Genomic DNA, 56,155 nt, shown 5'->3' with positions numbered 1-56,155 from the left:
ATGCGGACCATCTCCTCGCGGTCCACGACCTTGATGCGGGCGCGCGGCTCGCCGTCGGCATCCACCGCGGCCGCACCGAGGGCCTTCTCGTGCGCGTCCAGCGCGATCCAGCCCTCCCACGTGGTGTACTGCACCCCACGGGAGTCCAGCAGGCGCACGATCGCGTCGTTGTCGCGCTCCGGCGCGGTGGGCAGCTGCCCGGACTCGAGGTCCTCCAGCAGGGAGCCCACGGTCTCGATCGCATCGGACTTGGTCGCACCGATCAGGCCGACGGGGCCGCGCTTGATCCAGCCGTTGGCGTACAGGCCCGGCAGCACGGTGCCATCCGCCTCGGTGACACGGCCTGCGGCGTTGCTGATCACGCCGCGGGAGGAGTCGTAGGGGATCCCGGCAAGCTCGCTGCCGAAGTACCCCACTGCGCGGTACACGGCCTGCATCTCGTAGTCGACGAACTCGCCGGTGCCCTCCAGGCGCCCCTCCTCGTCGAGCCGGGTGCGCTCGAAGCGCATGCCGGTGACGTTCCCGTCCTCGCCGAGCACCTCGACGGGCCGATGCCAGAAGTGCATGTGCAGGCGCCGGGTGACGGGCCCGCCGTGGTGGTCGGTGGGCTCCTCGCCCGCGGCCTCGCGGCGCTGCTGCTCCTCGAGCCAGTTCACGAAGCTCTGCACCACCTGGTCGGTGCGCTTGTCGGCCTTGATGGCCTCCCACTCGGCCTCGCTGATCTGCTCGAGGTCGCGGGGGTCCATGACCACCTGCACACCCTTGGGGTGGGCCAGCTCGCGGGTCTCCAGCGGCGAGAACTTGGCCTGGGCGGGTCCGCGGCGGCCGAACACGTGCACATCGGTGGTGCGGGCGGCGGCCAGCCCCTCGTGCACGTTGGCGGGGATCTCGGTGCGCAGCAGCTCGTCGGCGCTCTTGGACAGCACGCGGGCCACGTCGAGGGCCACGTTGCCGTTGCCGATCACCGCGACCTGCTCGGCCTCCAGCGGCCAGGTGCGCGGATAGTCCGGGTTCCCGTCGTACCAGGCCACGAAGTCGGCGGCACCGTAGGAGCCGTCCAGTTCGATGCCGGGGATGTCCAGATCGGCGTCCTTCAGGGCGCCGGTGGCGAACACGACCGCGTCGTAGTGCTCGCGCAGGTCCTCGATGGTCAGATCGGTGCCGAACTCCACGTCCCCCAGGAAGCGGATGTCGCCGCGGCCCAGGATGCGGTGCAGCGCGGTGATGATCCCCTTGATGCGCGGGTGGTCCGGGGCCACGCCGTAGCGGATCAGCCCGAACGGGGCGGGGAGCCTGTCGAAGATGTCGGCCTGGACCTCCAGGCGCCCGGACTTCACGGGCTCGGAGCGCAGCAGGGTCTCTGCGGCGTACACGCCGGCGGGGCCGGATCCGATGACGGCCAGGCGGAGGGACTGCGGGGAGGAGGACATCTCACCTCGGTCTCGTGGCGCACGGATGCGCCGGACGGGAGCGCGCCGCAGCGCGCAGATTTCCGCACCACTTTATACGCGGAATTCGTGGGGGAGAGGGTGGTGTGAGGGGGCTGACGCACCCCCGACAGCACCGCGCACCCCCCGATGCTCCGAGGGGTGCGCGATGGTGGTCGAGCGGCGGGGGCGGGCGGGAGCCCGGCCCACCAGGGCAGGCTGCCCTTAGGGACAGCTGTCTCCGGGTCAGCTGTCCTTGCGGGCCTCTTCCTTCGCGGCGGAGGTCTCCGGCTTGTTGTAGGCCAGCCAGAAGTAGACGCCCACGAACACGGCACCACCGACGATGTTGCCGAGGATCACCGGGATCAGGTTGTCCCACACCACGGACAGCGGCGTCAGCGCGGCGAAGTCATCGACGGTCACTCCGGCCTCCTGGACGGCGGCACCGTTCCAGAACTCGTCCCCGGCACCGTACTTGACCATCAGGCCCATCGGCAGCATGAACATGTTGGCCACCGAGTGCTCGAGGCCGGTGGCCACGAACAGCGAGATCGGGCCGATCACAGCGAGGATCTTGTCGGTGACCGTCTTGCCGGCGGTCGCGATCCACACCGCGAGGCACACGGCGAAGTTGGCCAGCAGGCCCAGGAAGAAGGCGCGCGGCCAGTCGTAGGAGACCTTGGCCAGCGAGGTGTTCAGCGTGATCAGGCCCCATGCCCCGCCATTGGAGGCGTGCACGCCGGCCAGCAGGATCAGCAGCGCCATCAGCGCGGAGCCGATGAAGTTGCCGGTGATGGAGATACCCCAGTGAGCGAGCATCTTGCCGGCGGTGATCCGCTTGGACAGCCACGGCATGACGGTCATGGTGGTGCCGGTGAACAGGTCCGATCCGCTCATCACGACCAGTCCCAGGCCCACGGAGAACACGACACCGCCGAGGACCTTGGCGATGCCGGTGGGCCATTCGGTCATCCCCTGCTGGGAGGTGACCATGTAGATGAAGCCCCAGGCGATGAACGCGCCGCCGGTCAGGGACAGCAGGAACATGCGGCCGTAGGGCGTGGTCGCCTTGGCGTACATGCCGTCCTCGAGCGCCTTGGCGAGAGCCTTCGGTGCAGGGATCGCCGTGCTGGGCGGGGGAGCGGGAGCGGGAGCCGGCGCACCGGAGGCGCCGGGCCCGGGGGCGGGTGAACTCATGGGGGATTCCTTCTCTCGTACTCAGGAGGAATCCAGGTTACGCCCTGTTACCTGCGGAAGGAGACCGTTCAGCCCGAGACGGCGAGCGTGTCCTCGGGTGCGCTGTGCGGGCCCTGCGTGAGCGAGGGAACCCTGTCAGCCCTGTGTGCTCACCGGTACCACACCCACCGCGACCGACAGCGTGCTGGTGGCTCCGGGCGGACCCACCACGATCCCCTTGAGCGGGGGCACATCGGTGTAGTCGCGTCCCCAGGCGGTGGTCACGAAGCGCTGATCGACGAAGGTGCGGTTGGTGGGATCGATGTCCACCCAGCCCGTCCCGGGCACCAGCACGCTCAGCCAGGCGTGGGAGGCGGCCGAGCCCACCATCTCGCCGTCCGGCTGGGTGCCGAGCGCCCCGTCGGTACTGCGCGCGGTGCGCAGGTAGCCCGAGACGTACCGGGCGGCCAGCCCGGCGGACCGTGCCACCGCCACGCCCACGTGGGCGAAGTCCTGGCACACGCCGTGCCGGGCGCTGAGCACCTCCTCCAGGGTCGAGGTCACCGTGGTGGCCCCGGAGTCATAGGTGAAGTCGGTGTGGATCAGCGCGGTGAGGTGGGCCAGGCACTCGCCGGTGGGGCGCTCGGGGACGAACACCTCGGAGGCGATCTCCTCGACCGCCCCACCGGTGCGGATCCGGGGCGACGGCTGGGTGAAGTCGATGCTGGCCGCCGGCATCAGCGGGCCCCAGTTCTCCGGGCGGCAGCTCTCGAACGGGCGGGACATGGTCTCGCTGGGGTAGCGCCGCTCGGCCACGGAGACCCGTGCCCGGGAGTGCACCTCCAGGTGATCGTGGTGCTCATCCACCAGCAGGTAGGTCGAGGAGTTGCCGTAGAAGTCGGTGTGCGTGCTGAGCCGGGCGGGAGCAGGGTCCACGGAGACCTCGTGGGAGAGCACTCGCTGGTAGGGGGTGGCCCGGGGTTCCACGTGCGCTCGGCCGTAGTTGCGGCTGACGGGCTTGGCGTAGGTGTACGAGGTCAGGTGGTGCACGGAGTAGTCGACGGCCTCCACCGCGCTGTGGTCGTCCAGGCGCAGCGGGACCGGGGGCAGCTGCTCAGACATCGTCGAACCCCCAGGGGGCGGTGGACTCGGTGGGCCGGAAGTAGACGTCCTCGAGCGCACCGGCCAGTTCGCGCAGCGAGGAGATCGCGGAGCTGGCTTCGTCCAGCAGCACGGTGGGAGCGTCGTCGGCGGGATCGCCGACCGGACGCAGCAGGTCGCGGGGCGTCCAGCCGCCGACGCGGGTGCGCAGTGCGCTCAGAGGCGCCCGCAGCTCGGGCGAGGGCGTGGGCTCGGGCAGGCGGTCCAGGCCGGCACCCAGGCGCTCCAGCTGGAAGGCGAGCGAGCGCGGCAGGGTGGCGTCGGCCAGCAGCAGCTCGAGCAGCAGCTCCGGCTGGACCGCGGCATGGTAGTAGCGCCGGTAGGAGGCTCCGGACTCGGTGATCACCGCGACCGCCTGGGTGATGCGCGCCTCGGACGCTCCCGGCCTGCGGTGGCCCAGGCTGGCGCGCAGCAGTGCCAGCAGCCCCAGGGTGCGCTCGATGCGGCGGCCGGTCTCGGTGAGGTCCCACCCGATGTTGCGCGGCATCGAGTCGGTGACGGCCCCGGAGAGGGTGAGGCAGCCGTCGATGATGTCGGTGAGGGCAGGCTCCAGCGGCTGGGACTCCATGCGGGACAGGGAGCGGATCCGCGCCCGCATGCGCGCGATCACCGGCCAGATGTCATCGGAGACCAGGTCCCGCAGGGTGCGGGTGGTGTGGGCGAGAGCCGAGAACGACTGCGCGAGGGAGCCGGGCCGGTCCACCGCGGTCAGCAGGGAGGCGATCTCGGTGTGCACCTCCTCGGCGTCCTGCAGGTCGATCCGGTGGAAGCCGGGGAAGGTGGTGGTGACGTCCGTGACGGCTCTCAGCAGCACCGACAGCGCGGTGCGCGCACTGCTTCCGCGCTCGGAGCCGAGATCGTTGGTGGTGTCCAGCACGGTGCGCAGCAGGCGCGCGGTCAGGTCCACCCGCTCCAGGTAGCGGCCGAACCAGAACAGGTCCGAGCCGATCGAGCGGGTCATCGCGGGGTACGCAGGCAGCACCGAGCGGCTGACGGTGGTGGGGGATGCCGGTGCGGCTGCGCCGGCGCTGTCGGACTCCGGCACCAGCACCCATACGTCCTTCACCGCGGGCGGGGCATCGTCCACGGTGGTGGCCACGCCGCCGGGCAGCACCTCGTACCCGTCGTGCCCGGCCAGGACCATCAGCTGCAGGGTGACGGGTCGTTCGACGGGCTCCACCGCGCCGCTCGGGTCCAAGGACAGCACGGGGGACCAGGCGGTGCCGTTCTCCTCGGAGGCGGAGCGGAGCACCAGGTCCTCATGGAGCATCTGTCGGCACAGGTCGGGCAGGGCGCTGCGCAGTGCGGGGTTCTCCAGCAGCCCGGCCCCCAGCGGATTGAGCACCTCGACGTCGCCGTTGCGTGCAGCCTCCACCAGTCCCGTCACACCGCGCAGGGCAGTGGGGCCCAGGTCCAAGGGGTCCACCTGCCCGGAGGGGGCCAGACGGATCAGGGTGTCCACGGCCTCGGCCGGATCGGCCTGCACGCCGGGTACGCGCAGGGTGAGCGACCCGGCACCGGTGCGCAGGTCGGTGGCGGAGACCACGGGGGCGCCCAGGAGGTTCGCGAACCAGTGGTGGTCGAAGGCCCGCAAGGGATCCTCCTCCTCCCCCATCAGCACCACGGCCCGGCCCGCGCCGCCGTCAGTGCGCCCGCGATGGTCCAGTGCAGCGCGGATCCGATCGAAGAAGGGGTGCAGGCGGCGCAGCTCGGTGGAGCGGTACAGGCCTGGGGCGCAGCGGGACAGCACCCGGCGCATCTCCAGGGCGGCGCCGGCCCCGTGCGGGACGTCGATCTCGTCGCGGATCACCTTCCACTCGCCGTCGGCCGCGCGGCCCACGGTGCAGGTGAGGGCGAACAGGCTGTGGGATCCGCGGGCGGGGATGCCCACGGCGGTGCGCAGGTAGGCCGGGTCGTCGAGCAGCTGCGCGGTGGGTGCCACATCGGAGCCGAACACGGTGCGGGGGCCGTAGAGGTCCGCGTACAGCGCGTCCATCAGGCGTGCACGCTGCACCAGACCGCCCGCCAGGTGCTCCCAGTCGGAAGCGGTGACCACCATCGGCAGGGGGTCGATCATCCCGGGGGCCGCACCGGAGACGTCGGCCGCGAACATGGCGCCGGCATCGGAGGATGCCTTGCGCAGAGCGGTGGGACCCAGGGCATCGAGTTCGACCTCGAGCGAGCGGGGGGTGGAGGAGCTCACCGGTTCATCGTAGGCGGCAGTGATGGCGACCGGCGGCTCGTGGTGGACCCGCCGGTCGGCTCGGGGCTCAGGAAGCAGCGACGACCGGGATGCCCTCGGAGGGCTGGACCACCACGAAGCCGGGGCCGTGGAAGGCCAGCTGGAACGACTCGCCCGAGCCGCGCCCGATCAGGGAGCCCATCTTGAAGTCGTTCTTGATCTGGGGCTGCAGGTTCGCCGACCAGCACACGGCTGCCTGCGGGTCCACGTACGTGGGCTGGCGCGAGCAGTCCAGCAGCATCGGTGGGCCGTCGGAGGTCACCGCCACCATGCCCTGCCCCTGCAGGAACAGGTTGAACAGACCACCGGCCATCATGCCGCCGCCGCCGAGGGCACGGATGTCCCACTGGATAGTGCTGTCGAAGGCCAGGAGGTTCTTGGTGTTCAGGGTGAGGGCATCGCCCTCGAGCTGGATCAGGAAGATCTCGTGGGCCTGGCGGGCGTAGAACACCTCGCCGTGGCCGCGGGTGCGCATCATGTTGGCGCCCTCCCCGCTGACCATCTTCTTCAGCAGCTTCATGCCGCCGCCGGAGCCCTGGTACGAGAAGTCCATCTGCCCCTGGTAGGCGACCATGGCTCCGGCCGCGGAGATGATCTCGGGTGCCTGCGGGTGCAGGGCGCACCGCAGCATCTTCGAGGACTGCAGCGTCCAGCGGTCGTTGGTCTGCTTCTCCTGGTTCGAGGCGTCGAACAGGTTCGAGCGCATGGTTCCCCCTTCGTGCCGGCCGGGCCGTGCCCGGGTGCGTGTCGACGCCGCGCGGCGCCGCGGCGCCGAGGCTGTGCGGCACCGCGCGCGCATCGTCTCACGTGCGGGAGGCGGGGTCGAGGGGCGGCCGTGGCCGAACCCGGGCCCGCCTCAGGCGGGGGCGTCGGTGAGCTGGTAGTCGCCGGCCTCGTCGACCGCGGCCGCGAGGGCGTCCTTGGACACCTCGCGGTCAGCCGTCAGCGTGAGGGTGGAGGTGCCCCCGGTGACCAGGTCGACCTTCACGTCGGAGACGCCCTCGATCGCGGAGACCTCCTCCGTCACCGCGTTCACGCAGTGGCCGCAGGTCAGGCCGGTCAGTCCGTAGGTGGAGGTGCTCATGTCGTGCTCCTTCGTCTCGTATCGGTGGGGTGGGGGCGCAGGTTCCTCGGTGAGGCCGGGGCGCGCCCTTTGGCTGGGCCGGGACGCGCCCCTTGGGCGGACCAGAGCGCACCGCTAGGCCGGGGCGGGAATTAACCCCTCGATGCGATCCTATACCCCTCAGGGGTATCGCTCGGGTGTGGCTGGCCCCCTGTGCAGGAGCCGTGCAGGTGAGGTGAGGGAACGCCGGAACGAGCGCAACGGGACCCCGGCCGCAGCACCCGCCTCGTAGCATGGCCACCATGGTCGATCCCCGCCCTCGTCGCCCGGCGCGCCGCGATCCGCGGCTCGTCGCGCTCGCTGAGGACTCCGGCTACGAGATCCAGGGACGCATCGGCGCCGGGGGCATGGGGATCGTCTACCGGGGCCGGGACGCCGACGGCAACGACGTCGCGGTCAAGCTCCTGCGCCACGAGATCTCCGATGATCCGCGTGCCCGGGAGCGGCTGGCCCGAGAGGTGGCAGCCCAGCAGCGGGTGCGCAACGACAACATCGTGCGGATCCTCGATGCCGAGCTCGACTCCGGCGAGGCCTTCGTGGTCACCGAGTTCATCCCGGGGCCCACCCTCGAGGACGCCGTGCGCAGCCGGGGCGGGCTGCACCCCGAGGCCGTGCGCGAACTGGGCCTGGTGATGGGGGAGACCCTGCGGGACATCCATGCCGCCGGTGTGGTGCACCGTGACCTCAAGCCGAGCAATGTGCTGCTGCGCGGCGCCACCGACGAGGACCTGGACGGCTTCGACCCCGACGGGGACCGGCTGGACCCGGTGATCATCGACTTCGGCATCGCCATCGCCGCCGAGGAGTCGCGCTTGACCTCCACCGGCCTCGTGATGGGCACCGCCGCCTACCTCGATCCCGAGGTGGTGCGCACCAACCACACCGGGGAGGCAGGTGACTGGTGGGCGTGGGCCGCCCTGCTGGCCTTCGCGGCCACAGGTCGCGAACCGTACGGGGGTGGCCGCGCGGACCTGGTGTTCCTGCGCGCCGAGCGCGGCGAGATCGACGTCGAGGGCGCACCCGCGGAACTGGCACGGTGGCTGCGCAGTGCATTGCAGGCGGATCCGGAGCAGCGGCCCCGCCCCGAGGAGCTGCTCGAGCAGCTCGCCGATCTCGACCTCACCCATTACGACGACCCCGGTCCAACGGAGGTCTTCGAGGCCGGCGGTCGCACAGCAGCGCTGCCTGTCGCTGGAGCCGGCGCGGTGCCGCCTGGCACCGAGGCAGGCGGCAGCGCCGGGCGCGGGGCCGACGCGCCGGGGGGTGCGACCGCTGCCGTCGTGGGTGGCGCGCCGGTGGGTGAGACCGCTGCCTACGTGGGGGGCGCGCCCGCCCTCGAGGGCGGGGCGCCCACAGTCGCGCATGAGGCCGATCGCCACGCACCCCCGGAGGGAGTGACCGAGGCGCTCCCTGCGGCTGAGGGACCGCCATCGCTCCACCGCACGCAGGTGATCCCCGCCGGGACGGACGACACCCAGGTCCTCGAACCGATCGACTCGCCCACCGCCGCGCTGCCGGTGGTGGACCATCCCTCTGCTTCGGGGCCTCGAACGGAGCCGATCCCGGACCGCGGGCCGGCCACCGAGGTGCTGCCGGTGATGGGCGCCCCGACCCGGCAGATGCCCGTGGTGCCGCAGCATGCGCAGCCTCCAGGGAACGGCGGGGGGTACCCGGTGCAGCGCAGCCCCCAGGTCGTGCCTGCACCGCAGATGCGCAGTCATGCCCCGGTAGTGCAAGCCCCTGCCCAGGTGCCCCCGGCGCCCGGGTGGGCCGCGCCTGGTGCCATGCCCGGGCAGATGACCCCGTACGGTCCCTGGTCGGTCCCCGTCCCGCCGCCGCGCCGGCCCCTGCTGGTGTGGACGGGGCACCTGCTGCTGATCGGCCTGGCCGCCGTGGCCCCATACATCTCGCTGGTGCTGCTGCTGGTGCTGGGAACCCTGGCCCGCACTTGGGAGCGGTCCCATCAGGCCCTCGCGCAGCGACGCCTCCGCGGCGCCGCGGGATCGGGCGCGCAGTGGGCCGTGGGGGCTGCTGTCCCCCTGCGGATGCTGCTGTCCCTGGTCGAGATCGCGCTCCAGGCGCTGCTCCCGCTGCTGCTGGGCCTGCTGGTGGGCATCGCCGTGGACGCAGCCTGGACCGTGCTGCGCGCCGCCCCACCGCCCGACGGCATTGCCTTCGCGACCGCGATGGCAGTGACCCTGCTCATCACCTGGGTGGGGATCGGCAGTCGCACCACCCGGGCGGGTGCGCATCGCATGGTGGACGCCGCCGCCCCGGACCGGGTGTGGTCGGCAGTGCTGGCCGTGCTCCTGCTGCTGCTGGTGGTCGCGGTGGTCACGACGATCCTTGCGCGCGGCGGGGCGGTGGACTACTTCCCCTTCGGCGCGGGCCCCAGACTCGAGGACATCGCCGTCTGGCGCCGCTGAGCTACCTTCCGGGCATACCCGGAGCGTGGTCCCGGCCCCTCGGACGTTGACCTGCGGGGGTTACACTCGCCCCCGTCCCGTCCATCCGCAGCGCCCCACCCGGGGGTGAGGAGAGAAAATGGCCTCGTCGTCGAAGTCAGCGCAGAGCCGCCGTGAGGCGCAGCGGGAAGCCATCCGCAAGCAGCGCCAGGCCGAGCTGCGCCGGCAGCGCACCGTGCGCTCCGTGGTCATCGCCGTGATCACCATCGCCGCTCTCGTGCTCCTGGCCGGGGCCGGATACCTCATCTACCGCTCGCTGCAGCCCGAGGGCCCGGTAGCGACGCCGCAGGGAATCCCCGAGGGCCAGGGGTACCTGACCCTGGGCGCCCCCAGCGATTCCGGCAAGCCGGTGCTGGAGGTCCACCTGGACTTCATGTGCCCCCACTGCGGCACCTTCGAGGAGGTCAACGGCGCGGACCTGCAGACCATCGTCGAGCAGGAGGAGGCGACCGTGCACCTGGTGCCCCGTCGCATCATGGACCGCTCCTCCAGCTCCGGTGACTTCTCCACCCGCTCGGCCAACGCACTGGCGTGCGTGTACGAGGACGACCCCGACAACGCCCTCGCCTTCCAGCAGGCCATGTTCGACAATCAGCCCACGCAGGGCACCGCGGGCCTGAGCAACGAGGAGATGTGGGAGTTCGCGCAGCAGGCCGGTGCCTCCGACAGCGTTCAGAGCTGCATCGACGGCCGCACCTACCAGGGCTGGGTGCGCCAGACGGCGAACGGCTACGCCCAGGAGAAGACCTCCGTCACTCCCTACGTGGAGATCGACGGCACCGAGTTCCAGGACTGGTCCACCCCCGGTGCCCTGCTCGAGGCCGTGCGGGCCGCGGGCGGCGGCGCGCCCGCCCCGTCCGACGGCGGTGGCGCCTCCGACAGTGGCGGTGCCTCCGATGGCGGCCAGGGCTGACCTGGCCCGGTAGCATGTCGGGGCCGGTCGTGATCGACCGGCCCCATCCCGCTGGAGTGGCGCAACGGTAGCGCACCTGTCTTGTAAACAGGCGGTTGCGAGTTCGAATCTCGTCTCCAGCTCTGAGAACGGCTCTGGCCTACGGCAGGGCCATCACCGTGGCCGCAGCACGAGCACTGCAGGACCCAGGGGCCGCGTGAGGTGCTGCCGGCGGGTGCGTGCGAGCACCGGCGTTCCCAGCACGGTGGCCTACAGTTCGGCTGACCCAGTCAGCGAAGTCAGGAGCCGCTGTGATGCCCGAGAGCACCGACGACCAGACTGCCGATGCCGGCGGGGCGGAGCGAGTGGTGTTGCTGGACGAGGACGGCACCGCGGTGGGTACGGAGCTGAAATCCGAGGTGCACACCGACCGGACCCCGCTTCACCTGGCCTTCTCCGTGCACCTGATGGCGGATGACGGCCGGGTGTTGCTGACGCGCCGCGCCCTGTCGAAGAAGACCTGGCCGGGGGTGTGGACGAACTCGCTGTGCGGGCACCCGGCACCCGGGGAGTCCACCGCCGATGCGATCCGCCGGCGTGCCGCCCAGGAGCTGTGCATCGATCCGACGTGGCTGGGGGAGCCCGAGCCGCTCCTGCCGGAGTTCCGCTACCGCGCGGTCGATGCCAGCGGGGTGGTGGAGAATGAGATCTGCCCCGTGTTCGTGGTGCGACTTCAGGTGGAGCCGGAGCAGTTGCCGGCGCCCAACCCCGAGGAGGTCGCCGAGCAACGCTGGCTGCCTGGGGAGGACCTGGTCGCTGCGGTGCAGGCTGCGCCCTTCGTGGTCAGCCCGTGGCTCGCCCTGCACATCGCCGACGATCGCGCGCGGGAGGCGCTCAGGGCAGGTGCGGCCGGCTGATCAGCCCCACCGCACCTGGGCTATGATCAGCATGGTCACCAGGAAACCGGTGAGGTAGTTCAGCCACAGGAAGCGCCGCCAGCCGGCGTTGGCCCTCTCCGCGCGCTCATCGGGCAGGGCGCGGAACGGCCAGATGTTGGCGATGTACGGCAGCATCAGCACCGCTCCCAGGGAGAACAGCTCCCACGGAAGCACCAGCAGCACCGCGGCCAGGGCGTAGAGCCCCATGGACACCAGCACCGTCGCCCGCGCACCCAGCACCGTGGCGATCGACCCCAGGCCGGCGGCCCGGTCGGCGGTCACGTCCTGCACCGCCCCGAAGGCCTGGCTGGCCATCGACCAGGAGAAGAACGCCGCCAGCACCAGCACTGCCGAGGCACTCAGGCGGCCGTCCGGCAGCAGGGCACCCACCACGGCCGGGCCCACGAAATGGGTGGCCGAGGTGGCCGAGTCCAGGAACGGCACCTCCTTGAAGCGCAGGCCCTTGGCGCTGTACGCCACGACCGCGACCATGGTGACCGTGAGCGCCACCGCGGAGGCGATCGTCCCGACCGCGTACAGGTAGACGAGGAAAGGCACGCAGGCGACGATGCAGGCCACCAGGATCATCCGATGGTGGCTGCGGTCCACCACCGCGCCCTCCACGCCGCCCTTGCGGGGGTTCAGCAGATCGGACTCGTAGTCGAACACATCGTTGATCCCGTACATCGCCAGGTTGTAGGGGATCAGGAAGAACAGCGTGCCGATCACCAGCGGCAGGTCGATGCGTCCGGTGGTCAGCAGCATGGCCGCTGCGAACGGGTAGGCGGTGTTCACCCAGGACAGGGGGCGTGAGGTGTGCAGCAGGGACGAGAGCAGGCTGCTGCTGCGGGCCGGAGCGTTCATCGCAGGCCTCCTTCTGCTGGGTCACGATCTTCTCGCTCATGCCCGGCCGGTTCTGCTCGGAAAGGGTCGGTTCGATCACGGTCCCGGCGCAGGAACGCCCACAGCGCGGGCAGCAGCAGGGCCACCACCAGCACGTAGGAGAAGTCCTCGATGGGTGCCAGGCCGATGCGCCAGCCGATCAGGTGCTCCTGGGCGTAGGTGAACAGCCCCACCGCGATCATGATCGTGTCGAACACCGCGGTGAGCACCGCCACCACGGTGAAGGCGATCAGTGAGGTCAGCAGGACACGTCGTCTGCGCCGCCGCTGCACGTGCGAGAGGGCCAGGGCCGACGCGACGGCCGCCACCGCCATCACCACCAGGTTCACGTACAGGTAGGTCATGCCGCTCCGGTCCGTCCTGCGCTGCCGGCGCCGGGGGCAGCCGCTCCGTCCCTGCCGCCCGCACGGGCGCAGAGCAGACGATCGGCACCCGTGGCCACCACCATCGTCAGGTGGCACAGGAACCACAGGAAGAACGGCTCCTCGATCGTCAGGTGCGGCACGATCTCGTAGCCGCTGAGGTACGGGCCCTCGCCGCGCGCGAACACCCCGAGCGCGATGCACATCAGGTCCCACACCAGCAGCAGCCCCACCCCGGTCGCCTGCACTCTCAGCGCTCGCCGCCGGTCACGGAACAGGTACAGCCGGAAGCGGTGGTCCAGCAGCAGCATGCAGCCGCTGGAGGCGATGATCGCCGCGAGGTAGGCCCAGGAGGTCACGAACTCCATCATGGCGCGCTCCGCGGCAGGGCCGACGGCGGCAGCGGGCCGTCGCTGCGGTCGCCCCGCAGGCGCTTGAGCACGTTCTCCGCGCTGATCAGGCACATCGGCAGACCGACCCCGGGGACCGTGGTGCCGCCGGCGTACAGCAGGTTCGGCAGGTGGCGGGAGCGGTTGGCGCCGCGCAGGAAGGCGGACTGCCGCAGCGTGTGCGCAGGGCCCAGTGCGTTGCCGCGCCAGGAGTGCAGGTCAGCCGCGAAGTCGCCGGGCCCCACGCTGTGCCGCACCACGATCCGATCGGCCAGGTCCGGCACCCCGGCCCAGTCGCTGATCTGCGCGATCGCCTGGTCCACGGCCCTCTCCACGTCGGCATCGCCTTTGCCGTCGGCCCCGCCGCGGCCCAGACCGCGGCCGGTGGGAGCATCGGGGGAGACGGGGATCAGCACGAACAGGTTCTCGCTGCCGGCCGGGGCGCTGGTGGGGTCGGTCGCGGAGCTGCGGCACACGTAGATGCTGGCCGGATCCGGGACCGTGGGCTGCGCGGCCCCGATCTGGGCGAAGTTGCGATCCCAGTCCTTCGTGAACAGCAGCGTGTGGTGGGTCAGCTGGGGGAGCTCGCCCTCCACACCCAGCAGCGCCAGCACGGCACCGGGTCCGCTGGTGCGGCCATCCCAGTACCGCTGCGGATAGGTGGCCAGCTCCTGCGGGAGCAGACGGGTCTCGGTGTGGTGCAGATCCGCGGCGGAGACCACCACGTCCGCATCGATCTGCTCGATGCCGGCGGCGGTGCGCACCGTGACTCCGGTGGCGCGGGCGCGACTGAGGCCCGGCAGCCCGCGCGGTGCGGTGGTGCGGATGGCGGTGACCTCCGCGCCGGTGCGGATCTGGGCCCCTTCGGCACGGGCGAGGTCGGCGATCACCTCGATGATGCGGTGGAACCCCCCTTGGGGGTACTTCACACCGTCCTCCAGGTCCATCGCGCTCATCAGGTGGTACAGGCTGGGCGCGGTGCGCGGCGTGGCCGCCAGGAACACCGCCGGGTAGCCCAGGATCTGCCGCAGCCGGGTGTCCTGGACCGTACGGCTCACCAGGGAGTGCAGGGACTCCAGCAGCAGCCGGCCCAGCTTCGGCAGATGCGGCAGGGAGCGCAGGGCGGTGCCCAGCGGCACCCCCGAGAAGGTGGTGTACAGGAAGGACCGGGTGGCCAGCTCATAGGTGTGCCGCGCGGAGTCCAGGTACCGCTCTAGGCGCCTGCCCGCCCCGGGCTCGACCTGCTCGAACAGTGCCACCGCCGCGGCCCGGTCCGAGCGCACGTCCAGCGGATCGGCGTGCCCCTCGCCGTACACCCGGTACGCCGGATCGAGGTCCACCAGCTCCAGGTGGTCCTCGATGCGCTCACCCAGCAGCTCGAAGAAGTGCTCGAAGCACTCCGGCATCAGGTACCAGGACGGCCCGGTGTCGAACACGAAGCCCTCTCGCGTAAGGCGGCCGGCCCGACCGCCCAGCTGATCCCGGGCCTCGAGCACCGTCACCCGGTGGCCGTCCCGCGCCAGCAGGGCCGCGGTGGCGAGCCCCGCGATCCCCGCACCGATCACGATCACCCGTGCCATCAGCGATTCCTCCCGTCGGGCCTGCGCGCTCGCAGGCCACGGCCCCGCTCCTGCAGAGCGGCCCGCGCGATGATCGCGGCCTTCTGGGCGTCGGGGATGCGCACCCGCCCCGTCCGCAGCTCCTCGGCGTCGGTCGCGGCCAGGCGGTCGGTGAGAGCGGCGAACAGGTCGTGGACCGCGCGCACCGCGGTGCGACTGGAATCCGGCAGCAGCACGATCGCCTCCCGGGCTGCGGCGAGGTCCGCCTGGATGTCGATCAGCAGCTCATCCTTCTGCTGGTCGGTGAGGGTGGCCGGGTCCACTCCGGGGAAGTAGCTGCGTCCGCGACCCACCGCGTCTGCCCGCAGATCCCGCAGGAAGTTCACCTTCTGGAAGGCCGCGCCGAGGCGTCGGGCGCCCTCGAGCAGCGCCGAGGAAGGGGCGACGGGCACGGGGGAGCGGTCGGTGGTGAACACGTGCAGGCACATGAGCCCCACCACCTCCGCGCTGCCGTACACGTACTGCGCGAAGGAGGAGGGATCGTGCTCGCTGACGGTGAGGTCCGCGCGCATGGAGGCGAAGAACGGGCGGGTCAGTTCAGAGCCGATGCCGCAGGCGCGGGCGGTGCGAGCGAAGGCGTGCACCACCAGATCGCTGCTGAACCCGCTGGCCAGTGCCTGTTCGGTGCGCGTCTCGTAGTCATCCAGCGCTGCGGCGATGGCATCCGGTTCCAGACCGCACCCCTCGGCGGCGCCGTCGACGATCTCATCGGCCACCCGCACCAGTGCGTAGACGGACCGCACCCGGCCCCGCACCGGGGTGCCCAGCAGCCGGGTGGAGGAGCCGAAGCTGGTGGAGTACGCATCGATCACCCGGTCCGCCGCACGCACGGCCGCAGCGGTGTATGCGCGGGCGTCGAGGGCCGCCTGGGGATGGGGCACGGGAGGCTGCTGGATCACCTGGGCGCTCCGATCTCCTCGGCGAGGCGGCGCAGTGTGCTGCCCAGGGGATCGGGGAGCTGCGCCGGTCCGATGTGCTGCTGTGCCTGATGGGCGTGCCGCCGGATCTGCTCGCTCGTCGCATCCAGGGCCCCGCACCGTGTGAGCAGCTCCCGCATGGACACGGTGATGCCGGCCAGATCTGCATCGGTGGCGACGGCCGAGCGGGCCAGCAGCTCGCGCACCTCCGCCGCTCGAGGAGACATCAGTGCGGAGGCCATGAGGTAGGTGTGCTTGCCCTCGCGAAGGTCACCGCCCACGGGTTTGCCGGTGCTCTCCTGGTCGCCGAACACTCCCTGCAGGTCGTCCTCGAGCTGGTAGGCCATGCCCAGCTGGGTGCCGATCCGCCCGACGGCCTGGACCTGCTCGGTCTCAAGACCCGCCAGCAGAGCACCGGACATCAGCGGTGCCTGGAACGTGTACACGGCGGTCTTCAGCTCGGCGGTGCGCAGCGCGTCGCTGCGCAGGTCGGCGGGGCCGGCATCGCCACCTGCCGGAGCGAGGGCCAGCTCCACGTCCAGCAGCTCGCCCAGGGTGGTGGTCACCACCGTGTCGTGCAGGATCCGCTGGAGCTGCTCCCGCTCGGGGGCCTGCACCTCAGCCGTGCCGGCCAGCAGCAGACGGTACGCGGCGGCCAGGGCCAGATCGCCGGCCAGGATGCTGCGGGAGTACCCCCGGTGGATGGCTGACTCTCCGGACATTCCTCGCGAACGCGCGCCCGCGGCGTGCGAGGCGTGCAGGGAGGGACGCCCGTAGCGCATGTCGTCGCGGTCGATCACGTCGTCGTGCAGGATGAACGCCGCGTGCAGCAGCCCGTACACGGCGGCGACCGCGGCCACCGCATCGGCCGTCGCAGCAGACGGCCCGCGCTCACCGACCTGCGCGGCCAGCACCACCAGGCGTGAGCGCAGGCGCTTCCCACTGCGCGTGTGGGTGAGGACCTCTTCCCACAGGGAACGCCCGTGATCGCCGGCTCCCCGGCCGCAGTCCTGCTGTGTGCGCACGAACCGCTCCAGGGTGGAATCCACTGCTGCCAGGTCGATGGCGTCGAGGCCCAGATAGTTCACTGTGTTAGTCAACCATATGCAGGGCGGAGGCCACCGAGGCTCCTCCCAGGCACGGGAGGCGCCTCCCTCCAGCTCGCTGCGCACTCTTCTGAGCAGGCAAGCAGCTCTACCGGGTGCTGCGTTCAGATGGCGTTGGTGGCGTCCTCGTCACTGATCACCGGCATGGCGGTGGTGGTGGTCATCGGCTCGCCCTCGGGGGAGAGCGGTCGCACCTTCAGCCAGTAGTAGCCGTGCGAGCCCAGCATGATCGTGAGGGTGCCGTCCTCGCTCACGGCAGGGAACTCATGGCCTCCGAACAGGTCGCGCACGGTGCGGCGGGCAAGGCCCCCCAGATCGAGGGTCGCGGTCACCGGCTGCGAGGACAGGTTGAACACGCACAGCAGGGTCTCGGCGTGGGAGTCCGCCTCCTCGCCGTTCTCGGCGCCGTCGTAGGTGCGGGTGAAGGCCAGCACCCGGTCCGAGTCCGCGGGAATGTTCCGGTAGGCCCCCATGCCGAAGGCCTCGTGCTCCCGCCGCACCGCCAGCATCCACCGCACGAAGTGCAGCAGCGAGCCGGAGTGGGCCATCTCCGCCTCCACGTTGGTGGTGGAGTAGTGGTACACCAGCGACTGGATCACCGGCAGGTACAGCTTGCCCGGATCGGTGATCTCGCTGAACCCGGCGTTGCGGTCCGGGGTCCACTGCATCGGCGTGCGCACCGCATCGCGGTCCTCCAGCCAGATGTTGTCCCCCATGCCGATCTCGTCGCCGTAGTAGAGGAAGGGGGAGCCGGGCAGGGACAGCAGCAGGGCGTGGATCAGCTCCAGCTCGGAGCGGGAGTTGTCCAGCAGCGGCGCCAGGCGGCGACGGATGCCGATGTTGGCCCGCATGCGCGAATCGGGGGCGTACCAGCCCAGCATCGCCGACCGGTCCTCGGGGGAGACCATCTCCAGGGTGAGCTCGTCGTGATTGCGCAGGAACGTGCCCCACTGGGCGCCGGGGGGGATCTCCGGGGTGTCGGCCATGATGTCGATGATGTGGCGGGCCGAGCCCTCCCGCAGCGCGTAGAAGATGCGCGGCATCACCGGGAAGTGGAAGCACATGTGGCACTCGGGCCGGTCCTCGGTACCGAAGTACTCCACCACGTCCTGGGGCCACTGGTTGGCCTCGGCGATGATCACCTTGCCCGGCCAGTGCTCGTCCACGAACGCCCGCAGCTCCGCCAGGAAGTCGTGGGTGGCCGGCAGGTTCTCCCCGTCGGTCCCCTCCTCCTCGAACAGGTAGGGGATGGCGTCGGCGCGGAACCCGTCGATCCCCTTGTCCAGCCAGAAGCGCACCACGTCGAGCACGGCCTCGCGCACCTTGGGGTTCTCGAAGTTGAGATCCGGCTGGTGGGAGAAGAAGCGGTGCCAGAAGAACTGGCGGCGCACCGGGTCGAAGGTCCAGTTCGACTCCTCGGTGTCCACGAAGATGATCCGCGCTTCCTGGTACTTCTCGTCGGTGTCGGACCAGACGTAGAAGTCGCCGAAGGGGCCCTCCGGGTCCGAGCGTGACTCCAGGAACCAGGGGTGCTTGTCGGAGGTGTGGTTCAGCGGCAGGTCGATGATCACGCGGATGCCGCGACGGTGCGCCTCGGAGACCAGGCGCTCGAAGTCCGTGATCGAGCCGAACTCGGGCAGCACGGCCTCGTAGTCGGAGATGTCGTACCCGCCGTCGCGCAGGGGGGAGGCGAAGAACGGCGGCAGCCACAGGCAGTCGATGCCCAGCCACTGCAGGTAGTCGAGGCGATCGATCAGACCGCTGAAATCACCGGTGCCATCGCCGTTGCCGTCCGCGAAGGCGCGCACCAGCACCTCGTAGAACACGGCCTTTCGGTACCAGTGGGGGTCGTAGTCGACGCCCGGTCCCTGCGGCGAGAACTGGGTGGCGTTCAGGGCCATAGCCTGCTCCTTCGATCGTCTGCGCGGCAGGCCCCAGCGTAGTGGAGGCGGTGGTGGGCGGCGGCCCCGTCCGGTGGTATGTTCAGGCCGTGCAACACGCGGTTCTCGCAAGGCCCGGCAGTTCCCCCGCCCGCATCGCGGTCGCCGGGGCCGGGGCCGTACTGATGGGCGGGACCGCTCTTCTGATGCTCCCGGTCTCTTCCGCTGATGGAACCTGGACCGGTCTGGTGGACAGCTTGTTCACGGCGGTCTCGGCGATGTCGGTGACGGGCCTGGTGGTGCTGGACCCCGCCCATTGGACGACCTTCGGGCAGGTGGTGATCATGCTGCTGATCCAGATCGGGGGAACCGGGGTGATGACCCTGGCCACTCTCCTGGGACTGGTGACGATGCGTCGGTTGGGCATGCGCGCACGGGTGACCGCGGGCAGGGAGATCCATGCCGAACTGGGCGACGCGGGCGCGGTGGTGCGGGGCATCGTGGTCACCTCCCTCCTCATCGAACTGGTGGTGGCCGCGATCCTGTTCACCGCCTTCGCCCTGCGTGATGGGCTTCCCGTGCTGTCAGCGGCGGGCAGTGCCGTCTTCCACGCGGTCTCCGCGTTCAACAACGCCGGGTTCTCCCTGCACAGTGACAGTCTGATCCGGTATGCCGACGATCCCCTGGTGGCGCTGACGCTCGCCGCGGCCGTGGTGGCCGGGGGGCTCGGCTTCCCCGTGATCGCCGAATTGCTGCGACGAGGGCACGGCCCCCGGCACTGGACGCTGACCACGAAACTCGTCCTCACAGGCACCCCCATCCTGCTGCTGGCCGGGCTGGTGACCACACTGCTGACCGAGCACTCCAACCCCGGCACCCTTGGGCCGATGGACTGGCCGCAGAAGGTGCTCAACGCCCTGCTGCACTCGGTGTTCAGCCGTACGGCCGGGTTCAACGCGGTGGACGTGGGCGCGATGCGGGAGGAGACCTGGCTGAGCACCGTCATCCTCATGCTCATCGGCGGTGGCCCCGCCGGGACCGCGGGCGGCCTGAAGATCACCACGGTGCTGATCCTGGTGCTCACCATCCGCAGCGAACTGCGCGGCGACAGCCACGTCATCGCCTTTGGCAAGAGGCTCCCGCAGGGGGTGAACCGGCAGGTGGTGACCGTGGTGGGGCTGATGTCGATCATGCTGCTGGGGGCCACCGCCGCGCTGATGGCCCTGGAGGACCACCCCCTCGACCGGGTGCTGTTCGAGGTGGCCTCTGCGATCTCCACCACCGGCCTGTCCACCGGGATCACTCCGCAGCTCAGCGATGCGTCCTGCCTGATCCTCGCCCTGCTCATGTTCGTGGGGCGAGTGGGCCCCATCTCCCTGGGCACCGCCCTGGCACTACGGCCTCGGCCCCTGCTGTACGAACCACCGAAGGAGCGACCCCTCATTGGCTAATCGAACGCCATCGGCCCATCGAACCCTGCTGTCCCGCCGCGATCCGAAGGATGAGGAGCACCACGTGCGCAGTGTCGTGGTGCTGGGGCTTGGCCGGTTCGGCTCCGCTCTCGCGGTCGAACTGACGCGCCTGGGGGTCGAAGTCCTGGGGGTCGACCAGGATGAGACCGTGGTGCAGGACCACGACGGGCGTCTCACCCATGTGGTGCGGGCGGACATCACCCGCGAAGAGGTGCACTCCCAGCTCGGGGTGCGCGATGCCGACCGGGTGGTCGTCGCGGTCGGCGGCCGCCTGGAAGCCAGCGTGCTGGCGTGCTCCCACCTCCTGCGCGCGGGAGTCGAGGACCTCTGGGCGAAGGCAGAATCGGCAGACCACGCGCAGATCCTCGACCAGCTCGGGGTGGCCCACGTGATCAAGCCCCAGCGTGAGACCGGGCAACGGGTTGCGCACCGGATCGCGGATCGGGCCGAGGAATGGGTGACCTACGGGCGGGGGTTCGCCATGGGCCTGTTCCCCGTCCCCAACCGTCTGCTGCACCGCACCGCGGCCGATGCCCGCATCGCGGAACGCTTCGATGTGCGCCTGATCGCCCGGTGCCCGGCCGGGCGGGACTGGGAGTACGTCTCCCTGCAGACCACGTTCAACCCAGGTGATCAGTTGATCGTCGCCGGGCAGGAGGCGAACCTGGAGCGCTTCGGCCGCTTGGACTGAGGTCGCGGTCCGTGCTTGCCGTGCCGCTGTCGGTCGGCGGAATCTGCCAGTCGATCTGCTGGCCGCCCTGCTGGGCCAGCAGTTCGTTGACCCGCGAGAACGGCCTGGAACCGAAGAACCCGCGGGAGGCCGACAGGGGGCTTGGGTGGGGGCTCGCGACGTAGGGGACCGCTCCCAGCATCGGCACCAGGGACTGGGCGTCCTTCCCCCACAGCAGCGCCACCAGAGGCCCGCCGCGGGCCACCAGTGCACGGATCGCGAGCTCGGTGATCTCCTCCCAGCCGCGCCGGCGGTGCGACCCGGGGGAGCCGGGCCTCACGGTGAGCACCCGGTTCAGCAGCAGCACCCCCTGCTCCTGCCAGGCGGTGAGGTCACCGTGCGCGGCGGGCGGGATGCCCAGATCCGCCTGCAGCTCGGAGTAGATGTTCGCAAGGCTGCGGGGCAGGGGACGCACGTGCTCCTCGACGGCGAATGAGAGCCCGATGGGATGCCCGGGAGTGGGGTACGGGTCCTGCCCCACGATCAGCACCTTCACCTCCGCAAGAGGACGGGTGAAGGCCCTCAGCACGTGCTCGCCGTGTGGCAGGTACCCGCGACCGGAGGCAGCCTCCTCGCGCAGGAAGTCACCCAGGGCATGGATCCGCTGCTCGGCGGGGGAGAGGGCCTCGGCCCAGTCGGGAGCGATGATCTGGGCGAGCGGCTTCGGCATGGCGACAGTGTTCCATGCTGGCCGGGGCGGTGATGCGTGTCCCACCACGGGGTTCGACTCCCACCACGGGGTTCGACGAGGCCCGGCGCGCCGCTGCGGGAGCGAGCCGCCGCCCGCGTACGCTCGGCCCATGCCCCCCGCCGATGCGCACTCCGATCACCCGTCCCGCTCTGAGGGCGCAGGGGAGGAGCTGTCCGAGCGGGATCGGCGGATCCTCGAACTGGAGTCGCGCACCTTCCGCTTCGTGGGCACCAAGGAGCGCGTGATCCGCGAGCAGCTGGCCATGTCCCGCACCGCCTACTACGTGCGGCTGAACGCCCTGCTGGACGACCCGGCGGCACTGCGCGCCGCCCCTGCCCTCGTGAACCGCCTGCGGGACCGGCGCACCTCGGCCGACGACCTCTCCACCGCAGCACCGGACCACAGGGTGGCCTGAGCAGGCGTGTGCTCCCACCCCCTGCCGGCCCGAACGGGTTTAATAGGCCCGTGGCCGATACCCAGTACCCGTACCCGCCCGATCGATTCGACGACGAGGCCGATGCCGCGACGTTCCACGGTGCGCACCGCGCCGAGGAGCCGTTCTGGCGTCAGAACCTCATCTACCTCGTCATCATCGCGGCGGCCTTCGTGACGCTGCTGGTGCTGCTGTTCCTGATCGGCGGCATGGGCAGAGACGGCGACGACCGCGCCAGCGACCCCACCTCGCCCGCCGCATCGGAGACCACCGAGGAGGCTCCTGCGGAGGAGGAGGGCGCCGAGGGCGAGGAGGAGGCCCCGGCCCCCGAACCCGATCGCTCCATCCCGGTGATGGTCATCAACGCCGGCGGCATCAACGGGATGGCCGGCGCCTGGCGCGACTCCCTCGAGGGCTCCGGCTGGGAGCAGGTGAGCATCGGCACCGCCGACAACGTGCAGCAGGAGCCGGTGGTGTTCTACCGCGACGAGGCCGATGCCGAGACCGCCCAGGCCCTGGCCCAGGAGGTCGGTGCCGGGGAGGCCCGACAGAGCGATGAGTACGAATCGCGCATCACCTTCGTGGCCGTGACTGAGCCGGGAAGCGGAGGCCAGGAGGGTGAGGGCGGGAACGACGGCTGATCGAGCGTTCGCTGATCGACTGTTTCCCGACCTGTCGGCCTCGGCCCCGGGTCGAGAGTTAGCACTCTCGGGTCGAGAGTGCTTATGATGAGCTGGCACTCACCGGCCGTGAGTGACAGCGCCTCCCGAGGCACGGATCCGCGGCCGGCGAAGGCCTGATCGGGGGCGCACGCGCCCGCCGACCACGAACATTCCGGCCCCGTGAGGGGCCCGGGGCCGTGGGACATGAACACGGCTGCGGGTCTCGTCCGTCGCGGGCACAGGGTCGGGTGGACACCACACCACACGGGAGAGATTCCACACATGGCCAAGCTCATCTCTTACGACGAGGAGGCCCGGCGCGGTCTCGAGCGGGGAATGAACCAGCTCGCTGACGCCGTCAAGGTCACCCTCGGCCCCAAGGGCCGCAACGTCGTGCTCGAGAAGTCCTGGGGCGCCCCCACCATCACCAACGACGGCGTCTCCATCGCCAAGGAGATCGAACTCGACGACCCGTACGAGAAGATCGGCGCGGAGCTCGTCAAGGAGGTCGCCAAGAAGACCGACGACATCGCGGGCGACGGCACCACCACCGCCACCGTCCTGGCCCAGGCCCTGGTCAAGGAGGGCCTGCGCAACGTCGCCGCCGGCGCCAACCCCATCGCTCTGAAGCGCGGCATCGACAAGGCCGTTGCGGCCGTCTCCGAGACCCTGCTGTCGCAGGCCAAGGAGGTCGACACCAAGGAGCAGATCGCCAACACCGCCGCCATCTCCGCGGCCGACCCGGCCATCGGCGAGCTCATCGCCGAGGCGCTGGACAAGGTCGGCAAGGAGGGTGTGATCACAGTCGAGGAGTCCAACACCATGGGCCTCGAGCTGGAGCTCACCGAGGGCATGCGGTTCGACAAGGGCTACATCTCGCCCTACTTCGTCACCGACGCCGAGCGCCAGGAGACCGTGCTCGAGGATCCGTACATCCTGCTGATCAGCTCGAAGATCTCCACCGTCAAGGACCTGCTGCCGCTGCTGGAGAAGGTCATCCAGTCCGGCAAGCCGCTGGCGATCATCGCCGAGGACGTCGAGGGCGAGGCCCTGGCGGTGCTGGTGGTCAACAAGCTGCGCGGCTCCTTCAAGTCCGTGGCGGTCAAGGCCCCCGGCTTCGGCGATCGCCGCAAGGCGATGCTGGAGGACATGGCCATCCTCACCGGCGGCCAGGTCATCTCCGAGGAGGTCGGCCTCAAGCTGGAGACCGCCGGTCTCGAGCTGCTGGGCCAGGCCCGCAAGGTCGTCGTCACCAAGGACGAGACCACCATCGTCGAGGGCGCGGGCGATGCCGAGCGCATCGCCGGTCGGGTCAAGCAGATCCGCACCCAGATCGAGGGCTCGGACTCCGACTACGACCGCGAGAAGCTCCAGGAGCGCCTGGCGAAGCTGGCCGGCGGCGTGGCCGTCATCAAGGCCGGTGCCGCCACCGAGGTGGAGCTGAAGGAGCGCAAGCACCGCATCGAGGATGCCGTGCGCAACGCCAAGGCCGCTGTGGAGGAGGGTGTCGTCGCCGGTGGCGGCGTGGCCCTGCTGCAGGCCGGCAAGGACACCTTCTCCTCGCTCGCCCTGGAGGGCGATGAGGCTACCGGTGCCAACATCGTGAAGGTGGCCGTGGAGGCACCCCTGAAGCAGATCGCGATCAACGCCGGTCTCGAGGGCGGCGTCGTGGCCGAGAAGGTCAAGGGCCTGCCCGTGGGCGAGGGCCTGAACGCCGCCACCGGAGAGTACGAGGACCTGCTGGCTGCCGGCATCCTCGATCCGGTGAAGGTCACCCGCTCCGCTCTGCAGAACGCCGCCTCCATCGCCGGCCTGTTCCTCACCACCGAGGCCGTCGTGGCCGACAAGCCGGAGCCCGTCAAGGCTCCCGCCGGTGGCGACGACATGGGCGGCATGGGAGGCATGGGCGGCATGATGTGATCAGCCCCCGCGGCTGATCGCCTCGCCCGAGCGACCGCGAGAAGCCCCGGTTCCCGGAAGGGAGCCGGGGCTTCTCGTTGCCTGTGGGTGCTCCTCGGCCGGCGCCGTGCACGAGCGGATGCCGCAGTGCCGACCGCGTGCGATGCAGACCGCGTGCGATGCCGTCCGCGTGCGTTGCGGAACCGGCGTCGGGCATGCTGGAGGCATGCTCCTTGCATCGCCTCACGCCGCTGCCCTGTCCGTGCTCACCCAGAACATCCGCATGCAGCATCCGCAGACGGCTCCGGGCCAGGCGGATCACTGGGGCGACCGGGCTCCGGTGCTGCGCGATCTTCTGCGTTGTGCCGATGCCGACGTCGTGGGCACCCAGGAGGTGACCTGGCCCCAGCTCCCGGTGCTCGAGGAGGCGCTGGGCTCCACGCACCTGCGCCTGGGGTTCGGTCGCGAGGGCGGGGCGCGAGGTGAGCACTGCCTGCTCCACCTCCGGCGGGACCGCTTCGAGGTGCAGGACTGGGACCAGTTCTGGCTATCCCCGACCCCGGCGACCATCGGATCGGTGGGCTGGGACGCCCACATCACCCGCGTCGCGGTGTGGGCCCGCGTGCGGGACCATGCTACGGATGCAGAGCTGGTGCTGGCCGTGACGCACCTGGATCACGCCGGGGAACTGGCGCGAGCGCAGAGTGCCGAGCTCATCGCCGACAGCCTGCGCGAGGTGGCCGGGGATGCGGCACCTATCGTGCTGATGGGGGACTTCAACGCCGCCGCGGGGGACTCCGTCCCCTGGCGACTCCTGACGGATGCCGGGTTCGTCGACACGCATGACGCGGCCGAGCACATCGCCGGTGAGGACATCGGCACCTACACCAACTACGGTCCCGCGGTGCCCGGCGGGCAGCGCATCGACTGGATCATGGCCCGTGGGCTGCGGGTTCAGGCCTATGCCGCCCACGACCACGTGATCGACGGGGTGCACGCGAGCGACCACGCCGGCGTGCAGGCGATCGTGGAGGTGGCTCCCTCGGCCTGAGACGGGCCGAGGGCCCTGCACCGGGCGGTGCAGGGCCCTCGAAAGGGCATGCGAGGTCTCAGCGAAGGGTCTCGCCGTGATCGTTGCCGTCCATCAGGCCGTCCTTGCGGCGCGGATCGCTGCGCGGCACGTCGCCGTCGCGACCCAGGGCATCGTCCTGGCGGATGTCGCGGTCGCTGCCCAGCAGGCCGTCCTCAGGGCCGGGGTTGCCGTCCCTGGCAGGGCCGTCGGCGCGATGGGCGCCCCCGCGCGAGTCCACGCCGCCGAGGCCGCCGTCCCGACGGTCGTCGTCGAGCAGTCCGCCGTCACGATGATCCCGGTCGCGGTCGAGCAGGCCGTCGTCATCGCGGCGGTCTCGGTCCCGATCCCTGTCGCCGTCCCGATCGCGGTCCGTCTCGTAGCCCTCGGCCAGGCGCTCCTCGGCCTGGCGCTGGCGGCTCGCGGAGCCGTCCTCGTTCCTGGACCCCTCCTGCTCGGCCAGGGAGATCACGTTGGGATCGTCCTCGACGTCGTAGTCAGGGTCGATGGTCGCATCGCGGTCCACACCGCGCTCGACGTCACCGCGATCGCGGTCCCCGAGATCCCGACCGTCGCGGTCGCGGTCGCCGAGGTCGCGATCGTCGAGGTCCCGGTCCCGATCGGCGCGGGGTGAGGTGTCACGGTCCTGTCCGTACCGCTCCGCCTCGTCGCGCTCCGCCGAGGAGCGGCCGTCGAGGCGGTCGTCCTCACGGCCCAGCAGGTCGCGGTCACCGGTGCGGCGACCGTCGGCATCACGGCTGTCGGGGTCGCGGCCGTCGAGGTCCTCCCGGAGCTCGCGGTCGGCATCGGCATGGCGCATGCCTGCGGGGGGCAGGGGGCCGCTGCGGCCGTCGTTGGTGGGCTGAGTCATCGTGGTCCTCCTCCTCAGGGTGGCGCCCCGCAGTGAGGGGCGTCACAATCAGTGCGGCCCAGCGTATCCGTCCGGCTCCGAGTTGTCAGTGCTTTCGCTGGGAGTCCGTCACCTGCCCGGGATCACCCGAACGGATTCCACCATCGCCCGTTGCCCAGCACCACCAGGGCGATCGAGACTGTGAGCACCAGCAGTGCACCGATCATCACCAGCACATCGCGCGTGCGCAGCGGGCGCTGGTCGTACCAGGTGCGCCCCCTGCCGCGACCGAAGCCGCGCAGCTCCATGGCTGCGGCCACCGACTCGATCCGGTCGAAGGCCCCCAGCAGCAGCGGCATGAGCGTCGAGGTCAGATTGCGCATCCGCGTTCCCAGCCCTACGCGACGGGTCACCTCCAGGCCTCGCGCCTGCTGCGCCTGGGAGATGGTGCGGAAGTCCCGTTGCACATCAGGGATGTACCGCAGGGCCAGGGAGACCGCATAGGCGGCTCGGTAGGGCACCCCGATGCGGCTCAGCGAAGAGGCGAACTCCGGTGGCCGCGTGGTGGTGATGAACAGCAGCACCCCTGGCAGCACCGCGAAATACTTCAGCGTGACGACCAGCTGGTAGAACAGCTGCTCAGCGGTCAGGTCCCACCGCCACGGGCCGTCCAGCAGCAGGGTGCGGGAGTCGAACAGCTGCGGCCCGTACTCGGGGGCGAACAGGAAGATCAGCAGGTTGTTCAGGACCATGAAGATCGCGATCAGCCACAGCACCACTGCGAGGTCGCGCAGCCGCACCCGGGAGACGCCCCACAGCACCATCGACAGCACGGACAGCCCCAGCAGGTACCGGGCGTCGAAGCTGATCATCGCCCCCACCACCAGTGCGATCACCAGCACCAGCTTGGACACCCCGGTCAGCGTGTGCAGCCAGCCCCGGCGGGGCACGTACCCCAGCAGCGGCGCGCTCATCGTGCCGCTCCCTGCCCGGGCCCCAGTCCTGCTCGCTGCTCCCGATCGGCGTGCACGAAGCGGTGCACCAGCCGCACCGGGTCCCCGATCCCGCAGCGCTGGGCGAGGGTGAACAGTCCCGTGGTCACCAGGTCGGCGTTCGCGGTGAGCTCCTCGTCGGTCAGGGCGGCGGCCGGATCGGTGTCCGCCAGCAGGCGGCCTCCGCTCATCACTAGCACCCTGTCGGTGTACTCCAGTGCCAGGTGCATGTCGTGGGTGATCAGCACGACCGTGGTGCCCAGCTCGTTGATGCGGGTCAGGAAGTCCATGAACTCGCTGTAGTGCGCGTAGTCCTGCCCGGCCGTCGGCTCGTCCAGGATCAGCACCTGCGGGTCAAGGGCCAGGATCGAGGCAATCGTGACCCGCTTCTTCTGGCCGTGGCTGAGGGCGGATACGGGCCAGGAGCGGAACGGCCGCAGACCGCACACCTCCAGCACCCGCGCGGTGCGCGCGGCGATCTCCTGCTCGTCCAGGCCCCGGGCCCGCATGCCCAGTTCGATCTCCTCGGTGATCAGGGGCCGGGAGATCATCTGGCCCGGCTCCTGCAGCACGAAGCCGACCTGTGCGCCGCGCTCGGCGATGCTCCAGCGGGCCGCATCGACCGATCCGATGCGCACCACACCTTCCGTGGCCTTCTCGAATCCGCAGATCACGCGGGCCAGGGTGGACTTGCCGGCACCGTTGGAGCCCAGCACCCCGATCATCTCGCCGCTGCGCACGCGCGCGCTCACACCCTCCAGTGCGCGGGTGCCGAGCGCATCACCCGGGCGGGGCAGCACGCAGCCCACGCCGTCGAGCTCCAGGGCGGAGGGGCGCCCCGCCGCGGGGCCCACCGGTGGTGTCCCGACCGCGGCCACCCATTGCCGCACCGCCGCGACCTGCCGCTCGTCCAGCTGCATCGCGCCCAGGTCCGACGGGCGCTGCTCGGCTCGAGCGGGAGCCCCGGCCAGGCGCAGCGCGGCCAGGTGCAGGGGCGGGCGGATCCCGTGCTGCTCCAGCAGGCCGGAGACCAGCACCTCGTCCGGGGGCGCATCGGCCACGATGCGGCCGTGGGCCATCAGCACGATGCGGTCCACCGGGCGGTGCAGCACGTCCTCCAGCCGGTGCTCGACGATCACCACGGTGCGGCCGTGGTCGCGGTGCAGCCGGTCGATCAGCTCCACCGCCGAACGACCCGCCGCCGGGTCCAGGTTGGCCAAGGGCTCGTCGAACAGCAGCACCTCGACGTCGTCCACCAGCACCCCGGCCATCGCCACGCGCTGCTTCTGCCCGCCGGAGAGCTCGTGGGGGGAGGCGGCCAGACGGTCCTCGATCTGGACGATCGATGCGGCCTTCCGCACCCGGTCGGGCATCTGCCCGTGGGGGACCTGCTGGTTCTCCAGGCTGAAGGCGATGTCCTCGCCCACCGTCAGGCCCACGAACTGGCCGGAGGTGTCCTGCAGGACGGTTCCGACGTGCCGCGAGGTCTCCACCAGCGGCACGGCGCCCGGATCGTTGCCGCACACCCGGACGGTGCCGGTGGCGGTCCCGCGGTGATGGTGGGGGATCAGACCGTTGAGCACCGAGAGCAGGGTCGACTTGCCCGACCCGGACGCCCCGATGATCGCCACCTTCTCGCCACGCCTGATCTCCAGGTCGATGTGGTGCAGGGTGGGTTCGGACTGCGCGCGGTACTGGAAGCAGTACCCGCGCAGTTCGATGATCGGGTCGGTGGGCCGATCCACCGGCAGTGCCGGGTCGGCGGTGGTCACGACTCGACCGTGAGGGACCCGGTCCTGGTGCGGGTGCGGGCGTAGACAGCGAGGATCAGGGTGCCCAGCACCGCGGTGGTGATGGCGTTGGCGGCGAATGCCACTGCGCCCTGGGCCCACACCTTCCCGGCGGGCTCGGAGTAGATCAGCACATCGCCCAGCGGTGCGATCAGCAGCCAGGCCGCCGCGTGGGCCACCGCCACCGCCGCCACGAAGCGCAGGGCGGTCGCGGCGGAGAACTCGCCGTCGTGGATCCGGTGGCGCAGCAACAGGAGCGCGACCACCAGGCCGAACACGCCGGAGGCCAGCTCCCAGCTGAACCAGATGCCGTAGCCGGTGACGTCGATCAGCAGGTGGCCGATCAGTCCGACCAACAGTCCGACCCAGGGGCCGTAGAGCACGGCCAGCACCGCGAGGATCGCGTACTGGATGGAAATGGAGGTGTTGGGGATCGGGGTGGGGATGGCCACGAAGCGGCCGAGGACGAAGAACAGGGCGGCGCCGATGCCGATGGCGACGACCTGGACGACGGGGGAATGGGAGCGGGACATGGCTACCTCTGCTGGGGACGGGGCTGGTCGAGGGGGCGGGGAGAGGATCGGGATCAGGGGGCCGGCTCGAGCCTCACCTTCCAGGAAGTGCCGGTGCCCAGGGAGAAGGCTCGCGCGTAGTGACCACGATTGATGGCCACCGCCATCCGGTCCAGGGAGTTCACGTACAGCAGCGACTCTCCCACCTCCACGTCCGCGAAGCTGCGGGCGTAGGTCATCTGTGCGGCGTGCACCACGGCGTCGTGATGGCTCACCCGCACCGTGACCCGGCCACCGTGGCCGATGCCGAGCTCGCGGAACAGCTCCCGGGGGATGGACGTCCACAGGGACCCGTACCGCACATCGAGGGTGTCGATGGTTCCGTGGACACCGCCGCCATCGGCCCGGGGCTCCACCAGGGGCAGGGAGACCAGTTCCTCGAGCGGCACCGCGGGCCCCACCTGCTCGTAGGTGATCGCTCCGGAGGCGAGGCGGGCCCCGGTGTAGGCGTAGATGTCGCGACCGTGGAAGGTGTAGGACTCCTCGGAGCCCGCCCGGCGGTTCACCGTCTCGTCGATCAGGCGCAGCTCGGTGATGCCGAAGATGCTGTGCAGATGGGTGAGGGTGCCGTTGTCGGGCGTGACCACGAGGTGGCCGCTGCGGGTGCGGGCCACCACGCTCAGGCGGTCCGAGCCCACGCCGGGATCGACGACGGAGACGAACACCGTTCCTGCCGGCCAGTAGGAGATCACCTGGGCCAGCCGGTAGGAGCCCTCCCAGATGTCGTAGGGAGGGATGTTGTGGGTGAGGTCGTGGATGCGAAGACCCGGGTCGACAGCGACGGCCACGCCGTACATGGCGCTGACCGCACCGTCGTCGAGGCCGAAGTCGGATTGCAGGACGAGGGGGTGCACCCGAGCATTATCCCCACATCGCGGCAGGTGACGCCCGCTCGTGTCACCAGATGAACGGGCAGCTCAGGCGGCGGTGCCGTTGCAGGGCTGGAGTCTCAGACCGCAGTGAGCCCCCAGGCCTCGGCCAGCAGCTCCAGGCCGCGCAGTCGGTCTGCCGGATCGAAGTGGTAGGCGGTGAGGATCAGCTCGTCGGCCCCGGTGGCGGTCACGATCTGCTCGAGCTGATCGACCACGGTGGCGGGCGAGCCCACGGCCCGGATGGAGAGGGTCTGGTCCACCTGGGAGATCAGATGCTCCGGGGCCACCTCCCCGATCGGGCGCGGCGGTTGGATCTTCTGCCGCTGCCCGGTGACCACGCCCAGGAACATCTGCTGCAGCGTGGTGAACTGTCGCTGCGCCTCCTCGTCGGACTCGGCCACCACCAGGTTCACCCCCACCATGGTGCGCGGTGCGGAGATCTGGGCGGAGGGGGCATCGGCATCGAAGTTGTCGCGGTACACCTCCAGCGCATGCAGGTACTGGAACGGGGCGAAGTGGGAGGCCACCGAGAACGGCATCCCCAGCTGGGCGGCCAGCCGGGCCCCGTTGGCGGTGGAGCCCAGGATCCACATCGGCACCTCGGTGCCCTTGGCCACCGACGCGCTGATGGGCAGACCACCGGTGGGCTCGTTGCGAGACCAGTCCCGCATCTGCTCCACCGCGGCGATGAAGGCATGCGGCTCCGCCGAGGTGCGGGCCAGCAGCTGTGCGGTGAGCTGATCGGTGCCCGGCGCGCGGCCCAGACCCAGGTCGATGCGGTCCCCGTGGAACTGCACCAGGGTGCCGAACTGCTCGATCACCGCCAGGGGCGAGTGGTTGGGCAGCATGATGCCCCCTGATCCCACTCGGATCCGCTGCGTGAGTGAGGCGGCCCGGTCGATCAGCAGGCTGGTGGCGCTGGAGGCCAGGGCGTCGGTGTTGTGGTGCTCGGCGAACCAGTAGCGCTCGTAGCCGAGCCTGTCGGCAGCCTGGGCGCCCTCCATCGAGGCGGCGATCGCCTCCCGGGTGGACTGGCCCTCCGAGATGGGCACCAGGTCCAGGATCGACAGGGGGACGTGGGGGACGGAGCGATCGGATGTGGCGGAGCTGGTATCGGAGGCAGTCATACCCCGAGCCTACCCAGCGCGCTGCGGGCAATCAGTGGCAATGACCGCTCGTAAACCCGAACTGCAGGAATGCTGGGATGAGAATCATCCCGTTACAAGGAGGTAACACGCATGCGGTGTGCCCGCCATCGTGCCCCAACAGTGCCCCGGCCGGGCAGGCGTCAGCTGCTGTTCGGCCTGCCCGCCATCGGCCTCGGCGCCGCAGCACTCGCCGGATGCTCCCAGGCAGGAGCCACCGTCGACGTCGACCAGATCCTCTCGATCTCCCTGAACCAGACCGAGACCCACCCCAGCTTCGTGGCGCTCACCCGCTTCGGGGAGCTGCTGGCCGAATCCACCGACGGCCGGTGGGGAGCTCGCATCTACGCCAACGAAGCCCTGGGAGCCCAGCAGGAGGTCATCCAGCTGGTCTCCGACGGATCCGTGGACATGGCGGTGATCTCCAGCCCGCAGGTGGAGAACCTCTCCCTGCGCTTCCGGCCCATGAACCTGCCCGGTGCGTTCGACAGCATCGAGCACCAGATGACCGTGCTGCAGGACGAGTCGATCGTGGGTGAGCTGTTCGCCTCCCTCGAACCCGACAAGCGCCTGCGCGTGCTGGGTGGATTCACCCAGGGAGCCCGGCACATGTACACCAAGGACGGCCCCATCCGCACCCCGGACGACCTGGCGGGGATGAAGATCCGCGTCCAGGAGTCCGACGTGTTCTTGGAGCTGATCCGGGCGATGGGCGCCTCTCCCACCCCGATGTCCTACGGCGAGGTGTACACCGCGCTGCAGGCCGGTGTGCTCGACGGGGCGGAGAACAACGAGGTCAGCTACGTCACCCAGCGGCACGACGAGATCGCCCCGCACTTCTCGCTCACCAGCCACCTGGTGGGCCTGGACTACGTGGTCGCCAACGTCGACCGGCTCGAGACCATGAGCGAGGCGGACCAGGAGGCCTTCACACAGTCCTTCCGGGGCGCGCAGCAGGAGTTCGTGCGCCTGTGGACCCAAGAGACCGACGCCAGCACCCAGACCATGCTGGACAACGGGGTGGAGATCACCGAACCGGATGCCGCGGCATTCGGCGAGCGCATCGAGGAAGTGGCCCGCGGCTTCCTGGACACCGAGGAGGACGTCGCCTTGTACGAGCAGATCCGCGCGGTAGCCACCGAGACGGGTGAGGACGCATGAGCGCCCTCCGTCGCACCCTCATCGAGGTGCTGAAGAACATCAGCGTTGTCCTGTTCGCCGTGCTGGTTCTGGTGGTGTTGTGGCAGGTGTTCGCCCGCCAGGTGCTCTCCGACCCCAGCACCTGGTCCACCACCGTGGCCCAGTATCTCTTCGTGTGGCTGACACTGTTCGCCCTGACCTTCGTGTTCGCCGAGCGCGGCCACGTCGCCGTGGACTTCTTCGCCCGCAAGCTGCCCGGTCCGGTGTGGCGGGCCGTTGCCGTGCTGGTGCAGCTGTCCATCCTGGCCTTCGCCGTGCTGGCCCTGGTGTGGGGCGGCATTCGCGGCATGGGCATGTCCTGGGGCCAGGCCATCCCGGGCCTGCCGGTCACCGTGGGCCAGATGTACTTGGCCCTGCCCATCGCCGGGGTGCTGGTCGCGGCGGTCGCGATCGAGGACCTGGTGCGGGCAGCACGCGGCAAGGACCTCGCCGCGATCGAGGACAGCGCGGAGGAAGCGGCGATTGCCGCCGTGGAGAGCTCCACGGATCCGGTCATCACCGACAGCGATCCCGAGTTCAGCGACCCGGCGCAGCCGGCGGGGCGCTCCACTCCTGCCGAGTCCTCACCCACCACCCGCCCCACCAACCGGAAGGAGCGCTGACATGGATCCCGCACTCCTTGCCGGCACTGTCCTCGTCGTCGGCATCGTCCTGCTGCTGCTGATGGGCGCGCCCATCGCGGTCGCCATCGGCCTGCCCTCGGTGGCGGCTCTGATCTCCGTGGTGGGCCCCGAGCCTGCCGTGTTTGTCGCCTCCCAGCGCATGTTCACCGGAGCCAACTCCTTCACCCTGCTGGCCATCCCATTCTTCGTGCTGGCGGGCAACCTGATGAACTCCGGCGGCGTCGCCGAAAGACTGATCGACGCCGCGAAGATCCTGGTGGGGCGCCTTCCCGGCTCTCTGGCCCAGACCAACGTGGTGGCCAACGCCCTGTTCGGCTCCGTCTCCGGTGCGGCCGTGGCCTCGGCCGCCGCGATCGGCTCCACTATGGGCCCGCGCCAGCGCAAGGAGGGTTACGACCCGGCGTTCGCCGCTGCGGTCAACGTGGCCTCGGCACCATCGGGCATGCTCATCCCGCCCTCGAACACCCTGATCGTGTACTCCATGGTGTCCTCCACCTCGGTGGCCACCTTGTTCGTGGCCGGGTACGGCCCCGGCGTCGTGTGGGTGGTGGCGTGTCTGGCAGTGGTGCTGATCGCCTCCCGCCGACGCGCCGAGCTGCGCGGCACTGCCGAGCGCATCCCGTTCGGTGAGGCCGCGAAGATCCTGCTGCGAGCACTGCCCGCGGTGCTGATGATCGTGATCGTGATCGGCGGTCTGCTGGCCGGTATCTTCACCGCCACCGAGTCGGCCGTGATCGCGGTGGTGTACTGCCTGATCCTTGGCTTCCTGTACCGCCAGCTCACCATCAAGGGCCTGCCCAAGGTGCTGGCCGATTCCGCCCGCACCACCGCTGTGGTGATGCTGCTGGTGTCGGTTTCCTCGGTGCTCTCGTGGGTGCTGAGCTACGCCACCATCCCCCAGACCATCGCCTCCGGGCTGCTGGGCCTGGCGGACTCCAAGGTGATGATCCTGCTGATCATGATGGTGATCCTGCTGCTGGTGGGCACCTTCATGGACCCCACCCCGGCGATCCTCATCTTCACTCCCATCTTCCTGCCGATCGCGATGGAGCTGGGGGTGGACCCTATCCACTTCGGCATGATGGTCACCTTCAACCTGTGCCTGGGCACGATCACCCCGCCAGTTGGCAACGTGCTGTTCGTCGGCGCGAAGGTGGGGCGGATGCGCATCGAACCGGTGATCCGGGCGATGGTGCCGTTCTTCATCGCGCTGGCGATCGGCCTGCTACTGGTGGTGTTCGTCCCCCAGATCACCCTGGGCATCCCCGAACTGCTGGGCATGCTCGACGACTGAACCGGCTCGACCTCGCGGTTGACCTGACTCGACCCCGCGGTGCCGCTCACCCCTGCGGCGGCACCGTGGGATCGTGGTCGTCGTCGTGGATCCGCACGTGCGCCGCGGGGATGTCCTCGTAGCTGGTGGGATCGGAGATCGGCTCGAGGTGGGTGAGCACCGTGAGCTCCGGCAGGCGGCCCATGAGCTCCCGCTCCAGGTCCTCGATGTAGTCGTGGCCGTGCTTGACGGTCCACTCGTCGGGCACCAGCACGTGCACGTTCATGAACTTCTGCTGCCCGGCCTCGCGGGTCTGCAGGCCGTGGAAGGTGACCGTGCCGTCGGTGCGGCGGCGCAGGATCTCGGTGATGACCTCGTGATCCTCGTCCGAGAGCGCTTTGTCCAGCAGGCCGGAGACGGACTCGTGCATCAGGGAGATCCCGGTGACGATGATGTTCACGCCCACCGCGAAGGCCACCACGGCGTCCAGCCGCTCCCAGCCCGTCAGCGCCACCAGGCCCACCCCGACGATCACTCCCACCGAGGTCCACACGTCGGTCAGCAGGTGGCGGCCGTCGGCCCGCAGGGTGATGGAGCGGTGGCGCCGCCCGGCCCTGATCAGCACGAAGGCCACCGCACCGTTGATGATCGAGGCAATCACCGAGATCGCCAGGCCCCAGCCCACGTTCTCCAGAGGCTGCGGGTTCACGAACCGCTCCACGGCGGTGACCAGGATGACCGCGGCGGCCACGAAGATCATCGCGCCCTCCACCGCGGCCGAGAAGTACTCGGCCTTGGCGCGACCGTACAGGAAGCGCTCGGTGGCCGGGCGGGCCGCGACCTTCAGCGCGATCAGCGCCACTACCGCGGCCACCAGGTTCACGGTGGACTCCGCGGCGTCGGAGAGCAGGCCCACCGAGCCGGTCATCGCCCAGGCGCCCGTCTTCAGGGCGATGGTGGCGATGGCCGCGGCGATCGACAGCCAGGCGAAGCGCGTGAGATCGACGGCCGACGACGAGGGGGCGTCCGGGCGGCGCGGCTGCGCCACCGGAGCGTCGCCGGGGTCGGTGGGGTTCGGATCGGTCTGCACGGGTATCTCCGCTCTCGAACTGTGTGCGCGGTGGAACGCTACCGGGTCGCAGCAAGATGCGCCCCGTCCGCGCTCATGATCGGATCAGCGCGAGCGTCGACCGGAGGAGAACGCGGCCAGGCCACCGCCGGCGCCCGGGGAGGATGTCGAGTACGCGGTACCGCCGGAGCGCCCCGAGCCCGAGCGGCCATCATCGGAGCGCCCGGCACCGCCGGAGCGGCCGGCGCCGGAACGACCCGAACGGCCACCGGGGCGACCGCCGCCGGAGCGCCCGGATCCGGACCCGCCGGCCTCTGCGTCGGGACGAGCCGAACCGCCGCCGGAGCGACGTCGACCCTGACCGCCACCGGCATTGCCGCCGTTGCCTCCACGGCCACCGTTGCCTCCACGGCCACCGTTGCCGCGGCCTGCGCCGGAGCGTCGACCGCCACCGGTGCCACGAACCGCGCCGCCACGCTCGCCGGACTCCTGCACCGGAGCGCGATCGGGCACCTCGCCCAGTACGCGCTCCCCGGGCGCGAGGCGCTGCAGCACCTCGGCGCCGGCGCGCACTGCGGAGTGCACCTGGGGGCGGAGCTTCGCGGCCCGCATCAGGGAGCTCACATCACCGCGCTGGTCCGGCGTCTGCACCGTGATCACAGTGCCCGCCTCGCCCGCGCGGGCGGTGCGGCCCGAGCGGTGCAGGTACGCCTTGTGCTCCACGGGCGGATCGGCGTGCACCACCAGGGCCACCTCGTCCACGTGGATCCCGCGGGCGGCGATGTCGGTGGAGACCAGGGTGGTGGCCCCGCCGGACCCGAAGGCCTCCAGGTTGCGGGTGCGTGCTCCCTGGGAGAGGTTGCCGTGCAGCTCCACGGCGTCCACGCCGCTCTGCACCAGCTTCTTGGTCAGCTTCTTCGCCCCGTACTTGGTGCGGGTGAACAGGATGGTGCGGCCGGGTGCGGAGGCCAGGTCCAGCAGCACATCGAAGCGGTCGTCCGCGCTCACCTCGAGCACGTGGTGCTCCATCTTCGTGACCGTGGCGGTGGCCGGATCGGCCTCATGGGTGACGGGGGAGTGCAGGTACTGCTTGACCAACGTGCCCACTCCGGCGTCCAGGGTGGCGGAGAACAGCATGCGCTGGCCCTTGGAAGGGGTCTTGTCCATGATGCGGCGCACCATCGGCAGGAAGCCCATGTCGGCCATGTGGTCGGCCTCGTCCAGCACCGTGATCTCGATGGCGGAGAGGTCGGCGTGGCCCTGGCCCATCAGGTCCAGCAGGCGGCCAGGGCACGCGATCAACACGTCGAGTCCGCGCTCAAGCGCCTCCACCTGGGGCTTCTGGCCGACACCGCCGAACACGGTGGCGGTGCGCAGCCCGGTGGCCTTCGCCAACGGGGCGAGGGACTCGGCGATCTGGGCGGCCAGCTCGCGGGTGGGGGCCAGCACCAGGGAGCGCGGCTTGCGCGGGCTGCGCTTGCGGGGGCTCTCCTGCAGGCGCGCCACCAGGGGCAGCAGGAAGGCGTAGGTCTTGCCGGAGCCGGTGCGGCCGCGGCCCAGCACGTCCCGGCCGGCGAGGGAGTCAGGCAGGGTGGCTGCCTGGATAGGGGTGGGGGAGGTGATGCCGAGGGGCGCGAGCGCGTCGCTCAGCACGGAGGGCACGCCGAGGCGCGCGAAATCAGAGGAAGGCACAGAGGGATCCGTTCATCAACAGTGGGTTCGCCGGGGCGCGTGCGTCGCAGTCACCGGAGGTCCCGGTGTGCGGGATGCTGCGCGGCCGGCGGAGACAGGGCCCGTCCTTCGGGCACGTCACCGATCACAGGGATCGGGATGGGTCTCCGCGGCAGGTCGTCGCGGCGAGATTCGACGGCGACCGTCACCGCCCACCGTACGCCCTCGAGGCCGTACGAGCGTGATCCGGGCCCTGGAATGTGACCCAGACGCGTGCTCAGCGATCGAACGCGATCACCGCCCGCCATCCAGGCCCGCACTGGCCACCGCCCTGCTTGGGGCTGGGACGAACGGTGGGATTCCCAACCAGGAATTCCCCATCACTGGCTCAGGACATGGCAGATGGTCTCGAGGTGGGGCGTCAACTGCGCTTGACTGGACACATCCCCGATCAGCGCCGACCCCGAGGAGTCCTTGTGAGCGCCACCGACACCGCACCCGATCCGGCCGCCCTGCCTGAGAAGCTCTCCGCACTGTTCGCTCGCGCCGAGGAGCTGGCCGGGCACCTCGACGGGCCGCCGTCGGCCGCCAGCCCCGGCGACGCGGCCGGCGAACTGCCCCGACCCGAGCATCCGCGCCCCCAGTTCCACCGCCCCACCTGGCTGAGCCTCAACGGCAGCTGGCAGTTCGAGATCGACCAGGGCGACTCCGGCCGTGAGCGGGGCCTGCTGGACCGCGAGCTGGACTCCCGGATCCTGGTGCCCTTCGCTCCGGAGACCACGGCCTCCGGCATCGGGAACAGGGACTTCCTGGAGGCCGTGTGGTACCGCCGCACCGTCACCGTCCCGGCCGACTGGGAGGGCCTGCGCCCGATCCTGCGCTTCGAGGCCGTGGACCACGAGGCCACCGTGTGGGTCAACGGCACCGAGGTGGCCCGCCACCGCGGCGGCTTCACCCCCTTCAGCGCCGACCTCTCCACCCTGGAGGGTGTGGGCGCAGGCTCCGAGCTGACCATCGTGGTGCGGGCCCGCGACCCGCACGACGTGGCCCAGGCCCGCGGCAAGCAGTCCACCTGGTTCCACGCCACCCACGCCAGCTACCACCGCACCACCGGCATCTGGCAGACGGTGTGGCTCGAGGGCGTCCCGGCCGACGAGATCCGCTCCCTGCGCATCATCCCCTCGCTCGCCTCCGGTTCCTTCTCCATCGACGCGTCGCTGTCCCGCTCCACACCCGGCACCCGCCTCGAGGTGGTCGTGAGCGTGCCCGGTGGCCAGGAGGTGGTCCGCGCCGAGGGGCGTGCCGATCTCGACCTTGCTCCGCACCTCGAGCTGGTGATCCCCGCCGAGCACGTGCGGGTGTGGGGCCCGGGGGAGCCCGAGCTGTACGCCCTGGCGGTGCGGCTGCTGGATGCCGAGGGTGCCGTGCTGGACGAGGCGCGGTCCTACGCGGGCCTGCGCTCGACGTCCCTGAACGGCCACGAGTTCCGCATCAACGGCCTAAAGGTGTTCCAGCGCCTGGTGCTGGACCAGGGGTACTGGGAGGACACCTTTATGACCTCCCCCTCCGACGAGGCGATGACCACCGACATCCGCCTGGCCTACGAGGCAGGGTTCAACGGCGCCCGCCTGCACCAGAAGGTGTTCGAGCAGCGGATGCTGTTCTGGGCGGACCTGCACGGCTACCTCACCTGGGGCGAGTTCGGCGACTGGGGCGCCTCGGGCAAGGGCCCGATGGGTGACAACCAGCAGCCCACCGCATCCTTCGTGGCCGAATGGGTGCAGGCCGTGGCCCGCGACATCAACCATCCCTCGATCATCGGCTGGTGCCCCCTGAACGAGACCCACCAGGTGCTGCACGATCGCCTCACCCAGCTCGACGACGTCACCCAGGCGATGTACGACGCCACCAAGCTGGCTGATCCCTCCCGTCCGGTGCTGGACGCCTCCGGCTACTCGCACCGGGTGCGTGGGGCCGACGTCTACGACTCCCACTCCTACGAGCAGGACGTCGAGGCGTTCCGTGCCGAGCAGGCAGGTCTGGCCGACGGCACCCCCTTCGTCAACCGGCGCGAACTGGCCCCCGACGACATGCCGTTCGCCGATGGAGCCTTCTCCCTTGCCTACGCCGGCCAGCCCTACTTCGTCTCCGAGTACGGAGGCATCTGGTGGAACGAGGAGGAGGCCCGGCGTGCCGCCGAGGCCGCCGCCGGTGACCGCACCGGCAACGATCAGGCCGCATCCTGGGGCTACGGGGAGCGGGTGCGCTCGGAGGAGGAGCTGTATGAGCGCTTCGAGGGCCTCACCCGGGTGCTGCTCGAGGATCCGCTGATGTTCGGCTACTGCTACACGCAGATGACCGACGTGTTCCAGGAGAAGAACGGCATCGTGGACTTCGAACGCGGCCGCAAGCTGGACCTGGCCCGCCTGCGGGCGGTCCAGGAGAACCGCGCCGTCTACGAGGAGGACTGACCGAGCGCGAGCCCGGGTCCGGCGTGGGGAGCCGGTCTCCGACGGGGCCGGCCCCGTTCCCGCCGCCGTGCGGTTCCGGTCGCGCACGTCGGCTGCCCGCAAAAACCCGTGACCGATCGAGCCGCCGAGGCCAGGATGGAGGCATGATCGATCAATCGCGCCTCTGGGACGAACATGCCGCCGCGACCTACGACACTCCCGGTGAGGGCATGTTCGCCGCCGAGGTGCTGGAGCCGACGGTGGCACTGCTGTCCGAGCTCGCCGCCGGCGGGCGCGCCCTCGAGCTCGCGATCGGCACCGGGCGGGTCGCGATCCCGCTGCGGGAGGCAGGCGTCGAGGTGGCAGGCATCGAGCTGTCCAAGGCCATGATCGACCGGCTGCGGGAGAAGGTCGACGCCGCCACCATCCCCGTCGTCCAGGGTGACATGACCACCGCGACGGCGGGGGAGGGATTCACTCTCGCCTACCTGGTGTTCAATACCATCTCCAACCTGCTCACCCAGGAGCAGCAGGTGGAGTGCTTCCGCAACGCCGCCCGGCACCTCGCCCCTGGCGGGCGTTTCGTGGTCGAGCTGTGGGTGCCCCAGCTGCGTTCGCTGGCCCCCGGCCACGGCGGCACCGTGGAGGTCTCCGAATCCGGGTACCTGCTGGTCGACACCTACGACACCCTCGCCCAGCTCGTCGTCTCCCACCATGTCCGCTTCGATCCGCAGGTGGACGGCAGTCGCGAGGCCCAGCTCGCCCGCACCCCGCATCGCTACGTGTGGCCTGCTGAACTGGACCTGATGGCGCAGCTGGCCGGGTTCGAGCTCGAGCACCGGTACGCCGGGTTCGACCGCGCCGAGTTCACCGCCGAGTCGCGCAGCCACGTCTCCGTGTACCGCCGCGCCTGAACCCCGTGCGCGGCTCAGAGCACTCGGAGGTGCCGCTGGTCGCGGGCCGAGAGAGTGACGCCGATCCCCCGGTCGAAGGTCACCAGGACGGCGCCGTGGCGCGCCGCCAGATTGACCAGGTGCACATCGGTGACCTGGCGGTGCCCCACGAGTCCTACGAGATCCACATTCGGTTCGAGCAGGGACGAGTCGTCGCGGAGGAACTGCCAATCGGGATGTCTCCGGATGCTCGACAATGAACGGAGTGCCACGGAGCCGGTGAGCTGGGTGCCCGTGATCCGTGGGTTCATCGCCAGTCGCAGAAGTCCGGATTCGGTGATCGGGGTGGTGGCGAACCCCGTGGTCCCCCGGAGCCACTCCACTGCCTGCTCATGATGCGTGTGCCCAGGGTGAACCAGCGCGACGAGGACATTCACGTCCGGGAGATCGAGCGCCTCAGTCATCATCGAGGGCGTCGTCGACATCGGCGGTGGTGATCGTGTGCTGGGGGTCGACAGGGAGCATGACAATGCCGGCCATCACCGGGGCGGGAGCCTCACGACGTTCCGCATCCAGCCCGGAGAGCCCGAGCTTGGAGACCGCTGCACCGAGAGACGTGCCGTCGCGTCGAGCGCGGGCACGGGCCGCCGCCAGCAGGCGGTCGTCGAGGTCGAGAGTGGTTCGCATGAGCACCAGCATAGAAGGGCATCACGCATCACGCATCGGGTGATCGGCCGTGCACGATGTCGCCGAACGGATCCGGGATCTCACGGACGGCGGCGTGCAGGTGGCGATCGACGCCCTGGGATCGGCGGCGACCTCTCGGGCCGGGATCGAGTCGCTGCGTCCTCGGGGCCGCCATGTGCAGGTGGGGCTGCTGCTGGGGGAGGATGCCGAGCCGTCGCTGCCCATGGGCCGGGTGATCGCGCAGGAGCTGCAGATCCGCGGCAGCCACGGGCTGGCCGCCGCCGAGTACGCCGAGATGCTCGCTGAGATCGCTCGCGGCACCCTGGACCTGAGCCGCACCGTGGGCCGGGTGATCGGGATGGCGGACCTGCCGAGCGCGATGGTGGCGATGGGATCTCCGCCCACCGCGGCCGGGATGACGGTGGCGCGCCTGGTGTGAGGCGCGCGGTTCACTCGGGCGGGGTGATCGGCTTCTCGTAGGTCGCCGAGACCTGGTGCACCGTGAAGCCGAGCGACTCGTAGAGCCGGCCCGCCCCGGTGAGCGACTCGGAGTCCACCTCCAGTTCGGCCCGCTGGTAGCCGGCATCGGCAGCGGCCCGCAGGGAACGGGCGATCACCGCGCGGGCGATGCCCCGCCCGCGCGCCTCCGGCCGGGTCCCCACCAGGACCAGGTGCAGCACCGAGGGCTTGTGCTCCGAGGCCACCACGTACCCCAGCACGGTGCCTTCCGGATCCACCGCCACCACGGACTGCGCCGTCCGCGCCGTGTGGGCACTCCACCAGACCGCCCACTGCTCGGACGACGGGGCGGTGGAGCCCCAGTGGTCGGCGAAGGCCGCGACATGCGCCAGTCGCGTCGGCTCCCGGTGCTGCGGGCCCGGTGCGATGATCTCGACCCCGTCGACCTCGACCTCGGGCAGCGGGGTCCCGGTGAGGTCGAAGGCCATCTCGGACCACGAGCGGGCCCGTCGGTACCCGCGCCGCTCCAGGAGGGCACGGGCGTCCCGTCGGCCCCCTGGGCTGTACGGGTCCTGGCCGGCCGGGGCATCGATGCCCCCGAAGGCGCGGAAGTGCGCAGGGCGACCGGGATGGCGCTCGGTTGCGAGCTGGGCGCCCCGCCGTTCTGTGAGCTCCAGGATCCGGGTGCCGATGCCGCCCCGGCGATGCTCGGGGGCGACCCCGCCGCTGACACCCGTGCGCACGCGCCCATCACGGTCGGTGCTGATGGAGACGCCCACGGCGCCGTACGCCACGAGCTCGTCGCCATCACGCACGGCGACGGTGTCGGCCTCCAGGTCCAGCCCCGGCATCGCGAGCCATTCACGCATGCTGGGCTCGTCGGCCACCTGCTCGTCGCCGTCATGGATGTGGATCCGGTTCGCCAGCGCGGCGAGCGCCCCGGCATCCTCCGGGCGCAGCGAGGTCCAGGTCAGGGGGGAAGAGGTGCTCACCCCAGGATGGTACGCGGATCCGATGCCGCACGATCGATCCGGATCCGATGCCGCACGATCGATCCGTCGGGGCGCCCGCGCTCCGGGACGACTGCGCGTCGCAGCGAGGCTGCCTGCCTGTGGAACCATGGCCACCATGACGATCACCGCTGCGGCCGATGGCTCCGCCCTCGGCAACCCCGGCCCGGCCGGCTGGGCCTGGTACATCGACGAGGACACGTGGCGGGCGGGCGGCTGGCCCCATGGCACCAACAACATGGGGGAGCTGAAGGCCGTGCTGGACCTGCTGGAGTCCACCGCGGAGGACGCCGATCAGCACCTGGTGATCCTGTGCGACAGCCAGTACGTCATCAACTCGGTCACGAAGTGGATGCCGGGCTGGAAGCGCAAGGGGTGGCGCAAGAAGGACGGCAAGCCAGTGATGAACGTCGAGCTGCTGCAGGCGATCGACCGTGCGCTCGCCGGCCGCAGCGTCGAGTTCGAATGGGTCAAGGGCCATTCCGGCCACGCCATGAACGAGGCCGCCGACAAGCGCGCCAACGCCGCCGCCACCGCCTACTCGAGGAACCAGGACCCGCAGATCGGGCCCGGCTACCGCGGAGCACCGCCGTCGGCCACCGCTGCGGGATCCGCGGCCCCGGAAAGCCCTGCCGGTTCCGCACGCCCAGCTGTCGCTCCCGAGGCCTCCGCATCACCTGAGCGTTCCGGTCGCGATGGCTCTGCCGGTTCCGCGCGCAGGGCTCGCCCCACCCCGGTGGCTCCGGCCGACGACAATGACCTCTTCAGCCTCTTCGAGGACATCTCCGGTGGCCCGGGCCCCGCCTCCATCACCGCGGTGGATCCCGACGCCACCGCCTTCGAGCAGGTCACCACCCGCGAGCAGGCCCTGCTCACCGACATGGTGCGCTCGGACCCGCCCAGCGCCGCCGAGCTGCTGCACCCCTCCTTCACGGAGATCGGGGTGAGCGGCCGCACGTACGACCGCGACGACATCCTCGCCGCCCTCGCACCCCTGCAGGGCGTGGAGTCCTCGGACTTCGTGGCCGATGAGCTCGCCCCCGGCGTGGTGCTGCTGCGCTACCGCACCACCGGCCCGCAGGGCAGTGCGGAGCGCAGCTCGATCTGGCTGCGGGAGGGCGATCGCTGGCTGCTGCGCCACCACCAGGGAACCCCGGTCGACGAGAACCGCTGAGCTTTCCTGCCGAGGGGTGCACAGTTGGCGGTGAGGGCGGGCCATTCCGCCAACTGAGCACCCCTCGAGCCCGCCTGCCGCGATTCAGGGTCTTGACGCCCGCATCCCCCTACTGTCTATGCTGTCCATAGACAGTAGGTTCACCGATGATCCGGGGGGCAGGATGCACATCCATATCGACCCCTCCGCCTCCGAACCGATCTACGAGCAGATCCGGGTCGGTATCGCTGAGGCGATCGTCGCCGGTGACCTCGAGCCCGGTGAGCCTCTGCCGTCGATCCGTGCACTGGCCCGGGATTTGCGCGTCAGCGTCATCACCACCACCCGCGCCTACAACGAGCTGGTGAGCGACGGTCTGGTGGTCCCCCAACAGGGGCGGGGCGTGTTTGTGCGCGACCACCCCACCGGTGCCCTGCAGGACCGAGCCCGGGTCAGGATCCGAGAGGCCTTGGACGACGCGGTCCGCACTGCCCGGATCACCGGGATCGACGCACAGGACCTGCACACCATGCTCGACGAGCGCCTCCACTCCGACGCCGGGACGGACCACCGCGCCGCCGCTGGCCCCGCAGCCACTTCCGGTCCCACAGGCACACCCGGCCATGAAGCGACCTCCGGCCCCACGGCCCGCCAAGACCCCCGTGCAACGGACCAGGAGACCCCATGATCACCGACCTCGCCCCCGCCATCGCCGTGCAGGACCTCTCGGTGCACCTGCCCTCCCAGCGCCGCTTCGGCGGGGCGCCCCACCACGTGCTGCGCGGCATCGACCTCACGGTGCCGTCCGGACAGGTCACCGCACTGGTGGGCAGCAACGGCGCCGGCAAGACCACGCTGCTGCGCACCCTGTCCGGGGCGATCCGCCCCAGCGCCGGGTCCGTGACAGTGCTCGGCGACCCGATCGGGGGACCGGAGGACGCCCTGCCTGCCGGGGTGGGCGTGGTTCCCGATCAGCCCTTCCAGCCGGACCACTGGTCGGCCGACGACATGGTGCGCATTCTGCGAAAGATGGAGCACCGGGTTGATGCCGCCGGTATCGGCCGCCGGCTGCGCCGCGCCGGCATCGATCCAGGCACGGCGATCAAGAAGCTCTCCGCAGGGCAGCGCACCCGCCTCGTGCTCTCCGTCGTGCTCGGTGCCGCCCCCTCCCTGCTGCTGCTCGATGAGCCCTTCGCCCGGTTGGATCCCCTCGCCCGGGAGGACGTTCTGGACGAACTGCGCAGACACCAGGCCGAGGGTGAGGATCGCGCCATCCTGCTGTCCACCCACGAGCTGGGCAGCCTCGAACGGTTCGTGGACCACGTGGTGCTGCTGCACGAGGGGAAGGTGCTACTGGAGGGGCCCTTGCTCGACCTCGCCGATCAGCACCTCGTGGCCACCATCCCCATCGACCCCCTGCCGCCGATGCGCCTCCTCCGAGGGCACCGGCGCACGGGCGACGTGCTCGATGCGCTCGTCGCCACGGAGGACGCCGTGTTCCTGCCCGGCAACGCCGGCCTGCGCAGGGCCACCATCCAGGACGTCCTCACCTTCACCCTCCGGGAGGCAGCCCGATGAACCCCCTCGACACCGCCATCACCCCCGCCGCCCGCCGCGAACGCCCCGCCGGACCACTGCGCCGTGCCTTCGCCCTCGAGCACAAGCACCACTACGACCTCCTGGGCCTCTACGGGATCCTCGCCGTGGTCGTCATCCAGCTGAGCTGGTTCGCCGAGATCCACGTGGGCTTCGTCCTGATCCTGCTGGCCGCACGGGCGCCCTGCGACCTCGTGGGCCGGCGCCACGACGACGAGCGCCTGCTGCGCGCCTCCCTCGGCATCTCCCGCGCCGATGCGGTACGGACACGATTCCTCATGGTGCTGTGGTGTCAGGTGCTGCTCATGGCCGGTGCCGCGTGGAGCATCCTGGCTCGCGATTACGGGCCTGACGACCTTCACTGGAGCAGCTTCGCCTCTTCGCCCGGACCCGCAGCTCTCACCCTCCAGGATCATCTGGTGGACATCGGCCTGTGGGTTGCGGCGATCATGTGGGTCCATGCCCTTCTGGGTGGCGAGGCGAACCGCCCCGGGCGCGGTCCTTCAGGGGCACGCGCGATCGCCCTCTTCGTCGGGGTCTCCATCATGGAGTGCATGCTGTTGATCGGGGCGTGGTGGCTGGTCCGGCTCCCCTTCGAGAACAGTCCGTCCGGAGGGGACATGACCTCCTTCGCGCAGACCAGCAGCACAGCTCAGCTGATCACCGTGGCCCTGGCCCTCGGCAGCGCGGTGCTGGTGCTCCTGTGGCGGCGACGCAGCTGGATCCGTCACGCCTGACCGGATCCACCCCGCGCGAGTCCGCCCCATGGTCGGATGGCGTACCGCGAATGGAGCCGAACAGCCGCGTCAACGCCGTGAAGCAACCGTTCGCCTCCACTCGAGCACGCCCTCGCCTGCGTGCACTCGCATCCCCGCCTCGCTGGCCCAGCAGTGACCCTGTGGGACGATGACGGCCATGACCATCCCCGCTGTCGGCCCCGCCTCCGGGCGCCCGGCCGCACGGGGACGGCGCGGCCGGGTGACCTCGTCGTCGATGCGCGGGGCCGCCACGGGGCAACCCGCACCCAGGCCCTCGGCCGCGCGGGGTCCGACCGGTCCTGCGGCCTCCGTGCCGCTCACTCAGCGCGCAGGCGGCCCGGACCTGGCGCGTGGCCTGGCCCTGCTGGGCATCGCCATGGCCAACACCGTCGGCTGGCTCCACGGGACGCAGTGGACGGTGCTGCTCAAGCAGGCCGACGCCACCGTCGCCGACCGCATCGTCAACGTGATCGCCGCGCTCACCGTCGACAACCGCGGGTTCCCCCTGTTCGCCCTGCTGTTCGGGTACGGCATCGGAGTGCTCCACCGCCGCTCACTGGCGCGTGGGGAGCGCTCCCGCACCTTCCTGGGCCGGATGCTGCGCCGCCACCTGGTGCTGCTGGCCCTGGGCCTCGCCCACGGGATCCTGCTGTTCAGCGGGGACATCCTCGCCTCCTACGCGATCATCGGGATGCTGTGCGCCGTGCTGGTCAGCCGTCGCAGCCGCTGGCTGCTGCCGTTGGCCATGCTCCTCACGGTGCCGCTGCTGGCCCCCTGGGGCTGGGCCGATGCCACCTACGGCCTGATCCCGGCCGACGGATACCCCGATGCGAGTGCGGCCACGTACCTCGAGGGCCTCGAGATCCGGGCCCGGGACATGCTCTATGGCGTCGGCACCGCGCTGGTGATGGACCTCGGCCTGCTGGGGCCGATGGCCATCGGCGCCATCGCCGCTCGGATCCACCTGCTCGAACAGGTCACGCCCAACCGGGACCTGCTGCGGCCCATCACCGCAGGGGGCATCGCCGTGGGGCTGGCCGGCGCAGTGCCCCTGACCGCGGTGCTGGTGGCAGACCCCCACCACGCGTGGTTCGCCTCGGAGGTGGGCCTCGGCATCCTCGGTGTGCTGCACCAGCTCACCGGGGTGGCCGGCGCGCTCGGTGCGGCCACAGGAGCCGCCCTCGTCGCCGATGCCGTGCGCGGCCCCGCCGATGCTGTGCCCGGCCCCGCCGATGCCGTGCGTGGCCACGCCGATGCTGTACGCGGCCCCGCCGATGCCGTGCGTGGCCACGCCGGCGAGAGCAACCCCGAGCCGTCCCGTCGCAAACCGGTCGCCGTCGCTGTGCACGGCGTGGAAGCGCTCGGAGCGACGGCCCTGACCGCGTACGTCCTGCAGTCCGTCATCTTCCTGGCCCTGTACCCGCCCTACACGCTGGACCTCGGAGCACGCATCGGCTCGGCCTGGTCAGCGGTGATCGTGCTGGCCGGCTGGCTGGTGATGATCGTGCTCGCCTCCGGGCTGCGACGCGCGGGCAGGCGCGGCCCCCTGGAGTTCGTGCTGCGACGCCTGGCCGGATCCACCTCCCCCCGCGGGTCCGACCCGGGCAGCGCGGATGCTGCAAGCGTGGGCCCTTCGATCGCCGGATCCGCACATTCGACCCCCGGGAGCCGCACATGACGGTCTACGCCGACACCCCGCTGTGGGGCAGGCACAGCACCCTGTGGGGCCACCTCATCTCCGACACCTCACTGAAGGAGCTGCACCGGGCGGCCGACCGGGCGGGCCTGCACCCGCGTGCCTTCGACCTGGACCACTACGACTGGCCCGCCTCCGCTCACCGCGACCTGGAACGGGCCGGGGCGGTGTTCGTCGACGGCCGCGAGCTCACCCGCATCCTCATCGCCTCCGGGCTGCGCATCCCCCTGGTGGACCGCCCGGCCGCCCGGGCCCGGCGCACCGCCGAGCACGCCGCCCAGCTGGGACTCGATCCGGCACCGCGGGACCTGATCGTGGGTCTGGTGGGCCATGTGGACCCGCTGCCCGACGAGCCCGGTGCCTACCGCCTCACCCGCGACGACCCCGCCGCAGCGCCGCGCATCGAGGCCCGGGACGAGACCGGTCGGGTCGCCGCTGAGGAGTTCCTGCGCCGGGCCGACGCGGCCGCGCGAGCAAGCGGAGAGACCGGGTTCGTCGGGCAGGCGATGGACGTGGTTGCGGGCGTCGCTGCGGACTGACGGGTTCCTCGCACCGGTCTGTCAGGGGCATCGCGCCCGGCTGTCAGGGCATCGCGCCAGCTCGACCGGTATCTCGCCTGGAGCGGGCGCTCAGGTGTTCGGGGACGGAACGCTGGGGCTGGTGGGCAGGGTGAATGCGCGCACCTGGTCCGGCTGCGCATGGTGCTCGGAGTCCACCTGAGCGCTGGGCAGCTCGACCCAGAACGTGCTGCCTCCGCCGGGCGTCTCCCGCACCCCGATCCGCCCCTGATGCTGCTCGACGATGGTCGCGGCGATCGACAGGCCCAGGCCCGCGCCGCCGCCCTGCGTGGCCGAGCGGGACCGCGACTCGTCCGTGCGGTAGAAGCGCTCGAACACCTTCTCCCGCTGCTCCTCGGAGATGCCGGGACCGTGATCGCGCACCTCGATCAGCGTGGTGCCGTGCTCCGTCGGCCCCACCGCCAGCTCCACCGGGGAGCCCTTGGGGGTGTGCCGGTTCGCGTTGCCCACCAGGTTCAGGATCACCTGACGCAGGGAGCTCTCGTGCCCCAGCACCCCGATGGGCACGTGGGGATGCATCGTCATCGGCGTCCCCGACAGGGAGGTCACCATGACACGGCGCCGGGGATCCAATGCCCGCAGGTCCTGAGCGGCGTCGAACAGGGCATCGGCCAGATCCACCGGGGCCACGTCCAGATCTGGCTTCTCGTCGAGCCTGGCCAGACGCAGCAGGCTCTCCACCAGGGAGCCCATGCGGCGGGCCTCGTCCTCGATGCGGCGCATGGCCTGGGCGACGTCCTCGTCGGTGCGCAGGGCACCCATCCGGTACAGCTCGCCGAAACCGCGGATGGCGGCCAGTGGGGTGCGCAGCTCATGGGAGGCATCGCCCACGAAGCGGCGCATCTTCGCCTCGGAGCGGGTTGCCCGCTCCTCCGACTCGGAGCGGGCGGCGAAGGACTGCTCGATGTGCACCAGCATCTCGTTGACCGACAGTGCCAGTGCGTGCACCTCGAGGCTGGTGTCGCTGACCGGGACGCGCCGCGAGAGGTTGCCCGCCGCGATCTGCGAGGCGGTGGCCTCGACGTCCTGCAGCGGCTCCAGGGAGCGGTGGGTCATGTACCCGCCCAGGCCCATGCCCACCAGCACCACCAGGGTGCCCACCAGGACGATGATCAGCGCCATCTCGTGCATGGTGCGGTCCACGCTCGTCAGGGGAAGCGCCACGTACATGCTGCCCATGTCCGGGCCGGTGCTGAGCACCACCGCCACGCGCCACCGGTTCTCGTCGGAGTCGACCACCGTGAAGGGACGACCGCCGCGGAGCACGATCTCCTCCTCGGTCAGATCGGGGAAGTCGATCGTCACGTCGCCGTCGCCGTGGTGGACGATCACGTTCTCGATGGAGCGGCCGTTGTGGTCGCGGATCTCCACCGCGTACTCCACGGGCGTGTACCCGGCGCTCTGGACGGCGTCATCATCCCCGGCCAGCTCCAGCTGGGCCAGGGCGAGCATCTCGCTCATACCGGCGCGCAGGTCGTTGTCGACCGACTGGATCAGGGTGCGGTTCAGCAGGAACAGCGAAAGACTGCCGGTGATCGCCGTTCCGGTCACCAGCAGCAGGGAGATCAGCGCGACGATCCGCGTCCACAGCGAGACCGGACGCTCGGGGCGCAGGGCGGGCAGCGCCACACCTCAGCCTTCGGCGGCACGCAGCACGTACCCGATGCCGCGCTTGGTGTGGATCATCGGCTCACCCACCACGTCGATCTTGCGGCGCAGGTAGGAGATGTAGGACTCGACGATCCCCACCTCGCCCGACCAGTCGTAATCCCACACGTGGTCCAGGATCTGGGTCTTGGAGACCACCCTCCCGGAGTTCAGCATCAGGTAGCGCAGCAGCTTGAACTCGGTGGGGGACAGGTCGATCACCACATCGCCCCGGTGCACCTCGTGGGAGTCCTCGTCCAGCCGCAGGTCCCCGACCACCAGAGCGCTCTCCACCGCCGGATCCGCTCCGCCGTGGGTGCGTCGCAGCACCGCGCGGATGCGGGCCACGACCTCCTCCAGGCTGAACGGCTTGGTGACGTAGTCATCGCCGCCGACGGTCAGGCCGGCAACCTTGTCCTTGGTCTCGTCACGGGCGGTGAGGAACAGGATCGGGTACTGCTCGCCGCGGTCGCGCAGGCGCCGGGTCACGGTGAAGCCGTCCATGTCCGGCAGCATCACGTCCAGCACCACCAGATCCGGCTGGTGCCCGGTGGCGGCCTGGATCGCCTCGTTGCCGGTGGCGGCGGTGAACACCTCGAAGCCCGCGAAGCGCAGCGACGTGGCCAGCAGGTCACGGATGTTCGGCTCGTCGTCGACGACGAGGAGGCGGGCCTCGTACTCCTGGTGCTCAGTGGTCATGGGTCCACCGTCCTCCGATCAGTTGGGAGTCAGCTGGACGTTCACTGTACGCGGTGCCGGGGGAGCGGCCCAGGGCCGGGGTCGCGGGATCAGCGCACGGCGCGCTGGATCCTCTCCTGCTGGCGCCGCAGCTTGCGGATGGTCAGGCCCATCTGGATCATCCTCACCGATCCCACCAGCGCCATCACCAGCGCACCGGCGATCGCAGCCAGCAGCATCGCCACGCCCAGCGGCAGGTCGAACTCCGCGTTGAAGTACTGGAAGGTGGCGGTGACGTTGTTCTGGATCACGAAGATCAGCAGCAGGATCAGCACGATCGCGCCCAGGATCAGGGAGAGCCACACCGCCGCGGTCTTGCCGCCGCTGCGCGGCTCCGCGTCGAGAGCAGGATCGTGCGGGTCGCGGGTGGTGGGCGCCTCGCGATGATCGCGGTCGAGATCGCGGTCCGCGTCGCGACGATCGAGATCACGACGATCGAGATCACGACGGTCGGCGTCCTGGCGCTCGTCGCGAGGCCGGTCCTCGCTGCGACGGGGCTCGTCCCGGCGGTCGAGGTCCCGGGGGCGGTCATCGGGGTACGTGCCGCGGTCGCTCTCGGGGCCGCGCGTGACCGGACGGTCCAGGTGGTCACGTCCGCGGGGGTCGGATCCGGTGCTCATGCGGTGCTCCTCGGGGAAGAACGGGCGGCCACGCGGCCGAAGCGGTGCGTGCTGGCACCACTGTAGTCACCGGGCCCGGCTCGGCCGCCATCGAACAGCCGCGCTCCTTCACCTGTCGGGCGAGGTGATGCGTCGCGGCCTCAGGGCCCGTCTGCCTCCGCGAGGTCCTCCGCATCCACGATGCGGTAGGCGTAGCCCTGCTCGGCCAGGAAGCGCTGCCGGTTCGCGGCGAAATCCTGGTCCTGGGTGTCGCGCACCACCACCGTGTAGAAGTGGGCGGAGCGGCCGTCGGCCTTCGGGCGCAGCAGGCGGCCCAGCCGCTGCGCCTCCTCCTGACGGGAGCCGAACGCTCCGCTGACCTGCACCGCCACGGATGCCTCCGGCAGGTCGATCGAGAAGTTCGCGACTTTGGAGACCACCAGGCGGTCGATCCGACCGGCGCGGAACGCGTCGAACAGCTCCTGTCGCCGCTTGACCGGGGTCCGCCCGGTGATCAGATCAGCGTCCAGTCGCTCGGCGATCTCCTCCAGCTGGTCGAGGTACTGGCCGATCACCAGCAGCGGCTCGCCCTGGTGGCGCCGGGCGATCGCCTCCACCACCGGGAGCTTCGCCGGGTGCGCCGCACCCAGCCGGGCCCGGTCCTCCGGCTCGGCCATGGCGTAGGCCATCCGGTCCGAGGCCGGCATCGCCACCCGCACCTCGGTGCAGTCCGCCGGTGCGATGTACCCCTGCGCCTCGATGTCCTTCCACGGGGCGTCGTACCGCTTCGGACCGATCAGGGAGAACACCTCACCCTCGCGGCCGTCCTCCCGCACCAGGGTCGCGGTCAGGCCCAGGCGCCTGCGGGCCTGCAGATCCGCGGTCATCCGGAACACGGGTGCGGGCAGCAGGTGCACCTCGTCGTACACGATCAGGCCCCAGTCCCTGGCGCTCATCAGCTCCAGGTGGGGGTGGAGGCCCTTCCGCTTGGTGGTGAGCACCTGGTAGGTGGCGATGGTGATCGGCCGGATCTCCTTGGTGGCTCCGGAGTACTCGCCGATCTCCTCCTCGGTCAGGCTGGTGCGGCGCAGCAGCTCATCGCGCCACTGCCGTGCCGAGACCGTGGAGGTCACCAGGATCAGGGTGGTGCGCTCCATGGCGGCCATCGCCCCGGCTCCCACCAGGGTCTTGCCGGCGCCGCAGGGCAGCACCACCACGCCGCTGCCGCCGTGGCGGAACCCGTCGATCGCCTCGAGCTGGTAGGGGCGCAGCTCCCAGTCCTCATAGCGCAGGGCGATCGGGTGCGCCTCGCCGTCGACGTACCCGGCCAGGTCCTCCGCCGGCCAGCCCAGCTTCAGCAGCGCCTGCTTCAGCGCACCGCGCTGGGACGGGTGCACCGCCACCCGGTCGGGATCCAGCCTCTCGCCGAGCATGCCCTGCACCCGCTTGGAGCGCAGCACCTCCTCGAGCACGGTGCGGTCCAGGGCGTGCAGCACCAGGGAGTGCTGCGGGTCCGCGAGCAGCTGCAGGCGCCCGTAGCGGTCCATCGTGTCCGCCACGTCGATCAGCAGCGAGTGGGGGACGGTGTAGCGGGAGTTCTCCACCAGCGCCGCCACCACCGACTCCGCGTCGTACCCGGCGGCCCGGGCGTTCCACAGCCCCAGGTCGGTGATGCGGTAGGTGTGCACGTGCTCGGGCGCACGCTCCAGCTCGGCGAAGGGCGCGATCGCGGCCCGCGCCTGGGCCGCCCGCTCATGGGCGACCTCCAGCAGCAGGGACTTGTCGCTCTGGACGATCAGGGGGCCGTCGGTCATCGTGCCAGGCTACGCCGCGGTACGAGCCCGATGTCGGGATGCGGGGCGAGGGGGTTCAGGCCCGGGCGGGATCCGGCAGCTCGCGGCCGTGCAGGCGCTCGAACATGCCCAGCTGGAACAGCACGTAGAACGGGATCGTCACGATGATCGGCAGCACGAACATGCCGGCCGCCGAGCCCGCCACGCTCAGGACCAGCCACGCCACGATCGTCGTGCCCAGGTTCGCGCGCACCAGCGCCACGCTCTGCTTGATCGCCTCGACGGGGGAGGCACCGCGGGCGGAGGCCGGGATCGCGAAGAACAGCAGCACCGAGGCGATCAGGCCCGGGATGTTGCGGAGCAGGGCGTTGCCGGCGAACCGCAGAGCGGCACCCAGATCGGAGGCCAGATCCGTTCCGGGTGGAGGCACGACACCGGCCGGGCCCTGCCCCGCCGGTGCGGGGTGCGCAGTCGCCTGCGGGTGCGAGGCGTCGGCATGGGAGTCGGGCTGGACTGCGGGGTCGGTCTGCGCGGGCCAGGCCTGCGGCTGAGGCGCGGGGGAGGGCGACGGCACATGGGAAGTCATCGCGACGAATCTCCTGGAGGACAGCGGCCAGGCGCGAGCCGGGCCCGGTGGACTGATCGCCATCACGGTAGTGGCCCTTCGTCGGTGCCCGGCACCACCGAGGGTCGATCAGGAGGATGCCTGAAGTCGACCCTTTCTCCCCTCCACGCATGCCCGACGGTGCGGGGTTGCCGGTCCTTGCCCTCGACCCCGCGCGGAATCGCCCCTCCTCTCTAGAATGGGCAGCGGTGATCCGCGCTCCGAGCGCCCCGCCCGCGGGCGTCGGCCCGGATCGACAGCCCCCGACCCGAGGAGTTCCCATGGCATCCTTCGCACCCTCACCCGCCGACGTCGCCGACATCGGTGTGACCGGCATGGCCGTGATGGGCTCGAACCTGGCCCGCAACCTTGCCCGCAACGGCTTCAAGGTCGCCGTCCACAACCGCTCCGTCGGCAAGACCGAGAAGGTCATCGCCGACCACGGATCCGACGGCGAGTTCTACCCCTCGGAGTCGATGGCCGACTTCGTGGCATCCCTGCAGAAGCCCCGCGTGGCGATCATCATGGTCAAGGCCGGCAAGCCCACCGACGCCGTGATCGACGAACTGGCCTCCCTGATGGACGAGGGCGACATCATCGTCGATGCCGGCAACGCCCTGTTCACCGACACCCGCCGCCGCGAGGCCGCCCTGCGCGAGAAGGGCCTGCACTTCGTGGGCTCGGGCGTCTCCGGGGGTGAGGAGGGCGCCCTGAACGGGCCCTCGATCATGCCTGGCGGCACCAAGGAGTCCTACGACCGCCTGGGCCCGATGTTCGAGAAGATCTCCGCGCACGTGGACGGCGAGCCCTGCTGCACCCATGTCGGTGCGGACGGCGCCGGCCACTTCGTAAAGATGGTGCACAACGGCATCGAGTACGCCGACATGCAGGTGATCTCCGAGGCCTACGACATGATGTCCAAGGCCCTGGGCATGAGCGCCTCGCAGATCGGCGAGGTCTTCGCCGAGTGGAACAAGGGGGACCTGGAGTCCTTCCTGATCGAGATCACCGCCGAGGTGCTGGCCCACACCGACGCCGACACCGGCAAGCCCTTCGTGGACGTGATCCTGGACCGCGCCGCCCAGAAGGGCACCGGCGCCTGGACCGTGCAGACCGCCCTGGACCTCGGCGTCCCGGTCACCGGCATCGCCGAGGCCACCTTCGCCCGCTCCGTCTCCGGTTCGGTGCCGCAGCGCGAGGCCGGCCAGGCCGTGCTGCCCGCGCAGGCGGAGGCCCCCGAGATCGCCGATCGCGCCCAGTTCATCGACGACCTGCAGAAGGCGCTGTACGCAGCGAAGCTGGTCTCCTACTCGCAGGGCTTCGACGAGATCGCCAAGGGCGCCGAGGAGTACGGCTGGGACATCACCCTGGGCGACATGGCCCGCATCTGGCGGGGCGGTTGCATCATCCGGGCACGCTTCCTGGACCGCATCACCGAGGCCTACGAGCGCACCCCGGATCTGGCCCTGCTGCTGGCCGACGAGTACTTCACCACCGAGATCACCAAGTGCATCCCGGCCTGGCGCCGCGTGGTGGCCTACGCCGCCACCGCCGGGTACCCGGTTCCCGTGTTCGCCTCGACCCTGTCGTACTACGACGCGGTGCGGGCCGAGCGGTTGCCTGCCGCCCTGGTGCAGGCCCAGCGCGACTACTTCGGTGCCCACACCTACCAGCGTGTGGACGCCGAGGGCACCTACCACGTGGAGTGGTCCGAGGATCGCCGACAGACCCGCCAGGACTCCGACCAGCACGGCGTGACCCACGGCATCGTGGACCGCGAGGCCGGTGAGGACGTGAAGGCCGAGTCCGCCGACGGCGCGGGGCAGACCGAGAGCCAGGGCCCCTCCCGCTGACCCTGCCCGCTCCCCCGTGCCAGAAGGG

General features: G+C 70.6%; 52 protein-coding genes, 1 tRNA gene and 1 pseudogene (1 of these 54 cut by a window edge). 23 read left to right on the top strand and 31 right to left on the bottom strand.

Annotation, left to right across the window (positions count from 1 at the left end):
* From M3B01_RS04445 to M3B01_RS04420, 6 genes are all read right to left on the bottom strand, one after another.
* A protein-coding gene (locus tag M3B01_RS04445; RefSeq protein ID WP_259789723.1) for an FAD-dependent oxidoreductase crosses the window boundary here: on the bottom strand, positions 1 to 1,430 show its 5' portion. Its footprint begins 37 nt before the window's first position; the window shows 1,430 of its 1,467 coding nt (coding positions 1–1,430); it begins with the start codon at positions 1,428 to 1,430; its stop codon lies beyond the left edge, outside the window.
* A 243-nt stretch (positions 1,431 to 1,673) separates the two neighbouring features.
* Positions 1,674 to 2,624 carry a formate/nitrite transporter family protein gene (locus M3B01_RS04440; RefSeq protein ID WP_259789722.1) on the bottom strand — a complete coding sequence of 317 codons (951 nt, stop codon included), beginning with the start codon at positions 2,622 to 2,624 and terminating at the stop codon, positions 1,674 to 1,676.
* A gap of 135 nt (positions 2,625 to 2,759) precedes the next feature.
* Positions 2,760 to 3,725 carry a transglutaminase family protein gene (locus M3B01_RS04435; protein WP_259789720.1) on the bottom strand — a complete coding sequence of 322 codons (966 nt, stop codon included), beginning with the start codon at positions 3,723 to 3,725 and terminating at the stop codon, positions 2,760 to 2,762.
* Positions 3,718 to 5,967, bottom strand: a complete 2,250-nt coding sequence (locus M3B01_RS04430; RefSeq protein ID WP_259789719.1) for a circularly permuted type 2 ATP-grasp protein — start codon at positions 5,965 to 5,967, stop codon at positions 3,718 to 3,720. The genes M3B01_RS04435 and M3B01_RS04430 overlap by 8 nt, the downstream gene beginning before the upstream one ends.
* A gap of 67 nt (positions 5,968 to 6,034) precedes the next feature.
* Positions 6,035 to 6,712 carry an AIM24 family protein gene (locus M3B01_RS04425; RefSeq protein WP_193866549.1) on the bottom strand — a complete coding sequence of 226 codons (678 nt, stop codon included), beginning with the start codon at positions 6,710 to 6,712 and terminating at the stop codon, positions 6,035 to 6,037.
* Between the two features lie 150 nt (positions 6,713 to 6,862).
* Positions 6,863 to 7,090 (bottom strand): heavy-metal-associated domain-containing protein, encoded by a 228-nt coding sequence (locus M3B01_RS04420; protein ID WP_259789716.1) that lies wholly within the window; start codon positions 7,088 to 7,090, stop codon positions 6,863 to 6,865.
* Positions 7,091 to 7,371: 281 nt separating this feature from the next.
* On the opposite strand from M3B01_RS04420, the gene M3B01_RS04415 reads away from it, so the two are divergent.
* From M3B01_RS04415 to idi, 4 genes are all read left to right on the top strand, one after another.
* Positions 7,372 to 9,555: a serine/threonine-protein kinase gene (locus M3B01_RS04415; RefSeq protein WP_259789715.1), complete on the top strand. Its 2,184-nt coding sequence runs from the start codon at positions 7,372 to 7,374 to the stop codon at positions 9,553 to 9,555.
* Positions 9,556 to 9,673: 118 nt separating this feature from the next.
* Positions 9,674 to 10,507 carry a DsbA family protein gene (locus tag M3B01_RS04410; RefSeq protein WP_259789713.1) on the top strand — a complete coding sequence of 278 codons (834 nt, stop codon included), beginning with the start codon at positions 9,674 to 9,676 and terminating at the stop codon, positions 10,505 to 10,507.
* A gap of 50 nt (positions 10,508 to 10,557) precedes the next feature.
* Positions 10,558 to 10,629: transfer RNA gene (locus tag M3B01_RS04405), tRNA-Thr, on the top strand.
* 171 nt (positions 10,630 to 10,800) lie between these two features.
* The gene (gene idi, locus M3B01_RS04400; RefSeq protein ID WP_259789711.1) at positions 10,801 to 11,403 is read left to right on the top strand and encodes an isopentenyl-diphosphate Delta-isomerase; all 603 of its coding nucleotides are present in this window, start codon (positions 10,801 to 10,803) and stop codon (positions 11,401 to 11,403) included.
* Here the strand turns inward: idi and M3B01_RS04395 are convergent, their stop codons facing one another.
* From M3B01_RS04395 to treS, 8 genes and pseudogenes are all read right to left on the bottom strand, one after another.
* Positions 11,404 to 12,288 carry a prenyltransferase gene (locus M3B01_RS04395; RefSeq protein ID WP_259789710.1) on the bottom strand — a complete coding sequence of 295 codons (885 nt, stop codon included), beginning with the start codon at positions 12,286 to 12,288 and terminating at the stop codon, positions 11,404 to 11,406. It lies immediately after the preceding gene.
* Positions 12,285 to 12,671 carry a lycopene cyclase domain-containing protein gene (locus tag M3B01_RS04390; RefSeq protein WP_259789709.1) on the bottom strand — a complete coding sequence of 129 codons (387 nt, stop codon included), beginning with the start codon at positions 12,669 to 12,671 and terminating at the stop codon, positions 12,285 to 12,287. The genes M3B01_RS04395 and M3B01_RS04390 overlap by 4 nt, the downstream gene beginning before the upstream one ends.
* Complete coding sequence (locus M3B01_RS04385) at positions 12,668 to 13,060, bottom strand: lycopene cyclase domain-containing protein (protein ID WP_311203196.1); 393 nt, start codon at positions 13,058 to 13,060, stop codon at positions 12,668 to 12,670. Before M3B01_RS04385 ends, M3B01_RS04390 begins: the two co-directional genes overlap by 4 nt.
* The gene (crtI, locus tag M3B01_RS04380) at positions 13,057 to 14,601 is read right to left on the bottom strand and encodes a phytoene desaturase family protein (RefSeq protein WP_396123334.1); all 1,545 of its coding nucleotides are present in this window, start codon (positions 14,599 to 14,601) and stop codon (positions 13,057 to 13,059) included. The genes M3B01_RS04385 and crtI overlap by 4 nt, the downstream gene beginning before the upstream one ends.
* A pseudogene (locus M3B01_RS14695) lies at positions 14,593 to 14,703 on the bottom strand (hypothetical protein); the annotation flags it as partial. The pseudogene M3B01_RS14695 and the gene crtI, both read right to left, overlap by 9 nt.
* Positions 14,658 to 15,578, bottom strand: coding sequence for a squalene/phytoene synthase family protein (locus M3B01_RS04375; protein ID WP_259789706.1), 921 nt, complete (start codon positions 15,576 to 15,578; stop codon positions 14,658 to 14,660). The gene M3B01_RS04375 and the pseudogene M3B01_RS14695, both read right to left, overlap by 46 nt.
* 14 nt (positions 15,579 to 15,592) lie before the next feature.
* Positions 15,593 to 16,702, bottom strand: coding sequence for a polyprenyl synthetase family protein (locus M3B01_RS04370; RefSeq protein ID WP_259789704.1), 1,110 nt, complete (start codon positions 16,700 to 16,702; stop codon positions 15,593 to 15,595).
* 122 nt (positions 16,703 to 16,824) lie between these two features.
* A complete protein-coding gene (gene treS / locus M3B01_RS04365) occupies positions 16,825 to 18,621 on the bottom strand; it encodes a maltose alpha-D-glucosyltransferase (protein WP_259789703.1) in 1,797 nt (598 codons plus the stop codon).
* 89 nt (positions 18,622 to 18,710) lie between these two features.
* On the opposite strand from treS, the gene M3B01_RS04360 reads away from it, so the two are divergent.
* Both M3B01_RS04360 and M3B01_RS04355 read left to right on the top strand, forming a co-directional pair.
* The gene (locus M3B01_RS04360; RefSeq protein WP_259789701.1) at positions 18,711 to 20,051 is read left to right on the top strand and encodes a TrkH family potassium uptake protein; all 1,341 of its coding nucleotides are present in this window, start codon (positions 18,711 to 18,713) and stop codon (positions 20,049 to 20,051) included.
* Between the two features lie 64 nt (positions 20,052 to 20,115).
* The gene (locus tag M3B01_RS04355; protein ID WP_259789700.1) at positions 20,116 to 20,763 is read left to right on the top strand and encodes a TrkA family potassium uptake protein; all 648 of its coding nucleotides are present in this window, start codon (positions 20,116 to 20,118) and stop codon (positions 20,761 to 20,763) included.
* Here M3B01_RS04355 and M3B01_RS04350 read toward each other — a convergent pair.
* The gene (locus M3B01_RS04350; RefSeq protein ID WP_259789699.1) at positions 20,693 to 21,472 is read right to left on the bottom strand and encodes a uracil-DNA glycosylase; all 780 of its coding nucleotides are present in this window, start codon (positions 21,470 to 21,472) and stop codon (positions 20,693 to 20,695) included. The two genes, M3B01_RS04355 and M3B01_RS04350, sit on opposite strands and share 71 nt — an antisense overlap.
* Positions 21,473 to 21,602: 130 nt before the next feature.
* Between M3B01_RS04350 and M3B01_RS04345 the strand changes: the two genes are divergently transcribed.
* From M3B01_RS04345 to M3B01_RS04330, 4 genes are all read left to right on the top strand, one after another.
* On the top strand, positions 21,603 to 21,908 hold the full coding sequence (locus M3B01_RS04345) for a DUF3263 domain-containing protein (RefSeq protein ID WP_259789697.1): 306 nt from the start codon (positions 21,603 to 21,605) through the stop codon (positions 21,906 to 21,908).
* A 50-nt stretch (positions 21,909 to 21,958) separates the two neighbouring features.
* Entirely contained in the window at positions 21,959 to 22,567 is a 609-nt protein-coding gene (locus M3B01_RS04340; protein WP_193866536.1) for a LytR C-terminal domain-containing protein, read from the top strand.
* Between the two features lie 303 nt (positions 22,568 to 22,870).
* Positions 22,871 to 24,508 carry a chaperonin GroEL gene (groL, locus tag M3B01_RS04335; protein WP_259789694.1) on the top strand — a complete coding sequence of 546 codons (1,638 nt, stop codon included), beginning with the start codon at positions 22,871 to 22,873 and terminating at the stop codon, positions 24,506 to 24,508.
* Between the two features lie 205 nt (positions 24,509 to 24,713).
* On the top strand, positions 24,714 to 25,538 hold the full coding sequence (locus M3B01_RS04330) for an endonuclease/exonuclease/phosphatase family protein (protein WP_259789692.1): 825 nt from the start codon (positions 24,714 to 24,716) through the stop codon (positions 25,536 to 25,538).
* A gap of 58 nt (positions 25,539 to 25,596) precedes the next feature.
* Here M3B01_RS04330 and M3B01_RS04325 read toward each other — a convergent pair whose 3' ends face one another.
* From M3B01_RS04325 to M3B01_RS04300, 6 genes are all read right to left on the bottom strand, one after another.
* Positions 25,597 to 26,427: a hypothetical protein gene (locus M3B01_RS04325; RefSeq protein ID WP_259789691.1), complete on the bottom strand. Its 831-nt coding sequence runs from the start codon at positions 26,425 to 26,427 to the stop codon at positions 25,597 to 25,599.
* Between the two features lie 122 nt (positions 26,428 to 26,549).
* Positions 26,550 to 27,380, bottom strand: coding sequence for an energy-coupling factor transporter transmembrane protein EcfT (locus M3B01_RS04320; RefSeq protein WP_259789689.1), 831 nt, complete (start codon positions 27,378 to 27,380; stop codon positions 26,550 to 26,552).
* Complete coding sequence (locus M3B01_RS04315) at positions 27,377 to 29,170, bottom strand: ABC transporter ATP-binding protein (protein WP_259789687.1); 1,794 nt, start codon at positions 29,168 to 29,170, stop codon at positions 27,377 to 27,379. The genes M3B01_RS04320 and M3B01_RS04315 overlap by 4 nt, the downstream gene beginning before the upstream one ends.
* The gene (locus M3B01_RS04310; protein ID WP_259789685.1) at positions 29,167 to 29,721 is read right to left on the bottom strand and encodes an ECF-type riboflavin transporter substrate-binding protein; all 555 of its coding nucleotides are present in this window, start codon (positions 29,719 to 29,721) and stop codon (positions 29,167 to 29,169) included. The genes M3B01_RS04315 and M3B01_RS04310 overlap by 4 nt, the downstream gene beginning before the upstream one ends.
* A gap of 53 nt (positions 29,722 to 29,774) precedes the next feature.
* Positions 29,775 to 30,614 (bottom strand): S-adenosyl-l-methionine hydroxide adenosyltransferase family protein, encoded by an 840-nt coding sequence (locus M3B01_RS04305; protein ID WP_259789683.1) that lies wholly within the window; start codon positions 30,612 to 30,614, stop codon positions 29,775 to 29,777.
* Between the two features lie 95 nt (positions 30,615 to 30,709).
* On the bottom strand, positions 30,710 to 31,759 hold the full coding sequence (locus M3B01_RS04300; RefSeq protein ID WP_259789681.1) for an LLM class flavin-dependent oxidoreductase: 1,050 nt from the start codon (positions 31,757 to 31,759) through the stop codon (positions 30,710 to 30,712).
* 141 nt (positions 31,760 to 31,900) lie between these two features.
* Here M3B01_RS04300 and M3B01_RS04295 point away from each other — a divergent pair, with 141 nt between their 5' ends.
* Genes M3B01_RS04295 through M3B01_RS04285 form a run of 3 tightly spaced genes read left to right on the top strand, consistent with a single transcriptional unit; the run spans position 31,901 to position 34,894 of the window.
* Positions 31,901 to 32,938, top strand: a complete 1,038-nt coding sequence (locus tag M3B01_RS04295) for a TRAP transporter substrate-binding protein (protein ID WP_259789679.1) — start codon at positions 31,901 to 31,903, stop codon at positions 32,936 to 32,938.
* A complete protein-coding gene (locus M3B01_RS04290) occupies positions 32,935 to 33,579 on the top strand; it encodes a TRAP transporter small permease (protein ID WP_259789677.1) in 645 nt (214 codons plus the stop codon). Before M3B01_RS04295 ends, M3B01_RS04290 begins: the two co-directional genes overlap by 4 nt.
* 1 nt (position 33,580) lies before the next feature.
* Positions 33,581 to 34,894, top strand: coding sequence for a TRAP transporter large permease (locus M3B01_RS04285; protein WP_259789675.1), 1,314 nt, complete (start codon positions 33,581 to 33,583; stop codon positions 34,892 to 34,894).
* A 46-nt stretch (positions 34,895 to 34,940) separates the two neighbouring features.
* On the opposite strand, the gene M3B01_RS04280 is transcribed toward M3B01_RS04285, so the two are convergent.
* Both M3B01_RS04280 and M3B01_RS04275 read right to left on the bottom strand, forming a co-directional pair.
* Positions 34,941 to 35,921, bottom strand: a complete 981-nt coding sequence (locus M3B01_RS04280; protein ID WP_259789732.1) for a cation diffusion facilitator family transporter — start codon at positions 35,919 to 35,921, stop codon at positions 34,941 to 34,943.
* 126 nt (positions 35,922 to 36,047) lie between these two features.
* Entirely contained in the window at positions 36,048 to 37,634 is a 1,587-nt protein-coding gene (locus tag M3B01_RS04275) for a DEAD/DEAH box helicase (RefSeq protein ID WP_259789673.1), read from the bottom strand.
* 455 nt (positions 37,635 to 38,089) lie between these two features.
* On the opposite strand from M3B01_RS04275, the gene M3B01_RS04270 reads away from it, so the two are divergent.
* Both M3B01_RS04270 and M3B01_RS04265 read left to right on the top strand, forming a co-directional pair.
* Complete coding sequence (locus M3B01_RS04270; RefSeq protein WP_259789671.1) at positions 38,090 to 40,084, top strand: glycoside hydrolase family 2 protein; 1,995 nt, start codon at positions 38,090 to 38,092, stop codon at positions 40,082 to 40,084.
* A 143-nt stretch (positions 40,085 to 40,227) separates the two neighbouring features.
* Positions 40,228 to 40,977 carry a bifunctional 2-polyprenyl-6-hydroxyphenol methylase/3-demethylubiquinol 3-O-methyltransferase UbiG gene (locus M3B01_RS04265; RefSeq protein WP_259789669.1) on the top strand — a complete coding sequence of 250 codons (750 nt, stop codon included), beginning with the start codon at positions 40,228 to 40,230 and terminating at the stop codon, positions 40,975 to 40,977.
* Positions 40,978 to 40,991: 14 nt separating this feature from the next.
* On the opposite strand, the gene M3B01_RS04260 is transcribed toward M3B01_RS04265, so the two are convergent.
* Together M3B01_RS04260 and M3B01_RS04255 are read right to left on the bottom strand one after the other, a co-directional pair.
* Positions 40,992 to 41,420 (bottom strand): TA system VapC family ribonuclease toxin, encoded by a 429-nt coding sequence (locus tag M3B01_RS04260; RefSeq protein ID WP_259789667.1) that lies wholly within the window; start codon positions 41,418 to 41,420, stop codon positions 40,992 to 40,994.
* Entirely contained in the window at positions 41,413 to 41,643 is a 231-nt protein-coding gene (locus tag M3B01_RS04255; RefSeq protein WP_193866524.1) for a hypothetical protein, read from the bottom strand. Before M3B01_RS04255 ends, M3B01_RS04260 begins: the two co-directional genes overlap by 8 nt.
* A 49-nt stretch (positions 41,644 to 41,692) precedes the next feature.
* Between M3B01_RS04255 and M3B01_RS04250 the strand changes: the two genes are divergently transcribed.
* Positions 41,693 to 42,082: a zinc-binding dehydrogenase gene (locus M3B01_RS04250; RefSeq protein ID WP_259789665.1), complete on the top strand. Its 390-nt coding sequence runs from the start codon at positions 41,693 to 41,695 to the stop codon at positions 42,080 to 42,082.
* 10 nt (positions 42,083 to 42,092) lie between these two features.
* Here the strand turns inward: M3B01_RS04250 and M3B01_RS04245 are convergent, their stop codons facing one another.
* Positions 42,093 to 43,094: a GNAT family N-acetyltransferase gene (locus tag M3B01_RS04245; protein WP_259789663.1), complete on the bottom strand. Its 1,002-nt coding sequence runs from the start codon at positions 43,092 to 43,094 to the stop codon at positions 42,093 to 42,095.
* Between the two features lie 136 nt (positions 43,095 to 43,230).
* Between M3B01_RS04245 and M3B01_RS04240 the strand changes: the two genes are divergently transcribed.
* The 6 genes from M3B01_RS04240 to M3B01_RS04215 all read left to right on the top strand — a co-directional run bounded on the left by M3B01_RS04240 (position 43,231) and on the right by M3B01_RS04215 (position 48,854).
* Positions 43,231 to 44,286, top strand: coding sequence for an RNase H family protein (locus M3B01_RS04240; protein WP_259789661.1), 1,056 nt, complete (start codon positions 43,231 to 43,233; stop codon positions 44,284 to 44,286).
* A gap of 163 nt (positions 44,287 to 44,449) precedes the next feature.
* Complete coding sequence (locus tag M3B01_RS04235; protein ID WP_259789658.1) at positions 44,450 to 44,953, top strand: GntR family transcriptional regulator; 504 nt, start codon at positions 44,450 to 44,452, stop codon at positions 44,951 to 44,953.
* Positions 44,950 to 45,843, top strand: coding sequence for an ABC transporter ATP-binding protein (locus M3B01_RS04230; protein ID WP_259789656.1), 894 nt, complete (start codon positions 44,950 to 44,952; stop codon positions 45,841 to 45,843). Before M3B01_RS04235 ends, M3B01_RS04230 begins: the two co-directional genes overlap by 4 nt.
* Positions 45,840 to 46,598, top strand: a complete 759-nt coding sequence (locus M3B01_RS04225; protein ID WP_259789654.1) for a hypothetical protein — start codon at positions 45,840 to 45,842, stop codon at positions 46,596 to 46,598. Before M3B01_RS04230 ends, M3B01_RS04225 begins: the two co-directional genes overlap by 4 nt.
* A 178-nt stretch (positions 46,599 to 46,776) precedes the next feature.
* Complete coding sequence (locus M3B01_RS04220; protein ID WP_259789652.1) at positions 46,777 to 48,297, top strand: DUF418 domain-containing protein; 1,521 nt, start codon at positions 46,777 to 46,779, stop codon at positions 48,295 to 48,297.
* Complete coding sequence (locus M3B01_RS04215) at positions 48,294 to 48,854, top strand: DUF4031 domain-containing protein (protein ID WP_259789650.1); 561 nt, start codon at positions 48,294 to 48,296, stop codon at positions 48,852 to 48,854. The genes M3B01_RS04220 and M3B01_RS04215 overlap by 4 nt, the downstream gene beginning before the upstream one ends.
* A 90-nt stretch (positions 48,855 to 48,944) precedes the next feature.
* Here the strand turns inward: M3B01_RS04215 and M3B01_RS04210 are convergent, their stop codons facing one another.
* From M3B01_RS04210 to M3B01_RS04190, 5 genes are all read right to left on the bottom strand, one after another.
* Positions 48,945 to 50,522 (bottom strand): HAMP domain-containing sensor histidine kinase, encoded by a 1,578-nt coding sequence (locus M3B01_RS04210; RefSeq protein ID WP_259789648.1) that lies wholly within the window; start codon positions 50,520 to 50,522, stop codon positions 48,945 to 48,947.
* Between the two features lie 3 nt (positions 50,523 to 50,525).
* Positions 50,526 to 51,239 (bottom strand): response regulator transcription factor, encoded by a 714-nt coding sequence (locus M3B01_RS04205; protein WP_259789646.1) that lies wholly within the window; start codon positions 51,237 to 51,239, stop codon positions 50,526 to 50,528.
* 89 nt (positions 51,240 to 51,328) lie between these two features.
* Positions 51,329 to 51,898, bottom strand: a complete 570-nt coding sequence (locus tag M3B01_RS04200) for a lipopolysaccharide assembly LapA domain-containing protein (protein WP_259789644.1) — start codon at positions 51,896 to 51,898, stop codon at positions 51,329 to 51,331.
* A 140-nt stretch (positions 51,899 to 52,038) separates the two neighbouring features.
* Complete coding sequence (locus M3B01_RS04195) at positions 52,039 to 53,691, bottom strand: DNA repair helicase XPB (RefSeq protein ID WP_259789642.1); 1,653 nt, start codon at positions 53,689 to 53,691, stop codon at positions 52,039 to 52,041.
* A 55-nt stretch (positions 53,692 to 53,746) separates the two neighbouring features.
* On the bottom strand, positions 53,747 to 54,256 hold the full coding sequence (locus M3B01_RS04190) for a hypothetical protein (RefSeq protein WP_259789640.1): 510 nt from the start codon (positions 54,254 to 54,256) through the stop codon (positions 53,747 to 53,749).
* 299 nt (positions 54,257 to 54,555) lie between these two features.
* Here M3B01_RS04190 and gndA point away from each other — a divergent pair, with 299 nt between their 5' ends.
* Entirely contained in the window at positions 54,556 to 56,127 is a 1,572-nt protein-coding gene (gene gndA / locus M3B01_RS04185; RefSeq protein WP_259789638.1) for an NADP-dependent phosphogluconate dehydrogenase, read from the top strand.
* Positions 56,128 to 56,155: the final 28 nt, after the last annotated feature.

It is taken from the genome of Brachybacterium sp. p3-SID957 (genome assembly GCF_025144775.1).
In the GTDB taxonomy this organism is placed as follows: domain Bacteria; phylum Actinomycetota; class Actinomycetes; order Actinomycetales; family Dermabacteraceae; genus Brachybacterium; species Brachybacterium epidermidis.
The sequence above is the reverse complement of the archived record's forward strand: the minus strand, read 5'-3'. Positions and strand labels throughout refer to the sequence as shown.

Bases quoted from the DNA above. Each gene is read 5' to 3' on its own strand.
- M3B01_RS04440 (WP_259789722.1), bottom strand. From the start codon at position 2,624: ATGAGTTCACCCGCCCCCGGGCCCGGCGCCTCCGGTGCGCCGGCTCCC.
- M3B01_RS04435 (WP_259789720.1), bottom strand. From the start codon at position 3,725: ATGTCTGAGCAGCTGCCCCCGGTCCCGCTGCGCCTGGACGACCACAGC.
- M3B01_RS04425 (WP_193866549.1), bottom strand. From the start codon at position 6,712: ATGCGCTCGAACCTGTTCGACGCCTCGAACCAGGAGAAGCAGACCAAC.
- M3B01_RS04420 (WP_259789716.1), bottom strand. From the start codon at position 7,090: ATGAGCACCTCCACCTACGGACTGACCGGCCTGACCTGCGGCCACTGC.
- M3B01_RS04415 (WP_259789715.1), top strand. From the start codon at position 7,372: ATGGTCGATCCCCGCCCTCGTCGCCCGGCGCGCCGCGATCCGCGGCTC.
- M3B01_RS04410 (WP_259789713.1), top strand. From the start codon at position 9,674: ATGGCCTCGTCGTCGAAGTCAGCGCAGAGCCGCCGTGAGGCGCAGCGG.
- idi (WP_259789711.1), top strand. From the start codon at position 10,801: ATGCCCGAGAGCACCGACGACCAGACTGCCGATGCCGGCGGGGCGGAG.
- M3B01_RS04395 (WP_259789710.1), bottom strand. From the start codon at position 12,288: ATGAACGCTCCGGCCCGCAGCAGCAGCCTGCTCTCGTCCCTGCTGCAC.
- M3B01_RS04390 (WP_259789709.1), bottom strand. From the start codon at position 12,671: ATGACCTACCTGTACGTGAACCTGGTGGTGATGGCGGTGGCGGCCGTC.
- M3B01_RS04385 (WP_311203196.1), bottom strand. From the start codon at position 13,060: ATGATGGAGTTCGTGACCTCCTGGGCCTACCTCGCGGCGATCATCGCC.
- treS (WP_259789703.1), bottom strand. From the start codon at position 18,621: ATGGCCCTGAACGCCACCCAGTTCTCGCCGCAGGGACCGGGCGTCGAC.
- M3B01_RS04350 (WP_259789699.1), bottom strand. From the start codon at position 21,472: ATGCCGAAGCCGCTCGCCCAGATCATCGCTCCCGACTGGGCCGAGGCC.
- M3B01_RS04345 (WP_259789697.1), top strand. From the start codon at position 21,603: ATGCCCCCCGCCGATGCGCACTCCGATCACCCGTCCCGCTCTGAGGGC.
- groL (WP_259789694.1), top strand. From the start codon at position 22,871: ATGGCCAAGCTCATCTCTTACGACGAGGAGGCCCGGCGCGGTCTCGAG.
- M3B01_RS04330 (WP_259789692.1), top strand. From the start codon at position 24,714: ATGCTCCTTGCATCGCCTCACGCCGCTGCCCTGTCCGTGCTCACCCAG.
- M3B01_RS04325 (WP_259789691.1), bottom strand. From the start codon at position 26,427: ATGACTCAGCCCACCAACGACGGCCGCAGCGGCCCCCTGCCCCCCGCA.
- M3B01_RS04320 (WP_259789689.1), bottom strand. From the start codon at position 27,380: ATGAGCGCGCCGCTGCTGGGGTACGTGCCCCGCCGGGGCTGGCTGCAC.
- M3B01_RS04310 (WP_259789685.1), bottom strand. From the start codon at position 29,721: ATGTCCCGCTCCCATTCCCCCGTCGTCCAGGTCGTCGCCATCGGCATC.
- M3B01_RS04300 (WP_259789681.1), bottom strand. From the start codon at position 31,759: ATGACTGCCTCCGATACCAGCTCCGCCACATCCGATCGCTCCGTCCCC.
- M3B01_RS04290 (WP_259789677.1), top strand. From the start codon at position 32,935: ATGAGCGCCCTCCGTCGCACCCTCATCGAGGTGCTGAAGAACATCAGC.
- M3B01_RS04285 (WP_259789675.1), top strand. From the start codon at position 33,581: ATGGATCCCGCACTCCTTGCCGGCACTGTCCTCGTCGTCGGCATCGTC.
- M3B01_RS04265 (WP_259789669.1), top strand. From the start codon at position 40,228: ATGATCGATCAATCGCGCCTCTGGGACGAACATGCCGCCGCGACCTAC.
- M3B01_RS04260 (WP_259789667.1), bottom strand. From the start codon at position 41,420: ATGACTGAGGCGCTCGATCTCCCGGACGTGAATGTCCTCGTCGCGCTG.
- M3B01_RS04255 (WP_193866524.1), bottom strand. From the start codon at position 41,643: ATGCGAACCACTCTCGACCTCGACGACCGCCTGCTGGCGGCGGCCCGT.
- M3B01_RS04240 (WP_259789661.1), top strand. From the start codon at position 43,231: ATGACGATCACCGCTGCGGCCGATGGCTCCGCCCTCGGCAACCCCGGC.
- M3B01_RS04235 (WP_259789658.1), top strand. From the start codon at position 44,450: ATGCACATCCATATCGACCCCTCCGCCTCCGAACCGATCTACGAGCAG.
- M3B01_RS04230 (WP_259789656.1), top strand. From the start codon at position 44,950: ATGATCACCGACCTCGCCCCCGCCATCGCCGTGCAGGACCTCTCGGTG.
- M3B01_RS04225 (WP_259789654.1), top strand. From the start codon at position 45,840: ATGAACCCCCTCGACACCGCCATCACCCCCGCCGCCCGCCGCGAACGC.
- M3B01_RS04220 (WP_259789652.1), top strand. From the start codon at position 46,777: ATGACCATCCCCGCTGTCGGCCCCGCCTCCGGGCGCCCGGCCGCACGG.
- M3B01_RS04215 (WP_259789650.1), top strand. From the start codon at position 48,294: ATGACGGTCTACGCCGACACCCCGCTGTGGGGCAGGCACAGCACCCTG.
- M3B01_RS04205 (WP_259789646.1), bottom strand. From the start codon at position 51,239: ATGACCACTGAGCACCAGGAGTACGAGGCCCGCCTCCTCGTCGTCGAC.
- M3B01_RS04200 (WP_259789644.1), bottom strand. From the start codon at position 51,898: ATGAGCACCGGATCCGACCCCCGCGGACGTGACCACCTGGACCGTCCG.
- M3B01_RS04195 (WP_259789642.1), bottom strand. From the start codon at position 53,691: ATGACCGACGGCCCCCTGATCGTCCAGAGCGACAAGTCCCTGCTGCTG.
- M3B01_RS04190 (WP_259789640.1), bottom strand. From the start codon at position 54,256: ATGACTTCCCATGTGCCGTCGCCCTCCCCCGCGCCTCAGCCGCAGGCC.
- gndA (WP_259789638.1), top strand. From the start codon at position 54,556: ATGGCATCCTTCGCACCCTCACCCGCCGACGTCGCCGACATCGGTGTG.